This is a genomic window from Lapidilactobacillus wuchangensis (assembly GCF_003946645.1).
Classification (GTDB): Bacteria; Bacillota; Bacilli; order Lactobacillales; family Lactobacillaceae; genus Lapidilactobacillus; species Lapidilactobacillus wuchangensis.
This window is the reverse complement of record NZ_RHOU01000017.1, coordinates 1-45114: the sequence shown is the minus strand read 5'-3', so window position 1 is coordinate 45114 and position 45114 is coordinate 1. Positions and strand designations below refer to the sequence as shown.

43 protein-coding genes and 1 other annotated feature are annotated in these 45114 nt (G+C 41.0%); of the genes, 8 read left to right on the top strand and 35 right to left on the bottom strand.

The features are described from left to right. Nucleotides 1-250 precede the first annotated feature (250 nt). The gene (locus EKM82_RS10435) at nucleotides 251-2086 is read right to left on the bottom strand and encodes an FtsX-like permease family protein (RefSeq protein ID WP_125769093.1); all 1836 of its coding nucleotides are present in this window, start codon (nucleotides 2084-2086) and stop codon (nucleotides 251-253) included. Nucleotides 2087-2097: 11 nt separating this feature from the next. Next, nucleotides 2098-2853: an ABC transporter ATP-binding protein gene (locus tag EKM82_RS10430; RefSeq protein WP_125769090.1), complete on the bottom strand. Its 756-nt coding sequence runs from the start codon at nucleotides 2851-2853 to the stop codon at nucleotides 2098-2100. Between the two features lie 1484 nt (nucleotides 2854-4337). Between EKM82_RS10430 and hflX the strand changes: the two genes are divergently transcribed. Together hflX and EKM82_RS10420 are read left to right on the top strand one after the other, a co-directional pair. Continuing rightward, nucleotides 4338-5639, top strand: coding sequence for a GTPase HflX (hflX, locus tag EKM82_RS10425; RefSeq protein WP_125769087.1), 1302 nt, complete (start codon nucleotides 4338-4340; stop codon nucleotides 5637-5639). A gap of 320 nt (nucleotides 5640-5959) precedes the next feature. Beyond that, nucleotides 5960-6631 (top strand): EAL domain-containing protein, encoded by a 672-nt coding sequence (locus EKM82_RS10420; RefSeq protein WP_125769082.1) that lies wholly within the window; start codon nucleotides 5960-5962, stop codon nucleotides 6629-6631. Nucleotides 6632-6774: 143 nt separating this feature from the next. Here the strand turns inward: EKM82_RS10420 and EKM82_RS10415 are convergent, their stop codons facing one another. The 27 genes from EKM82_RS10415 to EKM82_RS10300 all read right to left on the bottom strand — a co-directional run bounded on the left by EKM82_RS10415 (nucleotide 6775) and on the right by EKM82_RS10300 (nucleotide 30928). Continuing rightward, nucleotides 6775-9564 carry a cation-translocating P-type ATPase gene (locus tag EKM82_RS10415; RefSeq protein ID WP_125769079.1) on the bottom strand — a complete coding sequence of 930 codons (2790 nt, stop codon included), beginning with the start codon at nucleotides 9562-9564 and terminating at the stop codon, nucleotides 6775-6777. A gap of 52 nt (nucleotides 9565-9616) precedes the next feature. Next, nucleotides 9617-9662: a sequence feature (sodium ion sensor (DUF1646 type); this cis-regulatory element may regulate processes involved in with the transportation of sodium ions), on the bottom strand. Nucleotides 9663-9968: 306 nt separating this feature from the next. Further along, on the bottom strand, nucleotides 9969-10688 hold the full coding sequence (locus EKM82_RS10410) for a sugar transferase (protein ID WP_225419725.1): 720 nt from the start codon (nucleotides 10686-10688) through the stop codon (nucleotides 9969-9971). 354 nt (nucleotides 10689-11042) lie between these two features. Then, entirely contained in the window at nucleotides 11043-11843 is an 801-nt protein-coding gene (locus EKM82_RS10405; protein ID WP_125769076.1) for a tyrosine-protein phosphatase, read from the bottom strand. Further along, complete coding sequence (locus tag EKM82_RS10400; protein ID WP_125769073.1) at nucleotides 11800-12531, bottom strand: CpsD/CapB family tyrosine-protein kinase; 732 nt, start codon at nucleotides 12529-12531, stop codon at nucleotides 11800-11802. The genes EKM82_RS10405 and EKM82_RS10400 overlap by 44 nt, the downstream gene beginning before the upstream one ends. Nucleotides 12532-12555: 24 nt before the next feature. Next, nucleotides 12556-13347: a YveK family protein gene (locus EKM82_RS10395; protein WP_125769070.1), complete on the bottom strand. Its 792-nt coding sequence runs from the start codon at nucleotides 13345-13347 to the stop codon at nucleotides 12556-12558. A gap of 133 nt (nucleotides 13348-13480) precedes the next feature. Next, the gene (locus EKM82_RS10390; RefSeq protein WP_125769067.1) at nucleotides 13481-14578 is read right to left on the bottom strand and encodes an LCP family glycopolymer transferase; all 1098 of its coding nucleotides are present in this window, start codon (nucleotides 14576-14578) and stop codon (nucleotides 13481-13483) included. 394 nt (nucleotides 14579-14972) lie between these two features. After that, a complete protein-coding gene (locus tag EKM82_RS10385; protein ID WP_125769064.1) occupies nucleotides 14973-15611 on the bottom strand; it encodes a potassium channel family protein in 639 nt (212 codons plus the stop codon). A 15-nt stretch (nucleotides 15612-15626) separates the two neighbouring features. Continuing rightward, a complete protein-coding gene (locus EKM82_RS10380; protein WP_164508249.1) occupies nucleotides 15627-17012 on the bottom strand; it encodes a TrkH family potassium uptake protein in 1386 nt (461 codons plus the stop codon). Between the two features lie 163 nt (nucleotides 17013-17175). Further along, on the bottom strand, nucleotides 17176-17379 hold the full coding sequence (locus EKM82_RS11685; protein ID WP_164508248.1) for a hypothetical protein: 204 nt from the start codon (nucleotides 17377-17379) through the stop codon (nucleotides 17176-17178). 165 nt (nucleotides 17380-17544) lie between these two features. Continuing rightward, a complete protein-coding gene (locus tag EKM82_RS10375; protein ID WP_125769058.1) occupies nucleotides 17545-17748 on the bottom strand; it encodes a hypothetical protein in 204 nt (67 codons plus the stop codon). 96 nt (nucleotides 17749-17844) lie between these two features. Next, nucleotides 17845-18588: a response regulator transcription factor gene (locus tag EKM82_RS11860; RefSeq protein WP_225419724.1), complete on the bottom strand. Its 744-nt coding sequence runs from the start codon at nucleotides 18586-18588 to the stop codon at nucleotides 17845-17847. 245 nt (nucleotides 18589-18833) lie between these two features. Continuing rightward, nucleotides 18834-19502, bottom strand: a complete 669-nt coding sequence (gene phoU / locus EKM82_RS10365; RefSeq protein WP_125769055.1) for a phosphate signaling complex protein PhoU — start codon at nucleotides 19500-19502, stop codon at nucleotides 18834-18836. A gap of 14 nt (nucleotides 19503-19516) precedes the next feature. Then, nucleotides 19517-20281 (bottom strand): phosphate ABC transporter ATP-binding protein PstB, encoded by a 765-nt coding sequence (pstB, locus tag EKM82_RS10360; RefSeq protein ID WP_125769052.1) that lies wholly within the window; start codon nucleotides 20279-20281, stop codon nucleotides 19517-19519. A 4-nt stretch (nucleotides 20282-20285) separates the two neighbouring features. Continuing rightward, nucleotides 20286-21071, bottom strand: a complete 786-nt coding sequence (locus tag EKM82_RS10355) for a phosphate ABC transporter ATP-binding protein (protein WP_125769049.1) — start codon at nucleotides 21069-21071, stop codon at nucleotides 20286-20288. Between the two features lie 12 nt (nucleotides 21072-21083). Next, nucleotides 21084-21956 carry a phosphate ABC transporter permease PstA gene (pstA, locus tag EKM82_RS10350; protein ID WP_125769046.1) on the bottom strand — a complete coding sequence of 291 codons (873 nt, stop codon included), beginning with the start codon at nucleotides 21954-21956 and terminating at the stop codon, nucleotides 21084-21086. Then, a complete protein-coding gene (gene pstC / locus EKM82_RS10345) occupies nucleotides 21953-22861 on the bottom strand; it encodes a phosphate ABC transporter permease subunit PstC (RefSeq protein WP_125769043.1) in 909 nt (302 codons plus the stop codon). The genes pstA and pstC overlap by 4 nt, the downstream gene beginning before the upstream one ends. Nucleotides 22862-22866: 5 nt before the next feature. Beyond that, nucleotides 22867-23763: a phosphate ABC transporter substrate-binding protein PstS family protein gene (locus EKM82_RS10340; RefSeq protein ID WP_125769040.1), complete on the bottom strand. Its 897-nt coding sequence runs from the start codon at nucleotides 23761-23763 to the stop codon at nucleotides 22867-22869. A 193-nt stretch (nucleotides 23764-23956) separates the two neighbouring features. After that, on the bottom strand, nucleotides 23957-24148 hold the full coding sequence (locus tag EKM82_RS11680; RefSeq protein WP_164508247.1) for a hypothetical protein: 192 nt from the start codon (nucleotides 24146-24148) through the stop codon (nucleotides 23957-23959). A 633-nt stretch (nucleotides 24149-24781) separates the two neighbouring features. Then, nucleotides 24782-25060, bottom strand: coding sequence for a hypothetical protein (locus tag EKM82_RS10335; RefSeq protein ID WP_125769037.1), 279 nt, complete (start codon nucleotides 25058-25060; stop codon nucleotides 24782-24784). Nucleotides 25061-25073: 13 nt separating this feature from the next. Beyond that, complete coding sequence (locus EKM82_RS10330; RefSeq protein WP_125769033.1) at nucleotides 25074-25835, bottom strand: PH domain-containing protein; 762 nt, start codon at nucleotides 25833-25835, stop codon at nucleotides 25074-25076. Further along, nucleotides 25819-26349 (bottom strand): RNA polymerase sigma factor, encoded by a 531-nt coding sequence (locus EKM82_RS10325; protein ID WP_125769030.1) that lies wholly within the window; start codon nucleotides 26347-26349, stop codon nucleotides 25819-25821. The genes EKM82_RS10330 and EKM82_RS10325 overlap by 17 nt, the downstream gene beginning before the upstream one ends. A gap of 148 nt (nucleotides 26350-26497) precedes the next feature. Beyond that, nucleotides 26498-26725 carry a hypothetical protein gene (locus EKM82_RS11675; RefSeq protein ID WP_164508246.1) on the bottom strand — a complete coding sequence of 76 codons (228 nt, stop codon included), beginning with the start codon at nucleotides 26723-26725 and terminating at the stop codon, nucleotides 26498-26500. A gap of 622 nt (nucleotides 26726-27347) precedes the next feature. Continuing rightward, entirely contained in the window at nucleotides 27348-27884 is a 537-nt protein-coding gene (locus tag EKM82_RS10320; protein ID WP_125769027.1) for a GNAT family N-acetyltransferase, read from the bottom strand. 135 nt (nucleotides 27885-28019) lie between these two features. After that, entirely contained in the window at nucleotides 28020-28676 is a 657-nt protein-coding gene (locus EKM82_RS10315) for an amino acid ABC transporter permease (RefSeq protein ID WP_125769024.1), read from the bottom strand. A 15-nt stretch (nucleotides 28677-28691) separates the two neighbouring features. Then, nucleotides 28692-29345 (bottom strand): amino acid ABC transporter permease, encoded by a 654-nt coding sequence (locus tag EKM82_RS10310; protein WP_125769020.1) that lies wholly within the window; start codon nucleotides 29343-29345, stop codon nucleotides 28692-28694. After that, on the bottom strand, nucleotides 29342-30175 hold the full coding sequence (locus EKM82_RS10305) for a transporter substrate-binding domain-containing protein (protein ID WP_125769016.1): 834 nt from the start codon (nucleotides 30173-30175) through the stop codon (nucleotides 29342-29344). Before EKM82_RS10305 ends, EKM82_RS10310 begins: the two co-directional genes overlap by 4 nt. A gap of 12 nt (nucleotides 30176-30187) precedes the next feature. Beyond that, a complete protein-coding gene (locus EKM82_RS10300; protein ID WP_125769013.1) occupies nucleotides 30188-30928 on the bottom strand; it encodes an amino acid ABC transporter ATP-binding protein in 741 nt (246 codons plus the stop codon). Nucleotides 30929-31551: 623 nt separating this feature from the next. On the opposite strand from EKM82_RS10300, the gene EKM82_RS10295 reads away from it, so the two are divergent. The 6 genes from EKM82_RS10295 (at nucleotide 31552) to EKM82_RS10270 (ending at nucleotide 40789) form a co-directional block, all read left to right on the top strand. Then, complete coding sequence (locus EKM82_RS10295; protein ID WP_125769010.1) at nucleotides 31552-33192, top strand: peptide ABC transporter substrate-binding protein; 1641 nt, start codon at nucleotides 31552-31554, stop codon at nucleotides 33190-33192. 893 nt (nucleotides 33193-34085) lie between these two features. Further along, on the top strand, nucleotides 34086-35729 hold the full coding sequence (locus EKM82_RS10290; RefSeq protein ID WP_125769007.1) for a peptide ABC transporter substrate-binding protein: 1644 nt from the start codon (nucleotides 34086-34088) through the stop codon (nucleotides 35727-35729). 1051 nt (nucleotides 35730-36780) lie between these two features. Next, complete coding sequence (gene opp3b, locus EKM82_RS10285) at nucleotides 36781-37716, top strand: oligopeptide ABC transporter permease (RefSeq protein WP_125769003.1); 936 nt, start codon at nucleotides 36781-36783, stop codon at nucleotides 37714-37716. After that, entirely contained in the window at nucleotides 37716-38747 is a 1032-nt protein-coding gene (locus EKM82_RS10280) for an ABC transporter permease (RefSeq protein WP_125769000.1), read from the top strand. Before opp3b ends, EKM82_RS10280 begins: the two co-directional genes overlap by 1 nt. A 10-nt stretch (nucleotides 38748-38757) precedes the next feature. Next, nucleotides 38758-39840, top strand: coding sequence for an ABC transporter ATP-binding protein (locus EKM82_RS10275; protein ID WP_125768997.1), 1083 nt, complete (start codon nucleotides 38758-38760; stop codon nucleotides 39838-39840). Continuing rightward, on the top strand, nucleotides 39830-40789 hold the full coding sequence (locus EKM82_RS10270; RefSeq protein ID WP_125768994.1) for an ABC transporter ATP-binding protein: 960 nt from the start codon (nucleotides 39830-39832) through the stop codon (nucleotides 40787-40789). The genes EKM82_RS10275 and EKM82_RS10270 overlap by 11 nt, the downstream gene beginning before the upstream one ends. Before the next feature lie 31 nt (nucleotides 40790-40820). Here the strand turns inward: EKM82_RS10270 and EKM82_RS11670 are convergent, their stop codons facing one another. The 6 genes from EKM82_RS11670 to EKM82_RS11665 form a co-directional block, all read right to left on the bottom strand. Continuing rightward, the gene (locus EKM82_RS11670) at nucleotides 40821-41015 is read right to left on the bottom strand and encodes a hypothetical protein (RefSeq protein ID WP_164508245.1); all 195 of its coding nucleotides are present in this window, start codon (nucleotides 41013-41015) and stop codon (nucleotides 40821-40823) included. A gap of 430 nt (nucleotides 41016-41445) precedes the next feature. Continuing rightward, nucleotides 41446-41940, bottom strand: coding sequence for a hypothetical protein (locus EKM82_RS10265; protein ID WP_125768991.1), 495 nt, complete (start codon nucleotides 41938-41940; stop codon nucleotides 41446-41448). A 315-nt stretch (nucleotides 41941-42255) separates the two neighbouring features. Beyond that, nucleotides 42256-43302, bottom strand: a complete 1047-nt coding sequence (locus EKM82_RS10260; RefSeq protein WP_164508244.1) for a GGDEF domain-containing protein — start codon at nucleotides 43300-43302, stop codon at nucleotides 42256-42258. 265 nt (nucleotides 43303-43567) lie between these two features. Continuing rightward, nucleotides 43568-44131: a DNA-3-methyladenine glycosylase I gene (locus tag EKM82_RS10255; RefSeq protein WP_125768985.1), complete on the bottom strand. Its 564-nt coding sequence runs from the start codon at nucleotides 44129-44131 to the stop codon at nucleotides 43568-43570. An 82-nt stretch (nucleotides 44132-44213) separates the two neighbouring features. Further along, a complete protein-coding gene (locus EKM82_RS10250) occupies nucleotides 44214-44699 on the bottom strand; it encodes a universal stress protein (RefSeq protein ID WP_125768982.1) in 486 nt (161 codons plus the stop codon). A gap of 80 nt (nucleotides 44700-44779) precedes the next feature. Beyond that, nucleotides 44780-45114 (bottom strand): hypothetical protein (locus tag EKM82_RS11665; RefSeq protein ID WP_164508243.1); only part of this gene is annotated, 335 nt, incomplete at its 5' end.

Here is a 45114-nt window from a genome sequence, read left to right as displayed (position 1 = left end):
AGGGCGTGGTTGTCAGCCGCCAAATTTGTCTTATTGCTTTAGCAATTAGACAAAGGCTCGTATTGATGACAATTTGATTTGTAATTGGCATCAATCGATGCCGGCCGCGTTCCACAACCAGCAAGCCTGCAATGGAGTCAGAACCAATTCCGCTTTTACACCAGCCTTGGTCTTATTTTTTTGATTAACAATCGAATTCAACAAAAAAGCCACCCAGCTAATTAGCCAAGGTGGTTTTTATCGTATTGCATTATTTATCAATTTCGACTTTAGGAATAACAATGCCGCGATAAAGCAGCACGGTGATCCAGTAGTACAAGCCATAAAGCACAATGAAAATTAAGAATGGTAACCAAATACCATGATATGGATTGACCATCAGGATTTTAAAGAGTTGTAAACCAAACAGCACGTGGACAACACCTAAAGCACCTGGTAAAGCATACAAAATCCCAATTTCCTTCGCTACGGAACGCCGCAACACGTTGCTGCGGGTGCCAATTTTATTCAGCATGTCATAACGGCGAACGTCACTGTAAGCGCCGGATAAAATCTTAAACATCAAGCAGCTAGCGAGCATGGCTAAGAATGAAATGCCTAAGAAGAAGCCCATGAAGATCATTCCTGAATATAACGCCGTAGCCATCATCGCACTGGCGTATTTGGAATTGCTAGCCAGTTCTTTATAAGCTGGTTTTGCTTTAACTTGCAGTTTTTCGATTTGACCAATGCGGTCCCGATCTTTAACGAAATCTTTGACCCGCACTAAAGTAACTGTCTGGATTGGTGCGGTAACTTGGTTAAACTTCGCCTGATCGACAAACGCATAACTTGGTTCCTCTTCATAATTAGTATCAACGCGCAATTCACGATAGGCACTGTCAAAAACAGGACTATCTTGCTTGGCATTGACGTAATCCTTCGCCTGGTAACGTCGTAATTTAGGCAAGGTGATTTCGCCAGTAGAGCCACTGTAATGCATGTAATACATTGGCGTCTTTTCAAAATCGGCTAAATTATAATAGTACTTCTGACCAACCTTCTTGAAACTGTACGTTGCTTGGCTGGTCGTGTTTAGCTTGGCCACTTGTTGGTCAATTGCCTGATTATGCGTGTACAATTTCAAATCATAAGGCGTGCTGGCCGAAGTAATCGCACTCATATCATTACGGAAACCTAAGCCAACAGTGATTGCTCCTAATGCTAAAGCGAATAAAATCGAAATCATCGCTAACATCCGCGTGTAATCATGAATCCGGAAGCTCAACTGTGACAAGGTAAAGTTACGTAACCCTTTTAAAGCGAAATTCTTATTTTTCTTTAGAAAATGGATAATCCAAATGAAAGTGGCATTGAAAGTAAAGTAACTACCTAAGACAATCGTAACTAAGGCCACTGGAATCGCCAGCAATTGCATGATTGATGACATTGCCCAATAACCAACTGCTAAAAGAATGATGCCAAGAATTGCCTGAACGGCTAAACGGCCGGTTTTAACAACCATCCGCGCTGGTTGGTCGGCACTGTGCAACAACTTCAAGACTGGCGTTTTAATTAATTTTCGACTGTTCCAGATTGCTGCCAAAATAAACAAAGTAATAAAGAAGATAATTGTGATCAAGAATGCTGGTAAATAAAAGGCGTTAAAATGTTGTAATTTCAAACCTAACTGTTGAACTAACAGTTGGGCCACAATTTGTGCCAAACCGGTCCCAATCAACGAACCGACTAAAGTTGCCACGGTGCCTAACACGAAAGTTTCCATAAAAATCAATTGGGAAATTTTACTCGTTTTTGCACCCAGCATCATGAACATCCCGTAATCACGCTGGCGCATATTCAATAGAAACGAGTTCGCATAAACTAAATATACTAAGGTGATGATGGCTAACAAAACGGCGCCAAACACGAAGACAAAGCTGGTATTAGCCGCGCTGATCATTGAATTTTTACCAAGAAAATCCTGATTCGTCGCTAAGGCCATAAACATGTAAAATGTCGCTGCCGCCACAATTAACCCTGAGAAAAGTACCAAATAATCCTTCAGGCGACTTTTAATGCCTGACAACGCTAATTTTGATAACATCAAAAGTCCTCCTATTCTGCAAATGTACCTAAATTATCAAGAATTTCCTGATAAAAATCTGCCCGACTACGACTGCCCCGACGTAATTCTTGACCAATTTCACCATCTTTAATAAATAAAATGCGTTGGCAATAACTAGCAGAGAAAGGATCGTGGGTAACCAAAAGAATTGAAACTTGGTCATCGCGATTTAAGGAATCCATTGTTTCCAACAATTCCCGGGCACTATTAGAATCCAGAGCCCCTGTTGGTTCGTCACCAAACAAAATCGCTGGTTGATGTACTAAGGCGCGTGCTGCGGCAACCCGTTGTTTTTGACCACCAGATAATTCGGTTGGATAATGATCCAAAACATGTTCGATCGACAAGCGTTTGGCAATCGCCGCAACTTTTGGTTGAATTTCTTTTGGCGACACATTTTGTAATGATAATGGCAAAGCAATATTTTCAGCGGCGGTCAGATTTTCCAATAAGTTGAAATCTTGGAAAATAAAACCAATCTCACGGCCACGAAAATCAGCCATTTGGTTATTTTTTAATTGGGTAATATCTTGGTGATTGATCAAAACATTGCCACTAGTTGGTTTATCTAAAGTTGACAAAATATTTAATAAAGTTGTTTTACCAGAACCTGACGCGCCCATGATGCCGACAAATTCGCCATTCTGCACGGTAAAATTAACATCTTTCAAAGCGGTAAATTTCTTTTCGTTTCCTTTACCATATGTTTTAACTAAGTGTTGAACTGCTACGACATTCTCTGTCAATTTAATCCCTCCGTTTTCTTAACAAAAACTAGTATAGCAAATTAGAATTAGCTTTTAGTGGGCTTTAGCTAACAAAACGCACTTTAACCTTACAGCTTCGTTAGATACGGGTCGGACCTGAGACCGATTTGGCCTTTGAATCGAATTATTTGGTAAAGTTCAAAACCGTAAGGGCACTAGAAAATGTTGAGACAGAATTGAGTCTGACTCTGTTCCAGACTGCTTGGCGTGGAACGCAGCCGGCATTGATTTGAGCTTATTGCTTTGCAACAATCTCAAATACAAGCCTTTGTCTAACCGCTAAAGCGGCAAGACAAATTTGGCGGCTGACGCCAAGATCCCTCCACGCCGTCTGGAGTTAATGTGTGCACTTCATTATTGGTAGTGTCTGCGGCAGTGGTAGTGGGATTCATTAACTCAATTCAATCAGTAATGATAGTTAAACGGCAAAAAGCGGTGTAACAACTCTATTTTTCAGTAGAGATTATCATACCGTTTTGCACTACCACAAGCTGTTTTTTGCCAGACACTGGTGATCAATTTTTACTAATTTAATCTGTTAGGCGATTGACGACTAACTTCACCAGTATTGCCTTGCTATCAAACAAATCTAAAGTGGTCTGAATTAACTCCAAACGCAGTGGAGGCCGCCGGGTTGTCAGGCGTGAAATTATCCTTGGCGATTTATCGCTTAGGATAAGGCTCGTATTGGAGATTGTTGCGCAGCAATAAGCTTCAATCGACGCCCACACCGTTCCACAACCCGCCGGTCGGAACGGAGTTGTCTGTTATTTCGATGAAAACCAGCTATAGATTTAACCAACTTTCAATAGAAAGCAGCCTTGCTACTAACCATCATTATTACTCTCTGAGTACGCCAAATCTAAAAGGCTTGTCCAAACCATTCGTTTTGTGTTACTATGAACCAGTATTCAATAGAGAAAGGAATGTTATCGATGCGTTTAAAGAGTGCCGCTTTATCCAACAAAACTAAATAAGCACGCTTAACGATTGATGACAGTTCTTGTACGCTTAACAGATTTTAATTTGCTTAAGAGAGCAAGAGTCGGCGTCTAGTCGACTCTTTTTTTGCGCCCAAAAACTGATGTAGCTTCTCGTTAAGTGCTGTATTTATGATTTAAAACGTGTGTAGCGTGTCAGACTGCTAGGCTTAACTTAATTACGCTACGCTGTCTAACCGACACTCCTCTCACTCTATTCAAACGTGTTCAGGGCGGCAAATGGCTAGGCACAATTTAATTATTTGTTCGATTGGTTACACCGCTCAACCAAATAATTGAAATTGTACTACGCCAAAAAAGCCACCGGCCTTCACACTCTATTTTTGAAACGTGTTCGGAGTGTCAGACTGCTAGGCCTAATTTAATTATTTGCCCGATCGGTTGCACCGCTCAATCAAATAATTGAAATTACGCTACGCTGTCTAACCGACACTCCTCACACTCTATTTTAGGAGGTTCTTTATGACCAATACTATCGAAGTAAAAGCACCACAAGAACGGGTTTTGCTTGGCGGCTTGAATTATAATGGTCGCGCTGATTTTGACTACACCATGACTGAACTGGAACAATTGGCGATTGCTGATGAATTAGTCGTTGTTGGTGAAATCCGCCAGAATTTAGATCGAGTTGATCGAGCCACTTATTTTGGCTCCGGCAAAGTTGAAGAAATCAAAGGACTGGCTCAAGAGCTTAACGCCACGACCATTGTGATTGACGATGAATTGTCGCCATCACAAATTGCCAATCTTGAAAAACAAACTGGTTTACACGTGCTTGATCGAACGGAATTAATTCTAGAAATTTTCGCTGACCGGGCGCACACCGCTCAAGCCAAAATCCAAGTTGAAATTGCCCGGCTGCAATATGCCTTGCCACGAATTCATCCCTCAGCCAATAACCTTGACCAGCAACGAGGCGGCGGCGGTTTCAAAAACCGTGGTAGTGGTGAAACTAAGACCGAATTAAATCGTCGGACCATTCGTAAGCGAATTAGTGATCTGCAACAAAAATTAAAGGGCTTGGATCAAGTTGCCTTGACGCAAAAGCAGCGTCGGGACGAAAGTGATATTCCTCGCGTCGCTTTAGTTGGTTACACCAATGCTGGTAAGTCAACCACCATGAATGAACTGTTGCGGACTTTTGCTGGCGAACAAGGCACTGATAAGCAGGTTTTTGAGAAGGATATGTTATTTGCAACCCTAGATACTAGCGTTCGCGAAATTGTTTTACCACAAAATCAACGGTTCCTATTAAGTGACACAGTTGGTTTCGTCAGCCATTTACCACATAACTTGGTGGCTTCCTTCAAATCAACGCTAGCCGAAGCTGCCCAAGCCGATTTACTGATTCAGGTGATTGACTTTTCTGATCCTAACTATCGCGAAATGATGCAGACAACTGCGGAGACGTTGAAAGAAATTGGCATCAAAGATATTCCTATGATCTATGCTTTCAACAAAGCCGACCGCTGCGATGGCGTCAGCTACCCTGAAATTGAAGGCCACGATCTCACCTACTCTGCGAAAGATCCGGCCTCAATTAAGTTGTTAGCAAAAGTGATTACCGACCAAATTTATGCAAATTATCAAACGGTCACTTTGTTAGTACCGTTTAGCGAAGCCCGCGATTTGGCCCAATTAACGGCTAATACAAAAATTTTAAGTCAAAACTACACTGAAACGGGTACTTTAATAGAGGTACAACTTTCTCAACGGCAATTACAAACCTATCAGAAATATCAACAAGCGCCGGCCAAAAATTAATTAAGCAGTCTTTTTAGATACTCATTAACTTTAAGATAATTTTTACCTTATTGATTAGTTGCCAGCTGACTAGCAACTTCTCAGGTAAAATCGTTGACGTAGCAACAGAATTCCTCTATGATATGAATATATTTAGCTTATCATTATAGACTAGAATCTGCTGATCAATTCCGCAATAACGGTTTGTTAATTGTTGCATATTATTCTAGTTATGGTAAAATTACTTTTCAGTATAAGTTATATTATTTAATGGAACTAATATTAAATTTCATTAGTAGCATTGTTAACCTCAATTTTATTTTGAGTAAGGAGTGTCCGTGATGTATCGTTTTTTTGCCCAACCTCAAGTCGATTATAAGGGCCATTCAATTTATGGGTATGAAGTTTTGCTACGCCAAAAAAGCGCCGATACTTGGCATCTCCCGAAAAGTTTCAACGAGGTCGCCATTAATGAACAAACAAAGTTAGTTGAAGAGCTCATCAATACTTTGGAAACCCGGGTCAAGAATAAAATTGTCGCCTTCAATTTAAATCTTGAGCAATTCCGGAATCCAATCACCTTGGGCGCAATCATTAAATTAAAAAAGCGGATCAATCCGGCTGGCTTAATGGTGGAGCTAACTGAAGCCCCAACTTTAGCCGAAGTCAAAGAATTCAGCCTTTTCTTGCATCAATATCAAATCAGCTTAGGAATCGATGACGTTGGCACTGGTTCCAACACTTTTGAAAATATCGAACTCTTGTTACCTTACGTTGACGAAATTAAATTGGCCATGCAGAATCTTCGCGAAGAAGGTCATAGCGATCACATTCCGGCCTATTTAGATTTCTGGTCAAAACAAGCTCAAGATTATCACTTAAACATTGTCCTTGAAGGTATTGAGAATCAAGCCGATCAATCTTTAGCTGAACTTTATGGTATTAATATTCATCAAGGTTATTTCTATGGTAAGCCTTCATTAGTGGAACGAAAGTCATGCTCTAAAAATTAAAGTCAAATTAAGAACCCACTCGGCAATTGTCGAGTGGGTTCTTTTTTATCATGTGTGACTGAAGACAGTTATTGTAAAATTGCGATGAGCTCATGACCTATGTCACGACCTCAATTAATGAAACTTAGCCATGATGCTGCTTTTTACCACCACTTGATTGCTGGCCAAATTTCTTTCACTCCTGACAAGAGCAAGGTTGGCACTCCAGGTAGAATAATGACTGCTAAATAAAGTGGCCCTGTTAAAGCCGTGGTCCCAAAAACCTCATTGAAAAATGGAATCACGGTGATCAACAGTGAGGCAATGCCGGCGAAGGCTACTGCCATGACTAACCGTGAGTTGCTGAACGGATTGCGGTGGAATAAAGTCGTCGTGCTCCGCGCATCAAACACGTGCCACAGTTGACCAAACACTAAGGTCAAGAAAGCAATCGTCTGACATTTTTCAGGTGCAAAGCCAGCATTTGCGGCCCAAATAAAGGCCACAAACACTACCCCGCCCATGATGACACCACGAACCAGCACTCGAGATAATAATCCTTCCGCAAAAATCGATTGTTGCGTATCGCGGGGCTGCTCTTGCATAATATCGCGCTCAGCCTCATCGTAGCCTAACGCAAATGATGGCAACGCATCACTAACCATATTGACCCATAAAACCATCAAGGCTGACAGCACCGGCGTTAATTCTGAAACCCGACCAATTGGCGCCGTCATGAAAAAGACGCCTAACAATAATGACAGAACCTCAGCAACATTAGTGGTCAATTCATGCCGAATAAAATTCTTGATATTTGCAAAAATGCGACGGCCGGCAGCAACAGAATGTTCAATTGTCGTAAATTTATCATCTAATAAAATTAAATCAGCTGAATCTTTCGTCACTTCAGTTCCATTGATCCCCATGGCAATGCCAATATCGGCCGCGCGTAAAGCAGGCGCATCGTTAACACCATCCCCAGTCATCGCCACGATTTCTTGATGATCTTGTAATAGATGGACGATCCGTTGTTTATGCTCTGGTGAGACCCGTGCATAAACACGAATGTCCGGCACTAACGCTGACAACTCAGAATCGCTTAATTGGTCAATTTCAGGCCCTGTGAGCACTCTGGCATTAGCATCAGTAATAATACCTAATTTCAATGCAATTGCTCGTGCTGTGGCACCATGGTCACCAGTAATCATGACCACGTTGACCCCTGCTTGATGCAAGGTTGCAATTGAGCGTCGTACTTCCGGCCGTGGTGGATCAATGATGCCAGCGATTCCTAACAGCTGCAAATGTTGCTCCAATTCGGCTTGCGGGGCATTTTTTGCTTGTTCGGCGGTAATTGTCCGTTCACAGACCGCTAAAGTTCGCAACGCTTGTTGGGCATAGACGTTGATCTGCTGTTGTAACTGTTCTTTAACGCTAACAACTGGCACCATTTCCTGATGCTGCCAAACTTGATCCGTTTTCGTTAAGATCACATCTGGTGCGCCTTTAGTCAAAATTTTATAGATCTCACCATGCTTGATGATCACACTCATCATTTTCCGCGTACTATCAAACGGAAAAACACGCACAATTTCAATATTATCAGCCCCAGTTTGGTTCAATAACTGGTCACGGTAGTAATTGGCCTTCTGACCCAGCACCACCAATGACACATCAGTTGGATTGCCAAAAGGTCGATATTGCCCAGCGCCATCCTGACTGATACTCGCTTCATTATTGAGCACAGCTGCGCGCATAAACCGCTCGTACACTTGCGGGTCGGCCACCAGATCAGTCATTGTTTCAATTTCGCCGCTTGGTTCGTAGCCGTTACCGTCAACTTGGAATTGTTCGCCATTACTCCAGAAATGAGTCACGGTCATTTCATTTTTCGTTAAAGTACCGGTTTTATCAGAAGCAATAAAAGTTGTGGCGCCCAAGGTTTCCACACTATTCAGCGACTTCACCAGTCCCTTATTGCGTGCCAAACTGGTCGCGCCAATCGTCAAGACAATTGAGAGCACCACTGGCAAGGCATCAGGAATTGCTGCCACTGCTAAAGCAATTGCCGTGGATAAATTTTCCGCAATCCCGGTAAACGTCAATTGGCCGGTATTGACCAATTCTTTGCCCATTCCGAAACCTAAAACTAACACCACGATGCCGGCAGCAACGTACATTAACTTCTTGGTAAGTTGCGCAACTGTTTTTTCAATCGGCGTTTTCTGATTTTCGGTATCATTTAATAACTGGGCGATATGGCCTAACTCAGTGTCCATCCCAGTGGCGACGACCACGCCAATACCATTTCCCTGAACCACCGTTGAGCCAGAATAACCCATATTGGTTCGTTCCGCTAATGGCACCTCGCCACTTAAAGCAAAGCGCGTTTTCTGAACCGGCTCAGCTTCACCCGTTAAATGGGATTCGTTGACCTGCAATTCATTGGCCGTCACCCAGCGCAAATCAGCATCTAAGAAATCACCCATCTTGACACTCACAATGTCCCCAGCCACTAAATCCGCTGCCGGCACTTGTTGCCAGTCACCATCGCGCAAAACCGCAGCTTGATGATTGGCCATTTGTTTTAATGCCGCCAAAGACTTCTGTGCTTTCGTTTCTTGAACATAAGCCAGAATCGCATTGATCATGATCAAAATAAAAATAACAATGGCTTCATAAATCGAAGCTTGACCGTGACTGGCATCATGATTAACAAAGAAATCATAACTGGCACTGACTAAAGCCAGCGCTACAGCAATCCAAAGAACAATCACAATTGGTTCTTTAAACGTCCGCAAGAAAATCCGCCAACCAGGATCGGCTTTCTTTTGCGCCAACTCATTAGGGCCCTGACTAGCTAAACGCTCCTGTGCCGCCTCACTACTTAACCCTTGGTGCCGCGATGTTTGCAATCTTTTTAAAATATCCAGACGATGTTCGTTATAAAACATAAGTCACTCCTCATTATTATTGACCACGAAAAAAGAGCCCTGCTCAAAAGTGCCTTTCTCACCCCAGAAAGGTACACCTTGAAAGCAAAGCTCCAACCGTTTCGTGCATTAAATTAACTTTATTATTCCATAGATTAAATAAACTTGTCAAGAATAGAGTGTGAGGGCTGCCGGATTTTTGGCGTAGGATAATTTCGAATATCTGATTGAGCGGTGCCAACCGATCGAGCAGATATTCAAATTAGCCATAGCCATTTGGCAACCCGAACACGTTTTCAATAGAGTGTGAGGAGCGATGTTCTTTAGGCATAGCCAACTGCTGCTCTGAACACATTTTGCCAGCTAAAAAAGCAGCCGCAGCTGCTTTTTGTATAAAATATATTTTAATAAAATAATGTCGTAAATTAGTAAGCACCATTCGGATGAAAAATAATAGCGACTGTTGACCAAATGATTTGTAAATCAAATTTAATTCCAGATTGACGAATATAACGAATATCTAGATCAACCATTTCTTGGAAGCCAACATCATTGCGACCGCTGACCTGCCATAAACCAGTACAACCTGGTTTAACGAGCAAGCGCTGGCGATCATAACTGGTGTACTCAGCGACTTCACGTGGTAATGGTGGCCGTGGTCCAACCAGCGACATGTGACCCAATAGCACATTTAATAATTGTGGGAATTCATCAATACTGGTTTTGCGAATAAAATGCCCAATTTTAGTCACCCGGGGATCGTGCTTCATTTTGAACATTGCCCCATCAACTTCGTTTTTCGCCATTAAGGATGCCAGTTTAGCTTCGGCATTGACACACATTGATCTAAACTTATACATCCGAAACTTCTGACCATCCTGGCCCACTCGAATCTGACTAAAGAAAACTGGCCCCTGAGGATCATCCAGCTTGATCAATAATGCAATGATTAAAAAAACTGGTGCTAAAATAATTAATCCGCAAAGACTAGCAAATATGTCAAACAATCGCTTCACTAGTTGATATCCCCAACGGCTGGTAATTTTAGTCCGATTCAACCATTGCAAATTGGCTGTTGAATCACCCGCGGTTTGCTCAAACTCTGAAGAAGAATAACTGTCTGCCATTCCTTCTCGTTTATCCAATACTTATTCCTCCAAAGCGCCAAATCTCTGCCCTAGAGAAATTTGACCCCGACTTACTACAAATGTGCCGTTAGCCCCTACCAAAAGTTTAACTTTCCATTTGTGAATACGAATCTAATTATACTGATTAACTTGTGAAGTTTCAAGGTAACTTTAAACACGAAGCTTATTAGTTTCTTAACTATTAAGCGCCGACAAATGCTGGTATAACAGCAGTTCATTGATATTTCGAAGCTTGTTTACAGATTAATTACATTATTTTGTTATCAAATTACTTTACACAGAAAAATAAAAAGACTAACAAACTAGTTGCCAGTCTTATTGATTCATTAAAAAAATATACCATCAAAATAGTTACTTAAAAAAATGGTGTTTTTCAATTGGTGCTGCCGCAATCGGATGATTTAAGGGCTCACCATTAATAATATGCCGTGAATTTTGATAGAAGATCGGGCCATAACTGCGATCGAGGTCATCCAAAGCAAAATAGGCATCGCGTAGCGCAAATTGACGATTCTTAAGCATATGGGCATCAGAAGCAATGATTTGCACCAAACCATGAGTAATTAATTCTTCAGAAAACTTCTTAGTTTTACGACCGAAACCACCAACTAAGCTAGTCGCCGTCAATTGTGCCAAGGCGCCGTTATTAATGAACTCATACAACAAGCTGGGATCTTTAATGATCCGCGCATTCCGCTCAGGATGGGCGATGATCGGCGTAATATTCTGACAACTTAATTCGAAGAATAATTCTTCGGCGTATTGTGGCACTTCCTCATGAGGAAATTCTACCAGCAAATAATTCATATTGGCATCTAAGCCGATCAAATCAGGTAATCTTTTTGCCAAATCACCATTCAAGTGAACTTCTTGCCCAGGATAAATTGTCAGTGGAATCTGCGCTTGATCTAACTCATGCTGAAAAGCCACCACTGCCCGCCGCACATCAGCCGAATGATTAACAAAATGACGGTCCAAATGATGTGGCGTCGCGACAATATAACCAATACCTTCACTGACTGCTGCTCGCGCTAAGGCCAAAGAATCCGCTAAGCTTTTAGAACCATCATCGATTCCCGGTAAGATGTGACAATGTAAATCAACTAAACTATTTTTCCGTGTCGCTGTAGTAGTAGCCTTGTCCGTATCCATAATAGCCGTCAGCCCCCTTGACTTTCACATCATTCAAGATAACGCCCAAAATATTGGCATGTGCTTGTTCTAAAGCCACTTTTGTATCCTTAACGGCGGCTTTAGTGGTGTGATTCTGCCGCACAACTAAAATAACCCCATCAACGATACTGGCCAAGATTTGTCCGTCGGTCACTGGTAAAATTGGTGGCGCATCGACAATCACTAAATCGAAATTACGTTCTAACTCAGCTAATACCCGCGACATGGCTTGACTACTCAATAATTCTGCTGGATTAGGTGGTGTTGGTCCACTGGGAATGATCGTCAAATTAGCAATTCCCGTCTCATGGGTGACTTCCATGGCGTTATGGTACTGATGAACCAGCAAATTAGTTAAGCCACGATTGGGATCAGCAATTTTAAAAGTACGATTAACTGTGGAACGACGCAAATCAGCATCAACTAAAACTACCCGCTTACCAGCGTTAGCAAATTCCACCGCCAAATTAGCCGTGATGGTTGATTTACCTTCAGAAGCCGTGGCAGAAGTTAACATGATTTTACGTAAATTCTGAGCCTCTTGAGCAAAACTAATATTAGTCCGCACAGTTTTGATTTGCTCAGTCAAAACTGACATGGGTTCTGTTACCGTAAATAAATTGGCCGCTTGAATCGGCTCGATCGTTGTTTTCTTTTTTCCAAACATTATTTGCTCACCTCATCCATCATTCTAAACACGTTTCGTCGTCGCTCGTGGCTGCGGCCGCATACCAGGTTGTTGTTCAGCTGGCTTTTGAACCGCCTGCTGCAAAGCCTGATTCTGTGCAGCTGCATGGTTCTTAGAATGATGATAATGACCAACAACGCCCAACTTGGTCAAGCCCATTTCGTTGGTTAAGAAATCAACGTCCTTCACATTATGATCAGTTAATTCAATTAGGAAAGCGATGCCGACACCAATAATTAGGCCTAAAACTGCACCGATTAACAGATTTCGTTGTTTCTTGGGCGAAACCGGACTCTTGGGCTTTTGTGCGTCAGCAATAATTGTGACGTTATTAATACTGAGAATTTTCTTCACTCGTTGTTTAAAAGTCACCGCAACTAGATTAGCCATCTTAGTTGCATAGGCCGCATTCTCATCAGTAATGCTCACTGTGAAGACTTGCGAATTCTGTTCATTCGTTACCGCAATATTCTTTTCCAGTTGGGCTAACGAAATATTGTAATGATCCTCAGCCGCCAATTTCTCACGAACCGGGTTTAAAACAACTGATTTGGTAATAATGTCCTTATAAGTGTTGATCATTTGCACATCGGCCTGTTGATCACTTAATTGATTCATAGCGTTATCTTGTTTTCGATTAACCAAGATATCAACACTGGCCTGATACTTCGGCGTCATCACAAAGAAACTTAAGACCCCAGCGATCACGATTCCTAAAACTGTGGTCAGGACGATGGCTGTCCAATGTTTACGAATAATTTTAAATAAATCGCCTAAACTAAATTCCTGCTCCATTACAAACTCCTGAACTTATTCATTTTTTGCCAACTTTTCACTCACAAAAATGAGATTGATCGTAAATCATCATTGCTGATCAACCTCATCGTTTACTGCTGCCAGAATTAAGCCGCAACAGTGTTTGAACTATTTAATTATCGCTACCATCCCAAGGCGTTGTATCATTCTTGCTGGAATAAACAACGTATTGTTGTCGATCATTCTTACTCTTGAAATCAAAATTATTATTCTTGATATTCAATTGATTTTGCCGAGTTTCTTGATTACTAATAGTTTCTTTTGCTAGGCCGTTTTCTTCGCGGAGCTTATCAGAAACTCGTTGTAATTCGGAAGTTGGGGCAATCTGGATCATGGCGTCGCCCCACATGGCACTAACACCTTGTAAATGATCACTGGACATATTCTCAGCATAACCACGATAATCCTTGAAAATGCTGACCATATCATCAAAGGATAAATTAGTCACCATATTGCTCGAAATCGACTGTAGCACTGATTGGAAATTGGTTAAAGTCCGAGTACTTGCTGCGGCCTGAATCGCTGAGGTAATGACCTGACGTTGCCGCTCTTGCCGACCATAATCGCCACGAGGATCATCATACCGCATCCGTGAATATTCCAAGGCCTCTTTGCCGTTTAAATGCATTTTACCTTTTGTAAACTTAATGCCCTCATAGGTAAAGGTAAATGGTACTACCACGTCAACGCCACCAACGGCTGTTACAATCTTAGTTAAGCCGCCCATGTTGATTGTCACGTAGTATTCCAACGGCACATTAATCAACGTTGAAATTGATTTCAAGGCCATTTTGGAGCCGCCCTTTTCATAGGCCGCATTAATTCGCTCAAAGTCAAAAGTATCCGTGCCAATTGCTTCAGCCATCGTATCCCGGGGAATACTCGTTAAAGTCGTTTGCTTCTTAGCCGGATTAATGGTCGCAATGATCATTGTATCGGTCCGGCCTTTATAATTACGGCCAAATGCCCCAGTATCCGTCCCCATTAACAAAACATTCAATGGCTTTTGCTGACTGATGACAGTTTTAGCTGTCTTGGTTTCGCCAGCACTCTTATAAGTTGAATCGATTGCGCTTTTAGCGGAGACGAAGAACCAAGTCCCATATGCCAACACGCCTACAATTAACACACCTAAAATAATTAAAATCGTATTACGAACTGGGTGCTTGCGCTGATGCCCAGTCCGACGATGTTGCTCTTGCCCATCCACTTGCCGTGAACCTCCATTAGTAAAAAGTAAAATTTATCACGATTAATTTCTAGTCTATCATGACTTGTGCAAAACAAAAACAAGTTTTTCGAATTGAAACAATTATTTAATCTTATTTCGCTGAAAATACTGTCAAATCAATATTTCAATACACAATTTTCAAGTGATAATCGTTGCTAATTCAATTATTATTAACTCTTAAAATAAGAAATCAATCCAGTCAGTTAGCTATCACCAATGACAAAAGAATTTTTAAGCTTAATCAGTATTTAGCCAATATTTCGAAATTCGTTTATCATTAGTCATAAAAAAACACCCTGATCAAGAAATGATCAAGGTGCTTTTTTGGGTGAACAAATTAAACGGATTAGAACGCCACGCTGACAAATTTAGGCTACTCATTGCTTAACATGATTAACACATCATCCTGTTCCATCTTTAAATCAGCTGGCACGGGAATAATAATTTTCTGGTCACGAATTACGGCCATGATCGTGTAATCATAATTCTTGCGAATATCAAGATCAGCAACGGTGTGCCCAATCCAATCACGATGGGGGTGAATTTCGGTAATAGCTTGGCGGCCAGCTTTTTCCAAAATATCGATCATATCAGGATCAATTAAACTATGGGCAACTTTTTCACCCATTTCAATTTCTGGCAAAATAACTTGATCAGCACCAATTCGTTGCAGAATTTTCTTCTGGCGTTGCCCCAAGGCTTTAACGACAATTTTAGGCACACCGAGTTCTTTGGCAGCCATCGTCGCCATGATTGCGGCTTCAAAGTTCTCCCCCATGGCCAACACGACCACATCAAAGTCGCCAATTCCTAAATCTTTCAATGTATCCTCATCAGCAACATCTGCCTGGACCACATGACTAGTGTATTCGGCCGCTTCATTTAAACGTTCTTCATTAGTATCACATGCTAAAACCGTGGCATCATATTCAGCCAACGTCCGCACAATACTCATTCCAAAGCGACCCAAACCTAAGACTGCAAACTGTAGATCGACACGTTCTGTATCCATAATAACCTCCAATATTTAACCAATAACTACTGTTTCTTCGGGGTAATGATAATTTTTCTGTTCGAGTCGCCGACTTAATGCGACGATAACGGTAATCGGTGACAGACGCCCAATGAACATACATAACATAATCACGATTTTGCCCACCTGGCTGAGATGTGGTGTGATGCCCGTCGTCAACCCCACTGTTCCCATGGCCGAGCTCACTTCATAAACAATATCAAGTAAGGAATGATTAAACGCTGACGTCTGCTCGCTAAAGTTTAAAATAATAATGGCTGCCAAAGTAATTAATAGAAACGCCGTCATGACCGTCAATGCCTTCTGCAATAAATTAATTGGCAACGTCCGTTTAAACCCAATGATTTTTGGCTCGCCGCGTAACGCCGAATGAACGGCGATTAAAACCACGGCAATCGTCACTGTTTTAATCCCGCCGGCAGTCCCCGCAGGCGAACCACCAATAATCATGAGCACGGAAGACAACAATTTACTCAGTTCAGTCAGGCCAGCTTGATCAATTGAATAATAGCCGGCAGTTCGCAAAGTAATTGCTTGGAATAAACTATTTAAAATTTTATGACTAACTGATAACCTACCCAGAGTCTGGTCATTTGACCACTCCAGAATTAAAAACGCCACCGTTCCGAAAAGTAACAAGCTCCCCGTCATGAGTAGCACGATCTTGCTGTGAACCGATAACATTTCCAGACGGTGAGTGAGCGACCATTGCCGATGCTGGCGCAACTTGGTTAATAGCTCAATTATCACGGGAAAGCCTAAACCGCCAATAATAATTAACAACCCAATCGTTAATAAAATGGCCCAGTTATCGCCAAATGGCAGCACGCTGTTATTGCCAATCACGTCAAAGCCAGCGTTACAAAACGCCGATATGGCATGAAAAATACCTTCATAAATTGCACGACCCCAAGAGACTGATTGCGCGTGGTGAAATAGAAAGGTCAGTATAACTGCGCCAGTTGCTTCACAGGCCAGCGTAATTTTGACAGCACGCGCAATGAACGGTCCCATTCCGCCGATTTTATTCTGACCATAGGCCGTTTGAATAAGCACACTATTCTCTAAAGAAATCCGCCGATTAAATAATTTCAAACTCGCCACGAAAATTGAAATAAAACCTAACGCCCCAAATTGAATCAAGGCCAAAATAACCAACTGGCCAAATAAAGTCCAATGTTCTAAAGTATTGACTACGACTAAACCAGTGACACAACTAGCCGAAGTGGCAGTGAACAGTGCATCCAGAAAGCCGATCGAACGGCCATCGTTACTGGCCAGCGGTGTATTCAGCAATAAGGCCCCAAGTAAAATTAAAATTACAAAACTGAGCGCAATGAGTTGCGTCGCTGAAAAATGATAACGTTTCTTAGTTAGCAATTTTGCCTTCTCCTTCAAAATAATACCTATTAATTCAGTATAGCATTGCCAGGAGCGAGACGAAATAAGGGTTGCTACTTCTTTGCCAACTAACTTTCTGGATAAAAGTTCAAATCATCTAATGCTTGTGTTAAAACAGAGTTGAGTCTGACTGCATTGCGGACTACATGCACATTCGGCCATTAAAACCCAATGAGGAGGTATTGAAACAAAACTGGTTCTGACTGCATTCTGGGCTTGCTGGTTGTGGAACGCGGCCGGCATCGATTTGAACCAATTGAAAAACCGCAATTGTTTCAAATACGAGCCTTTGTCTAATTGCTAAAGCAATAAGACAAATTTGGCGGCTGACAACCACGCCCTCCATTCCGTCTGGAGCTGAGTTGGTGCACTTTATCTTTGTTAGTGCTTAAGCCAATTGTAGTGGGACAAATCGACTCGATTTAAACTGTTGTCACAACTAAATAGCCTCATCAAAAAAACCTATCTGGCAGTTTCTGGTTTTATCCAGAAAAGTTGTCAAACAGGCCTATTAGTATACTTCAATTTGTTTTTCTAAATAGTGGTGCTCAATTCCGTTAGTTTCCACAGGTGGTTGCTGGGCGATTGGCGTCAGCTGTGAAATTATTCTTAGCGATTTATCACTTAGAATAAGCCTCGCATTTGAGATTGTTGCGTTAGCAATAAGCTCAAATCGACGGCCACAGCGTTCCACGCCCTCTAAATCGCCCAGCAACCACCTCTCCCAATTAGGGAATCCTTGGCACATATTATCACTATCGCCTTGATATTAATCAGATTTAAGATAGCCACATAGCTGACAAACCGTTGCTTATTGGTAATCAATTTTCAAATGCTTGTCTTCAAAAATATAACCAAAACCGCGCACCGTTTTAATGATCTGCGGATTCTTAGAATCTAGCTCGATCTTATCTCGCAAATGACTAATGTGGATATCAACAATTCGTGACGACTCTAGTTCATCATAACCCCAGACCTGATTTAAAATCTGCTCCCGATTTAAAACTTGACCATTATGATTGATCAAGTAAATCAGTAATTTAAATTCTTTAGGCGTCAAACCCAAATCATGATTGGCGCGGGTCACACGATAATGCTGCAAATCAATGGTTAAATCATCCAAATGAATCGCTGATGACTTAACTGTTTCTTTTAGTTCTGGATGTTTCGGCCGTTCATGCTCATGGGTTTGGTAAACCCAGATTCGTTGTTTCAATCGCGCTAATAATTCAGAAAATGAAACTGTCGTTAATAAGAAATCGTCAATTTTCAACGCAAACAACATCAGCATGATTTCTTGGGACCAATCCTTATTCAACACAATGATAGGTCCATTAATAACCGGCCGATTCTGAGCAATTAGCTGGCAAGTCTCATCTAAACCAATACAGTCTAAATCAATCAGCACCGCACTAAAATCCCGACTGGCGATTGCTTGAGCGGCACTTTGCTGACTAGTTACGTTAAAAACCGTATATTTCTGCTCCGCCAAGCGTTCATTCAAACGAATGAAAATTTTCAGTTGTTTGGTTAAAACTAAAATTTTTGCTGGCATGATCGACTCTCCATCAAGGAATTTTCGCGTCTGCGGAAATTAAACATTAAACAAGGGGAACTGGCAGCAACTTTTCTAGATCATTCGAGCTTTTACAAGTTAATTCTAACTGCTTCAACCACAATCGTAATGAATCTTGCTTGCAAATTTCGCAACAACAAGTGATTTTTTCGAAAAACTTGTCTGATCCAGTTCAGCAAATAATAACGAAGCTGATCAAACAATGTCATGTCAGCCGACATTCGTTAGCTGCGGCGATGATTGCCCAGCTCAACAATATTGCCAGTTTTGCTATAAACGATCCATTCGCTGATGTTCACGATATGATCACCAATTCGTTCCAAAAAGCGCGCGACCATTAAGTAACTGGCACTGGCTGGCGCCAGCTCACCATCTAATTGTGGCGAATTAGTTAAGGACTGACGGATCTGAATATACTGTTGATCAATTTCATCGTCAGCGCCGGCAACTTTCTCCGCCACCGTCACATTTTCATGAAAATAAGCATCTAAAGCTTCTTCCAACATTTTACGAACACTATTGGTCATGTTTGCAATCATTTCTTCGACTTCGGGTATTCGTTGATTGCCTTTAATATAAATTGTTTCACGGGCAATTCCCACGGCATGATCGCCAACGCGCTCCAAATCAGCACTTGCTTTCAAAATCGAAATAATCTCACGGAAATTAGTTGCTACTGGCTGTTGCAAGGCCATCAAATATAAAGCCTGCTTTTCTAAACTAACCTCAGTGCCGTTAATCTTGCGATCATGGTCGATCACTTGTTGTGCCAGCTGTTTATCATGATCAATGAACGACTTGGTGGACTGATAAATTTGCTCGCTAACATTGATGCCCATGTCCATAAAATTAGTTTGTAGGCTTTTTAATTCATCAAAAAATTGCTGTCCCATTGCTTGTTGTCTCCTTATCCAAACTTACCGTTTAAATAATCACTGGTTGCTTGCTCGCGCGGATTCATAAAGAATGCAGCTGTAGGGCCGGTTTCAACTAACTGGCCATTCAAAAGAAACGCAACTTGATCAGAAATTCGGCTCGCTTGTTGTAAATTATGAGTCACGATTATTATGGTATACAATTTCTTTAATTCAATCAAAGTTGCTTCAATTTTGGCACTAGCAATTGGATCCAAAGCGCTCGTCGGTTCATCTAATAAAATAACCTCCGGCTTGGCTGCCAAAACACTGGCCAAACAGATGCGCTGTTGCTGGCCGCCAGACAAAGCTTGGGCTGGCGTATCTAAGCGATCCTTAACTTCATCCCAAATCGCCGCTTGTTGTAAACTAGTTTCGACAATTTCACGAATCATTTTACGATCATGCAAACCAAGCATCCGTTGACTAAAAGCAACATTATCGTAAATGGAAAACGGAAATGGCGTTGGTTGTTGATAAACCATCCCGATTTTCGTTCGCAAAACCACGGGGTTCACTTTTTTCTGATAAATATCGTCGCCACGAAACCGAATCTCACCGCCAACGTGCACGTCGGGCAATAAATCATTACTGCGATTTAAACAACGCAAGAAAGTTGATTTACCACAGCCAGAAGGACCCATAATCGCCGTAATTTGGTTCTCAGGGAAGTTCAAAGATAAATCATGAACGGTTTGGCGTTGGCCATAACTAACACTAACGTTGGTGGCCGTTAATAATGGTATTTTTTCTGTCATCGAATCACCCAAAGTTTCCTGATAAATAATCGTTGGTTAATTGCAAATGCGGTTTAATGAACAGCTTCTTCGTCCGGTCGAACTCCCGTAACTGCCCCTCATAAAAGAACGCCGTGTAATCACTGATCCGCGCCGCTTGTTCCAGATTATGCGTCACAATAATAATGGTATAATCTTGCTTCAGCTTCAGCAAATTCGCTTCGATTTTAGCAGTGGCAATTGGATCGAGAGCACTGGCCGGTTCGTCTAGCAACAGCACATTAGGTGTTAACATCAAAGTCCGCGCCAAGCATAAACGTTGCTGTTGCCCACCAGAAAGTTGTAAGGCATTACGATCCAAATCGCCGTCAATCTCTGACCACAAATCAACCATTTCTAAAGCCGTTTGCATTTTTGCCTGTAATTCAGCCTTACTAATTCGTTGATGCTCCAAAACACCAAAACTCAAGTTAAACCGAATTGACCGCGCGAACGGATTGGGTTGCTGAAAAAGCATTCCCACTTGTTGGCGCAACCGATAAACGTTCACCTCAGGCCGATTAACATCAACATCACCTAACATAATTTTACCGTCAACTTGAGCAAGACCATCATTCATTCGATTCAAGCAGCGCAGAAACGTCGACTTGCCTGAACCAGACGGCCCAATTAAAGCGGTGATTGCATGTTGCGGAAACTGTAAATTTGTGGGGGTTAAAGCCAATTGGTCATAAGTCACCGACAAATTTTCTGTTCGAATCGCAATTGGTTCAGTTGGTGTTTGTAAATAAGTTTCAACTGCAGTGGTCATGAACTCACCTCGCTAACGATAAATTTTATGTTGCCAATGATTGGCTAATTGGCGCGCTAAGAAATTGAACGCCACAATTGTTATGATCAAAACAACAATCGTCCCTCGGGAAATCAATTCCGCGTTGGGACCAATGCTTTCGGTATTTAATTTCCAAATGTGCACAGCCAACGTTTCTGCTGGTCGTAACGGATTGAGGAAGCTATTGCCATCGAAAATATTCCAATTGGCATAATTTAATTTAGGCGCACTTTGACCAGCGGTATAAATTAAAGCAGCTGCTTCACCAAATACTCGGCCAGCGCTTAAAACTACCCCAGAAATCATGCCGGGGATTGCTTCGGGCAGCACCACTTTGGTAATTGTGTGCCACTGGGAAACCCCCAATGAAATACCGGCGTTCAAGCGACTACTTGGCACTGTGGCAATCGCCAGCGACATACTTTGCGTTAAAATTGGTAAATTGAAGAAAGTTAAGGCAATCGCGCCAGAAAGTACTGAAAAACCAATTTTAAACTTCAGTACTAAGAGCAGAAAACCAAATAACCCAATGATAATTGATGGCAAAGAGCTGAGCGCCTGAATCGCCATTTTCGCTACTGCGGCAAAGCGACTCTTCTCGCCATAAATCGTCAAAGCAATCGCCGACCCCAACGCGATCGGACAAGAAAGAATTAGCGTTAAGATCAACAGATAAAGTGAATTAAACAGCTGATCACGAATCCCGATACCATCATCACTAGTAGTCGTTAAAAATTGCCAGCTGACCGTCGACCAACCTTTCGTAATCAGAAAACCGACGAAAATCAGAATTAAGGCGACTACAGCAGCGACCACGGCATAAATCAGCCAACGGCAAATACGATCGATTAAATAACGATTCATGCTGAGCGGTCTCCTTTCGTAAAGCCTTTGACAATCAGATTAAACGCTAACGAAATCAATAACAGGATCAGTGCTAACGTCCACAAAGCATTATTAGGCAAAGTGCCATCAATCGTGTTGCCAATATCGGTCGTCAGCTTACTAGTCAACGTTGCAGTTGGTGAAACTAAGTTCGTCGCAAATTGGACCGTGTTCCCAATGACCATTTGGACGGCTAAGGCTTCACCGAAAGCCCGGGCCACCCCATAAATCACTGCGACGACTAATTTCTTAGCGGAGATTCTTAGGATCACGTGATAAATCACTTGCCACCGCGTACAACCCAGGGTGTAAGCAAACTTTTGATAGCTCGGGTCAACGCTGCGCATACTTTCAATCGCCAGCGAAGTAATCGTTGGCAGAATCATCAGCGCCAGAATCAGCGCCCCCGCTAAAATCCCGAAGCCAGTGCCGCCAAAATGTCGACGAATGATCGGCACCAAAACTGTCAGGCCAATAAACCCATAAACGACTGAGGGAATCCCCAATAACAATTCAATGATCGGCTGAACGAATTTCTGACCGAACTTGGGTTGCAGCGCCACAACATAAATCCCTATGACAAAAGCTAGCGGTGTTGCCAAAGCTGCCGCTAGCATAGTTGTCACAAATGAAGTTGTCATTAACGCTAATGCCCCAAGATCCGCCTTACCGTTCAAGCTGCCCGTATTCCAATCAGCGGTGGTCAAGAATGACCACACCGAAACATGATTTTTGGTAAAAGTCTGAATCCCTTTACTACTGATGAAATAAATAATTGTGACGACGAGGAGTAAGAGAATGCTCACGCTGATGTAGCATAACCAACGGCCCCAATTATCTTGACGGATTTCTTTCGAGCGGGTAAAAAGTGGATTTGGTTTCATTTAAATCACTTCTCGCTTACTTTGTTTTGTGCGTCCTTAGATACTTTCATGTCATGAATACTGATGTAACCCAATTTCTTAACGGCGCCATTTTGAACTTGATCAGTTTCCATATAAGCTAAGAATTTCTTAGTAGCGTCATCAATTTTCTTTTGCGTATACATATGTTCATATGACCAGATTTTCCATTTGTTAGTTGTCACATTGGCTTCAGTTGGTTCAACCCCATCAATTGCTAATGGTTGGATATCTGACTTGAAGTATGAGAAAGCCAAGTAACTGATCGCACCAGGTGTTGAGCGAACAATTTGTTGAACGGTCCCATTTGAATCTTGTTCCTGTGACTTAACAGCTTTGGCACCGTCTAAAACAGCTGCTTCAAAAGTTGCCCGAGTCCCACTGCCTTCAGCACGATTAATCACAGTAATTGCTTCATCATGGCCGCCGACTTCTTTCCAGTTTTTGATCTTGCCAGTAAAAATATCTTTTAATTGTGCCATCGTCACTGACTTCACGCCAACTTCTGGGTTAGTTACTGGTGCCATGCCGACAACGGCTACTTTATGATCAGTTAATTTATCAGCTGGCACACCATCTTTAGCTTCGGCGAAAATATCCGAGTTACCAATGGCAACTGAGCCTTGAGCGACTTGACTCAACCCAGTTCCAGAACCGCCACCTTGAACATTAACGGTAATATTTGAATTTTCTTTTTGGAAATCTTTAGCAGCTTGTTCTACTAAAGGTTGTAAAGCCGTCGAGCCCACTGCCATTACTTTAGCGCTCTTCGCAGTGCTACTCGAACTTGAACTGGAGTTGCCAGCTGCAGCCTGTTTGCCACAAGCTCCTAACAATAATAATCCTGCAACTGCTAGTGATCCTAGAACCAGTTTTGCTTTCATGTTTGACTCCCCTATTCTTTTATTCTGTCTTCGTTACAAAAAGAAGTTTAGCAGGGGCATATAAAGATTAAGTATGATTTATGTAAACATCGTGTAAAGTTACCGTTTATTTTCCCAGAAAGTTTCAGCATTTAAGTTATTAAATGAAAAATAAAATTGGGCTTGTGTAATAATCATCATTTGATTTCAAAATTCAGTAACCCATTAAATCTGGTGCCGGGGTTGAAACGGAATTGAGTCTGACTGCATTCCGGGCTTGCTGGTTGTGGAACGCGGCCGGCATCGATTTGAACCAATTGAAAACCGCAATTGTTTCAAATACGAGCCTTTGTCTAATTGCTAAAGCAATAAGACAAATTTGGCGGCTGACAACCACGCCCTCCATTCCGTCTGGAGTTGAGGTGGTGCGCTTCAACTTTGTTCGTGCTTGAGACAAGTATAGTGAGACTAATCAACTTGATTTGAATTGTGGTCACATCTGAACAGTGGTATTCAAAAAGCCTGTTGGACAATTATCTGGTTTAATTTCAGAAAGCTTGTCAAACAGGCCTAGTAGTTTATACCAATCTGTTTTTCCAATTAGTGGTGCTCAATTCTGTTAGTTTATTCAGGTGGTTGCTGGGCGATTGGCGTCAGCTGTGAAATTACTCTTAGCGATTTATCGCTTAGAACAAGCCTCGCATTTGAGATTGTTGCGCTAGCAATAAGCTCAAATCGACGGCCACAGCGTTCCACGCCCATTCAATCGCCCAGCAACCACCACTCTAACTGAGAAAGTCTTAGCACAATTCAAGCAGCTTGGAATAAAGTCAGGTTTTAGACTAATGACACAGCATAAAATTTCTCGATTAATATTTTTCGTAACCAGCATCATCGCCTGGTCCGGCTATCCCAATTAAAACCAGATAAACAAAAAGCAACCTCGGCGAAAGGTTGCTTTGATCCCAGAATTTATTCAGCTATTTTATGGGTTAGCTACTATCTGGACGTGTTTAATTATTCGTACGGCAATAACCGCTTAGTGCAGATGTTTCTGCCCGGTTACGTAGATGTCGTCACCGTCATAACGCTGACCATTCATGGTGAAGTAACGGCCGTCTTCAATCTCAGGTTGTTCGCCAATCCAATAGAATCCCGGCGTCATTTGACTAAAGCCAGCATGATTATGGGCCTTCTTATTCAAAGTATTCACTTCCATATCATTGCTTTTACTGCGGAAGTATCGCTGCTCACCATTATCATATGTTACTGAAACAAATAGATTTGGCAACATTGCCACTTTTTTAACTTTTACCATGTTGATTAACCTCCTAGCGATATGTTAAATACATATGCAAAACTGTGATTAGGCCACCTAATACCACTAAAATCCAGAAAATCTGGATAAATTTGATCATAAAATTAGTATTACTGAAAATAAATTGGAAAACATTCTTACGGCGGACGTAACGACTAATTTCAATGGCTTTCATTCCAGGAATTGTTAGCAAATTACGTTTAAATAATTTAGCATTTTTGACATCCAATGTTTCTGTAAAAACTTGTAAATCTTCTGTTTGGAAATCTAAAGTAAACCATTTATAGTGCTTCCGTTTCCACGGCTTAGCTAATTCGGCCGGTTCGCTAGCACGATGCTCTTTTAATTTGATAGCCTTGATTTTGTCATAGTCATAAGAGAAAAATTGGCTTGGATCATCAATGAATTCCACCAAAATCAAGAAGATAATGCGTTGATCAGTAAAAACCAGCAGCCGATTGCCCCGCAAATTTTTTTGAGTCTTAATATAATTTTCACCGGCTGTACTTTTAGCAGCATACATCCCCATGTAACCATTTGTGGCAACTTGACTGCCGTTTTCATTAGTAATCGGCATTAAATTGATAATCATTTCTTCAGGACGAAGCTGATCCTTCAACTTAGTTAACACTTGCTGCATGGTCAGATACAAACTAGCTTCCCGCGTTTGATAAGCAATCCGCAGTGACTCATCAACTTGGGTCAAATCCGTTTGGTCAGGAAAGCCATTCATTTGATCAATCACGGCAACATATGGATTAATTTCCGAAATCATTTTTCACTGCCTCCTGCTGTAATTTGTGACGCGCCCGCGATAAATGCTTATAGACGGCACCACGACGCATTCGTAATCGTTGACTAATTTCCTCAGGTGTTAAATCTTTTTCAAAATATAGTTGGAAAATTTCCCGTTCTTTTTCAGATAGCACATTTAACAACTGGCCTAACTCTAATGGCTCATCTGGTGGCGCCGTGGGAATCACCATATCGGCAATATCCATTTGTTTGAAAGTCGCATTCAGACCACGCTGATAATCAATCGCCTGATGCTTAACTATCGCGCCTAACCAAGTTTTAAAATTGCCGCGCGTCTCATCAAAAGTACTGATTTTCGACCAAATTTGAAAATAACAGCGATTGGCAATATCACTGGTATAACTGCGCTCATAACTACTTGGCAGCTGATGCCAGATCACTTGCAGCACATAATCGCCATATTGCCTAATTAGCTCAGCCAAGGCGCCCTGATCCTGACTGCGCAACTTAGTGATCAACTCCTCCTCTAACATAACCTCACCGACTTTCCCTAAAAAATCAATTTTTGATTTCTAATTCTCGTGCATCAATTTATTCTGCTAAGCATGATTATTAATACCTACACCCTCTATTACGATGGCAGCGTCGGATATTGGACATTTTTTAACAAAATATTTTTATTTAGGCAAAAACATTCTGGTTTTGAAACAGAATTGAGTCTGACTGCATTCCGGGCTTGCTGGTTGTGGAACGCGGCCGGCATCGATTTGAACCAATTAAAGACCAAAGTTCAAAACAATTAAAACCCGATGAAGATGGTAAGACAGAGCTGGTTCTGACTGCATTGCGGGCTGCTTGTCGTGGAACGCGGCCGGCGTTGATTTGAGCTTTTGTTTCACAAAATCTCAAATGCAAGCCTTATTGTAAGTGCTAAAGCACCAACAATAATTTGGCGACTGACGACAAGATCCCTCCATTCCGTCTGGAGTTGATGTGGTGCACTTAATCATTGTTAGTTCTTAAGGCAATGATAGCGAGGCAGTTCAACTCGATTTGAATTTCAATAACAAATGATTAGTACAAAAAAAGCCAATTTGAGACTTCTCTGGTTTTATCCAGAAAATTTGTCAAACAGACTTATACAGACTTATACAGACTTATACAGACTTATACAGACTTATACAGACTTATTAGGTTACTTCAATTTACTTTTTAAAATAGTGATGTTGATTTCCGGTAGTTTTCCGTGGTGGTTGCTGGGCGATTAACAGTTACCTTTACTAGTTTTGACTTGATATCAACAAAATCTAAAGTGAACCAACCTAGCTCAAAACGCAGTGGAGGCCGCCGAGTTGTCAGCCGCCAAATTCTTCTTAATGGCGCCAGCCATTTAGAAGAAGACTCGTATTTAAGATTTTGTGCAACAAAAGCTTAAATCGACGTCGGCAGCGTTCCACAACTCGCCGGCCGCAACGGAGTTGTCCGCTGTTCTGTCCAAAACTAGTTCAACTTCAAATTGCCCAGCTACACCCTAAAAATCCCAGTAGAAATAAAGATTACTTTTATCAGCTTGGCTAGTGCCAAAGTACTCGCGCGTATTCAAACCGCCAATCACAAAGTTTGAATGCAAATAGAACTGACAGGCAGCCAAGTTGTTATCTTGACCAATGGTATAAATTCCCTGGTAGTTATTTTCTTGGGCGATTTCCCGACCTGCCTGCAATAATTGCTGGCCGATTCCTTGCTCACGATAAGCGCGATTCACCTTCAAATCATCTAAATAAAGGTATTTAAACCAAGCTTGCTTGTAAATCGCCAAACCGACACAATGATCGTTCTCATCATAAGCGCCCACAAACCAATGATCTGCTTGTAGTACAGCAAAATCATAATGCTCGTCAGGAAAAATCATTTCGCGAACTTGATCAGCTGGTAATTGCGTCGTGGTATAAGCCCACTGTTGACCATCGAAAGTCGCAATCATCCGGCCATAAATTCGAAATGATTCATTGGGCAAATTTATATCGGCGGCATTTTTTGAAGTAATTCTTGAAATTGTAATTGTCATTTTAGCGCTCCCATTATCGCTTATCCATTAATCACAGTGTACCACGAACCAATTCGGTTGCTGTCCCCCAGCAGAAAAAAACAGCGGCGACGATTTTCCGCAATCATCACCACTGCAATTTTATTTGTAACAAAACTAACCTAACTTGCGGGCCAATAAATGTGACAACTGGCTGAGCAAGAAACAAATAATGAAATATAGCACCGCCAAAGCCACGAACATTGGGATCATGTAATTCGTATTCTGGCCATAGATGACTTGGGAATGAAACATTAATTCTGGCAACAGAATAATCGTTGCCAAGGATGAATCTTTCACCAACGAAACGAATTGGCTGACAATTGGTGGCACCATCCGCCGCAAGGCTTGCGGCAAAATAATGTACCACATGGCCTGCATGAAACTCATCCCGTTACTGCGAGCAGCTTCCATTTGCCCAGTATCAACAGCACTGATTCCACTGCGAATAATTTCCGCCAACATTGCTGATTCAAAAATCGTCAATGAAAGAATCGCCGCGTTAACCGTGCTTAAACGCACGCCAATCGTATTTGGCAGCCCAAAGTACATGAAGAAAATAATCAGTAGCAACGGTAAATTACGAATCACATCAATTAAGAAACCAACTAAGGCCGACACGTATTTAATTTTGACGTAACGAATGAAACCAAGAATCGCACCAATAATGAAACTAAAAACAACAGAAATCGCTGAAACATAAATGGTCACCCACAAACCTTCGAGTAAAAAGCGCAGGTTGACCCAGCTATAAGCATCAATAAAATTTTGCATGAGCAGTGTCCTCCTTTACTCTGCGGCCCCAGTTGACCAATGTTTTTCTAAATAACGCATCAAATAACTTAAGGGCATGGTTAAAATCAAGTACAGTAAACCAACGGCCAAATAAGTATCCGTGGTTTTAAACGTTGTCGAAGCAATCAGGTTACCTTGGTACATCAAGTCAAAACCAGCTAAAAAGGCTAACACGGACGAATTTTTAACCAAGTTAACAAATTGGTTCCCTAGCGGCGGAATAACAATCTTCAACGCTTGAGGCAAAACGATATAACGCATCGCCTGAATATACGACATCCCGTTGCTGCGCGCTGCCTCCATTTGCCCCAGATCAACACTTTCAATCCCGGCCCGAATGGTTTCGGCAATAAAAGCCGAAGTATAAATAATCAAGCCAATTGTCCCGGCTGTGAAGCCATCCAAATGCGGAATAAACTGCGGCATAACAATGTAGAAGAACATCGCCACCACTAGCAAGGGAATATTGCGGAAAATTTCAATATAAATCCGGCCAATGACGCGCAATGGCTTCAACGGATTGATCACAAACAAGGCAAAAATCAAACCAATGATCAAACTACCAATCAACGCTAGCACACTGGCACTCAACGTATACTTTAGACCTTCAACAAAGTCGGGCCAATAAGTTGTTAAAATCGAAATCATTTGATCACACTCCCATCAAAGCCCGCAACCTTGCCAAACCATTTATCAACAATCTGCTGGTAGGTGCCATCAGCCTCAATCTTTTTCAGAGCTTTGTTGATTGCTTGAACGAATTTCTCTTGGCCTTTATTGGCACCAATCCCATAAGGCTCGTTGGTAAATGTCCCACCAACAACCTGATACTTCGGATCATCACGGTTCAAACCATATAAAATCCCATTATCACTAGTTAACGCATCACCCTGGCCTGATTTTAAGGCCGTGAATGCTTGGGCAGTATCAGCCAACTGCAAAACTTTCGCTTGCGGGGCATATTTTTTAATATTGGCAACTGAGTTCGATCCTTGCAGACCTAAAACTTTAGTCCCTTTAGTCAAATCTTTGACACTTTTGATCTTGCTACCTTTCTTAACCATAATCGCTTGACCGGCATTGAAATAAGTATCGGAAAACATGATTTCTTTTTTCCGCTCGGGCGTAATAGTCATGGTCGCCGCTAGCGCATCGATATTCCCGTTTTTCAATAATGGTAACCGCGTATTCGAGGTCACGGGCACAAACTTAACGTTAACATCCTTGCCAAAAATCTCCTTAGAGACAGCCGTGGCAATATCCACATCAAAGCCTTCAATTTGGCCAGTTTTAATATTCATCAGCCCAAATAAACGGGTATCATTCTTGACGCCCCAAGTAATCCGATTCGTTCGTTCGACTCGGGCCATCACATCTTGCTGAGCCAAATTATCCCCACAACCGCTAAGAACTGTCAGCAATGTGAGCAATAACCCGACCAGCAAAAATGGTCTAACTTTAAAATGAGTTTGTTTCATCTTGCGTCCTCCCTAGCTGTTGTGAATAATCTTACCGAGGAATTCTTTCGCCCGACTATCTTGCGGGTTAGCGAAGAATTCTTGTGGTTGATAACTATCCTCGCGAATTTGACCATCAGCCATGAAAATCACCCGATTACCAACTTCCCGAGCAAAACCCATTTCGTGAGTCACCACGATCATCGTCATCCCTTGTTTAGCCACTTTTCGCATAACTTCCAATACATCACCGATCACTTCAGGATCTAATGCCGAAGTCGGTTCATCAAATAAAATTGCCTTTGGTTTCATTGCCAAGGAACGAGCGATGGCAATTCGCTGCTTCTGACCACCAGACAACATGCTTGGTAATTTAGCAGCCTGATCAGTTAAGCCAACTAAACCCAGCAATTGATAAGCATCCTTTCCAGCCTCGGCCTTTGATTTTTTGAGCACCTTAATTGGCCCTAAGGTAATATTCTCTAAAACCGTCTTATTGGCATACAAATTAAAATGCTGAAAAACCATCCCCACATTTTTGCGGATTTTATTCATATTTGTTTTAGAATCGGCCAAGTCAAAATTATCGACAATTAGCTTTCCAGATGAAATTCTTTCCAGGCCATTAATTGTTCGTAAAAGTGTACTTTTTCCAGAACCAGAAGGGCCAATAATCGAAACAATTTCCCCACGTTCAATTGTTAAATTGATATCCTTTAAGGCGTGAAATTTCCCGTAGTACTTATCAACATCATGAAATTCAATCATTGACATGTTAGTTTCCTCCAATTGTGTTTTGCTGTGTTTGCTGAATTCAGTTAGTCGTTAGCGATTGTTCATCGGCTACTTTTAATCAGCAAAATAGTGAGAACCGAACAATGTTTTCTCCTATCTTAATTGAAAAATAGTAAGTCTGGCAAGGAAAATCATGATAAAATTCGATTTTAATTCGAAAAATAAAACATTTTTCGGACCTTTTTTACCAAAATTCCTAGGAAAAATAAGGTCTTTTAGCCACCAATCCCCAAATTCAAATATTTCTAGCTAAGTCCCAAAAATTGCAGGCAAAGTGACCAATTCAATTAGTAATTGAGCAGTAATTATTCGTTAATCACCCCCTTCGAATGAATCATCACTTAATGATCTGCCAATACTCTCTCATTTTCAGCCAATCAGACTGGGCAAAATTCCTGTTAATTTACTAAGAAAATCAGCATTAAACTGATCTGGAATTAAAAAAATATGAAGTGCGAAACCTTGGCCTAATCAAGATTAGCCTCAGTTTCTATTATTATAATGAAAAGTTTCGTCACGATTCTCTTAGAACTAATTTACAAAGGTTATTAAAACAGGTAAAATTTATAGTGTTATTGCATTGCATTAAGGAGGAAAATTAAATGAAGTTACGCAATTTAGGCAAATTAGGAGTTGTCTCCTTACTTGCCCTTTCTTTGTTAGCGGCTTGTGGTGGCAACAAACAATCAAGCGGCTCAGCAAGTGGAGAACAAGTCTTTACCCGCATGGAAGGCGACGTCATCAGTAGTATGGACGCAGCCTCAATTACCGATGCGATTTCTGGGCAAGCATTAGTTGATACCATGGACGGTTTGTATCGTTACAATGGTAAAAAATTGGAACCAGCAATCGCCACTAAATTAGTTAAAGCAACTAATGATGGCAAAACTTATACCTTTGATCTTCGGAAGGGTGCTAAATGGAGCAATGGCGATCCCGTTACTGCTCATGATTTCGTCTTTGCTTGGAAACGTTTAGTTGATCCAGCTACGAAGTCACAATATGCTTATTTATATTCTGGCATTCAAAACGCTGATGACATCATGAATGGCAAAAAAGCTGCCGACACATTAGGTGTCAAGGCTGATGGTGATTACAAATTAGTTGTTAATTTGGATCATGCCATTCCTTATTTCTCAGCAATGGTTACTAACCCCGTCTTCTTCCCACAAAATGAAAAAGTTGTTAAGAAGTATGGTAGCAAGTATGGTACTTCATGGGATAAGACAGTTTACAATGGTCCTTTCAAGTTAAAAACATGGACTGGTACCAACCTTAGCTGGTCAGAAGTTAAAAATAAATCATACTGGAATGCCAAAGCCGTTAAGTTAGACAAGGTCAAAGTCCAAGTGGTTAAGGAACCATCAACTGCTTTGAACTTATTCCAAGACGGCACCTTAGATGATGCCATCCTTAGTGGTGAAGCTGCTCGGCAAATGAAGGACGATCCTTCATTCAAGCCACAATTACAATCATCAACTTTCTATCTTGAATTAAATCAAGAGAAAGTCCCTGCATTTAAGAATAAGAATATTCGTTTAGCAATTTCTAAAGCTATTAACCGTAAAGAATATACTAGCCAAGTTTTAGGCAATGCTTCAATTCCTGCCCAAAATGTGGTACCAAAGAATATCGCGCAAATGCCAGACGGCACTGACTTCTCTGCTGCTGCAGCTAAGAATGACAGTTACCCAACTGACTACAGTAAGGCTGAAGCTCGTAAACTTTGGAAGCAAGGATTGAAAGAAGTTGGCATCAATAGTTTAAGTATCGAATTCTTAAACGATGACTCTGAAAACGCTAAGAAGTCTGCTGAATACTTCCAAAGCCAATTAGAAGCCGTTTTACCTGGTATGAAAGTTAAAATCACTTCATTACCATTCAAATCTCGTTTAACTCGTTCACAATCTGGTGACTTCGACATGTCGATCAGTATTTGGGGTGCTGACTTCCCAGATCCAATTACTTTCCTTGAATTATTCACGACTGGTAACAGCCAGAATGATGGTAAGTGGTCTAACTCTGAATACGATCGTTTAATCGAAGCTAGCAAGACCACTGACGTTAACGACACTGAAAAACGTTATAACGATTTGTTGAAAGCACAAGAAATTTTGACCAACGAACAAGGCATCATCCCGGTTTACCAAACTGCCCAAGCACACTTGATCAATGCCAACGTTCGCAACTTAGCTTACTCACCATCAAACCAATACAATTTCGTCCACACTTATATTAAATAATCACGGATGACAAAAACGATTAGCAGCCAAGTTTAAATAGCAACTTGCTGTTAGCGGCATCAAAAGCGACCAATCGATTCAAAGATTGGTCGCTTTTTTGTGCCCATTAGTCTAAGTCCACAAATTATTGCTAAAATATTAGCGAGTTAGCATTTGGTTTTATATTCATTCGTCCGTTATTTCAAAGTGGCAATCGTCGTTTAAAACTCTCATCATTCATAGTAAATGAAGCCTAGTATGCAAACACAAAAGCCTTAAATGACTATTTTATTAGTTTCAGAAATAAATACTCATAATTAAGCTGGATTAATTTATCGAAGCATCAATTTAGTCCTAAGATGGCTAGACAAGTCCCATGGTGGCGGGATTTATTTAATAATGAAAAAATAATTAGATTGCTATTTACTTTTTAATAATGGCAGTGTATTATAATTATTCGTAACCTATTCGCGGTTAAAATGATCAGTTAAGTGACGCTATTAACCAGATCAAAGTCCTGCAAATCCTGAATGAAGCCAAGATTTTATCAGGTTTTGCCAACGTTCATTTTTAAAATTCGATAAATAATTATTTTTATAATTATTTATATCTCCTTAATGCTGAAAGAAGATTCTAAGTTTAGACTTAGGATCTTTTTTCATATTCTCATCTTGAAATAGTAATCGTTTGCAAATAAATCCTTCAAAGATAGTTCTATCAACGATTTGGCAAATTAAAATAAATATGAGAGAAACACTTTACTTTTTAATATTGTTCGGGTATTATACTAATTTATAAAGTTTATTATTAGAAAAGCAATTCAGTTTACTGCTGATTGGGTATGTTCAGGATGAGAATTTATCACTACTCTCATTTTGTCGGCAGTAAACCTCATAATTTAGGAGGAACAATCTATGAAATGGCAAAAACTAGCAAAATTAAGTGTGGTCGCCTTAGCGGTCACAACTTTACTAGCAGCATGTGGTACTAAGAAATCTAGCTCGGGCTCAGCTGATTCCAAACAAGTCTTAACTCGAATGGAAGGCGACGTCATTAGCTCAATGGACACATCAGTTATGACTGATGCCATTTCCGGTCAAGCTGCCGTTGATACAATGGACGGCTTGTATCGTTACAATGGCTCCGAATTACAACCAGCCATTGCAACTAAAATCGTTGAACCCACTAATGGTGGTAAGACCTACACTTATCAATTACGGAAAGACGCTAAATGGAGCAACGGTGATCCGGTCACTGCCCAAAACTTCGTCTACGCTTGGCAACGGACCGTCAATCCAGCCACTAAATCTCAATACGCTTACTTATACTCTGGAATCAAAAACGCCGACGATATTATGAACGGCAAGAAAGAGCCAAGTACCTTAGGTGTTACTGCTAAAGGCGAACATACTTTAGTCGTTGAATTAGATCATGCAATTCCTTACTTCAAGACAATGGTCGTTAATCCAGCTTTCTTCCCACAAAACCAAAAAGTTGTTGAAAAGTATGGTAGCAAATATGGTACAACTTCAGAAAAGACCGTTTATAACGGCCCATTCAAATTAACTGGTTGGACTGGGACAAACAATAGTTGGACCGAAGTTAAAAACAAAACTTACTGGAACGCTAGTAAAGTTAAGTTAGACAAAGTTAAAGTTCAAGTTGTTAAAGACAGCTCAACTGCTCTAAACCTCTTCCAAAGTGGCAAGATGGATGACGTTTCAATTAGTGGTGAAACTGCTCAACAAATGAAGAACGATCCTAGCTACAAGCCATTAGCTCAAGCAACAGTTTTCTATTTAGAATTAAATGAAAAGAAAGTACCTGCCTTCAAGAATGTTAAAATTCGCCAAGCAATTTCCAAAGCAATTAATCGACCAGAATTTGTTAAGAATGTCTTAGGTGACTCTTCAATCCCTGCTGCTAACGTTACCCCACAAAACTTAGCAAAAACTGCCGATGGCGAAGACTTCTCTAAAGCTGCTGCTAAAGTTGCTGGCAACGAAACTAAGTACGACAAGACTGAAGCTAAGAAGTTATGGCAAGAAGGTTTGAAAGAAGCTGGCATCTCTGATTTATCAGTTGAATACTTAACTGATGATACTGATGGTGCTAAGAAGTCTGCTGAATACTTCCAAAGCCAATTAGAAAAGACTTTACCAGGTTTGAAAGTTAAAATTTCAACTGTGCCATTCAAATCTCGTTTAACTCGCTCACAATCAGGCGACTTTGATATTGTCATGACCGCTTGGGGTGCTGACTTCCCTGACCCAATTACTTTCCTTGACTTATTCACGACCGGTAACAGTTACAACAACGGTAACTGGGACAATGCTGAATACAACAAGTTGATCGAAGCCAGCAAGACGACTGATGCGACTAATGATGACAAACGTTCAGAAGATCTTTTGAAGGCTCAAGAAATCTTAACTAAGGAACAAGGTGTCATCCCAATTTACCAACGGGCTCAAGGCCACTTGGTAAACAGCAAGGTGAAAGATCTCCGTTATTCACCAGCCAACATGTATAACTTCGTCGGTGCTTACATCGCTGACTAACCGCACCACCAATCAATCTGGTTCCAAATTTCCTCCTATATTTACTAATCTTTCTTCCATATAAAAAGGCTTGGGATATTTCCCAAACCTTTTTTGTTGTCTCTAAAATAGCTTAGATTAAACTATCCAGACAAAAAAACATCACTATTTAAAAACGATCAATAGTAACCAACAAGTTTTTAATTAACAATATTTCTAATCCGGTTGCGATCTTACTCAAGCCATTTTGATAACTACTCAAGCATATCCACATTTGAAGTCTGGTTGATTCAGCTCACTACTTTAACCTTGAACACTGGCAACGATGAATTGAACCACTTCAACTACAAACGAAATGGAAGATATAGTTGCCAGCTTTGTCAGTGTTTAAGGCATTTGTAGTGAGACAGGTCAGCTTGATTTAACTTGTTGTCGTAACTATATAGTAGTATCGAAAAAGTCCGCCAACAGTTTCTAGTTTTATCCAGAAAACTTGTCACACAGGACTATTAGTTTACCTCAATCTGTTTTTCTAAATAGTGGTAATCCATTCAGTTAGTTTCCACAGGTGGTTGCTGGGCGATTGGCGCCAGCTGTGAAATTATTCTTGGCGATTTATCGCTTAGAATAAGCCTCGTATTTGAAACAATTTGATTTGTAATTGGTTCAAATCGACGGCCACAGCGTTCCACGCCCTCTATATCGCCCAGCAACCACCACTCTAATTGAATAAGTCATGGCACTACTAGCTTCAAATCAGCACTCAGAATTTCATGTCGAGGCACTAAGTTTCTGCTTTTTGAACGGTTAGTTATTTTGGATAGCATGGGAGTATCCAAAGAAGTTGTTTATGAACGTTCTCATTTTTTACTTAGGTAAGAGTCACGGCATTATCTCAATGCTGGCCCATTTCAGTGAAAAATTGCCGTAAAAATATGAGAAAATAATTAAAAACCCAATTTACAATTAGGCGGTTTTACTGTAAGATAGTAACATGCGAAATTTTAAGTATCGGTAGTTTTCTAGGCTATTGGCCTTTGGGTTTCTCAGCATATATAGGGAGTGAAAAATCATGGGAAAATATATTCTCAAACGGATTGGTTACATGATTTTGACCTTGTTCATTATTGCCACGGCAACTTTCTTTCTAATGAAACTAATGCCGGGCTCGCCATACGCTAACCAAGCGAAAATGTCGGCGGAACAAATCAAGATTATGAACCAGCAATATGGGTTGGATAAACCAGTTTTCCAACAATATATCATCTATCTAGTTGGCTTGCTTCACGGCGACTTTGGAACCTCTTTCCAATTTAATAACCAACCAGTTTCATACTTGATTTCTAGTCGAATCGGGCCTTCTATGCAAATTGGGGTTCAGGCAATTATTCTAGGGACTGTTTTAGGTATCTTACTTGGTGCCATTGCGGCAATCCGGAAGAACAGCTGGGTTGATACCGTAGCAACTTTCTTTGCAATTTTAGGTCGTTCAATTCCTAACTTCGTTTTCGCAGTCTTGTTACAATTCTTCTTGGCCTTCAAATTGAAGATTTTCCCAATTGCTTTGTGGGACGGTTTCTCTTCAAGTATTTTGCCAACAATTGCTTTGGCGATGGCGCCATTGGCCACAACGGCGCGTTTCATGCGGACCGAAATGGTTGATGTCTTAAACTCTGATTATATTGAATTAGCACGGGCTAAGGGGAATACCCCATGGCAAACGGTTGCTAAACATGCTTTACGTAACTCATTAATTCCAGTTATTACAATTATTGGACCAATGGCTGTCGATTTGATGGTTGGTTCAATGGTTGTCGAGAATATCTTCTCCATTCCTGGGATTGGTGACCAATTCGTTAAATCAATTACGACTAACGACTACCCAACAATCATGGGCTTAACTTTACTTTACTCATTCATGTTGATCGTCGTTATCTTAGTAGTTGATATTCTTTACGGATTTATTGATCCACGAATCAGACTTAGCGGAAACGAGGGATCAAACTAATGGCTGATAATTCAACAGATATTAAATTCAATGAAAATAGTTTTAAAAAGATCGAAAAACATAACGTTGATGAGCAAGAAAAGATTTCCGCACCCTCATTAACTTTCTTCCAAGATGCCGTTCGGCGTTTGAAGAAAAACAAAGCCGCAGTCATTTCTTTCTGGTTGTTAGCTTTAATCGTTGTCTTCTCAATCATTTCAATTTGGTGGACACCAAGCGATCCTAACGCTCAACACGTGGCTTACGCTAACTTACCACCTAAAATCGCTAACGGCCAAATTCCTGGTTTTACTGGGAAAGCCAATGTTGGTGGTCGAATTGTTGATAAGTATGCCCAGGCTAAAGTGCCATCAGGGACTTATTATGTTTTAGGGACTGATTATCTTGGTCGTGACTTATTCTCACGTTTAATGAAAGGGATTGCCCTCTCATTATTAATTGGTTTCTTGGCTACCCTCTTTGATTTAGTCATCGGGGTGCCATACGGGGTGGTTTCCGGCTGGAAAGGTGGTCGCGTTGATACCTTAATGCAACGGTTTATCGAAATCATCTCCTCAATTCCTAACTTAGTTATCGTTATTCTGATGTTATTGCTCTTTACCCCTGGTTTAGGCTCAATTGTTGTGGCGATGGGGATCACCGGCTGGATTACCATGGCCAGGTTGGTGCGGGCGGAAACCTTAACGTTAAAGACTCAAGAATACGTTTTGGCAGCCCGCACCTTAGGCGAATCACCATTCAAAATTGCCATTAAACATTTAGTGCCAAACTTGTCTTCAACAATTATTATTCAGACAATGTTCTCAATTCCAACGGCCATCTTCTTCGAAGCCTTCTTAAGCTTCATTGGTATTGGGATTCCCGCACCAAATGCATCATTAGGGACATTATTGTCTGATGGTCAAAAGACATTCCGGTTCTTGCCATATCAAATGTGGTATCCAGCAGCTGCAATTAGTATCATCATGATTGCTTTTAACTTATTAGCTGATGGTCTCCGTGATGCCTTCGATCCAAAGACACAGGAATAGGAGCATAGCAATGGAAAAAATTCTTGATGTAAAAGATTTACAAATCAATTTTGATACCTTTGCTGGGCAAGTTAAGGCTATTCGCAATGTCAGCTTCCATTTAAATAAAGGTGAAACTCTGGCAATCGTTGGTGAATCTGGTTCAGGTAAGTCGGTTACTGTTCGCAGTATCATGGGCTTATTAGCCAACAATGCTCACGTCGATAATGGTTCAATTGATTTCAAAGGCAAAGATTTACTTAAAGCAACACCCCGCGAATTAGAAAGTATTCGTGGCAATGATATTTCGATGATTTTCCAAGATCCCATGACTTCATTAGATCCAACCATGCCAATCGGCAAGCAAGTCGCTGAACCACTATTGATTCACGGCAGCATGTCTAAGAAAAAGGCCATGGCCCGGGCTGAAGAAGTACTGGAACTAGTCGGTATCACGAACGCTAAGAATCGGATGAAGGACTACCCGCACCAATTCTCTGGTGGTCAACGGCAACGGATCGTCATCGCTATTTCAATCGTTAACTATCCTGAAGTTTTAATTGCTGATGAACCAACTACCGCACTGGATGTTACTATCCAAGCCCAAATCATCGATTTAATGAAAGAACTTCAAAACAAGATTGAAACTTCGATCATCTTCATCACCCATGACTTAGGTGTTGTGGCTGGGATTGCTGATCGGGTGGCCGTTATGTACGCCGGCAAGATCATTGAATATGGTTCCGTTGATGAGATTTTCTATAATCCGCAACATCCATATACTTGGGGTCTCTTAAATTCAATGCCAACTTTGGATACTAGTTCTGATCGTCTGTACGCGATTCCAGGTACACCACCGAACTTACTGAATCCACCAGCTGGTGATGCTTTCGCTCCTCGTAATCCTTATGCTATGCAAATCGATTACGAACAAATGCCACCATTCTACAAAGTCACTGATACTCATTACGCAGCAACTTGGCTCCTTGATCCTCAAGCACCAAAAGTTGAACCACCAGCTGCAATTAAGAAACGCCAAGAAGAATACCATCAGTTAGTCGCCGAAGGTAAGATTCAATCCTCAGTAAAGGGAGGCGCTAAAGATGGCGAATGATTCGCAAGCAACACCTAAGAAACTAATCGAAGTTAAACATTTAAAACAATACTTTAACGCTGGCCGACCTAATGAAGTTAAGGCTATCGACGATATCAGTTTTGATATTTACGAAGGCGAAACTTTCGGCTTGGTTGGTGAATCTGGTTCTGGTAAAAGTACAACTGGCCGTAGCATTATCCGTTTGTACAACCCAACCAGTGGTGAAATCAAGTTCTATGGCGAAGATATCAGTAAAATCAAACATAAAGATATGCTGAAATTCCGTCGGGAAATGCAAATGATCTTCCAAGATCCTTATGCATCATTAAATCCCCGGATGAAGGTCAAGGATATTATTGCCGAAGGTTTGGATATTCATCATTTGGTTAAAAACGATGAAGAACGTGATGCCCGCGTTAACGAATTACTTGATTTGGTCGGCTTAAGTCGCGATCATGCCACTCGTTACCCCCATGAATTCTCTGGTGGTCAGCGGCAACGGATCGGGATTGCCCGGGCATTAGCTGTTGAGCCCAAATTCATCATTGCCGATGAACCAATCTCAGCTTTGGACGTTTCAATCCAGGCCCAAGTCGTCAACTTACTCCGTGATATTCAGAAGGAACAAAACTTGACCTACCTCTTCATTGCCCATGATTTATCCATGGTTAAATACATTAGTGATCGAATTGCTGTTATGCATAACGGTCGCTTGATGGAATTATCAACGGCTAGTGAAGTCTACGATCATCCTTTGCATCCTTATACAAAGAGTTTATTATCAGCTGTGCCTTTGCCAGATCCAATGTACGAACGCAATCGTCATCGTAAACCATATGATGATAGCATCGAACATGACGGTAAAGAACGTTCCTTAAAAGAAATTGTTCCTGGACATTTTGTTTTGGCTACTGACGAAGAAGTTTCGTTATACCAAGCAAGTGCTGAAGAATACAACGAAAAATAATCAAAATAAAAAAGTCATGTTGGCTAATTAGCTAGCATGGCTTTTTTTGTAACCTATTACAGTTGAGTGTTAAAACAGAATTGCGTCTGACTCCATTCCGGGCTTGCTGGTTGTGGAACGCTGCCGACACTGATTGAAGCCTTTTTCCAAAAGTCTTCAATACAGGTCTTATTGTAAGTGCTAAAGCACTAACAATAATTTGGCGGCTGACAACCACGCCCTCCATTCCGTCTGGAGTTGAGGTGGAACATTTCATCTTTGTTAGTGGTTAAGCCAATTTTAGCGGGACTAATCAACTTGATTTGAATTGCAACGATAACTGAATAGCAAATCAAAAAGCTAGTTTGACACTCCTCTGGTTTTATCCAGAAAAGTTGTCAAACGAGCTCATTAGTTTATTGCAATTTGTTTTTCAATTAGTGGTGATCAATTCAGTTAGTTTCCACGGGTGGTTGCTGGGCGATTGGCGTCAGCTGTGAAATTATTCTTGGCGATTTATCGCTTAGAATAAGCCTCGCATTTAAGATTGTTGCGCTAGCAATAAGCTCAAATCGATGGCCACAGCATTCCACGCCCTCTAAATCGCCCAGCAACCACCACCATCAATGAGGAAGGTCTAAACGCCATCTAGCTTGCTTCAATTAGATTCGCAGTAATTACTGCTCGTCCTGCCAACGACTGATCATATCAGCTGCTAGTGCTAAACTAACGGCAGCATCAGCTGAAATATTTTCTTGGACAAGTTCAAAGTCACTAATAACAACTACGGCACCAATTACTTTCAGGCCATAAGTCAATAAATGTAAATCTTTCCGTGCCGAATAACCACCGGCAAAATTGTCCTCATGATTATAACTAAAGTGAATTTGCCGCTGGGTAATTGAACCATCAACGTGGTTAATTAATACCCGATCCTGCAAATGTGTTAATACATCGCGTTCACCTTGTAACGTCAATTTATGATCAGATAACTGTTGATAATAATCTTCCTCAGTCATGGCCATAATTTCTGTAACTGGCTTCTTAAATATCTTAAGTTGGTCAATAATTTCGTAAACCTTATTCGGATCAAATTTAACATGTTGGGCAATAATGTCATCTGTGTTCGTTTGTAACCAATCCGCGTATTGTTTAATTGCATCTCGTTCCATAACGAGCCTCCTTATCCATCTTTGAAACCTATCTCTCTTATTCTACTTGTCTCGAGGCCCAGACACAAGTGTTCAAGTTTAAAGTGAGCATCCGACTTTTTAATTAGCAGACTAAGATAAATCATTCATTAAAATAAATAATAGCTTAAATTTCGCACAACCATCCGCTTCGTTAACCAGGACTAACTAGTTATGGTGATGCCTACTCAATTCTGAGGCAGTTTAAAATATCGTTAGTGACAGTTTTAATCACTTTAATTCAGGCCATAAAAAAGCATGGGCCGTTGCAAGCGGCTCATGCGATGATCATAACGATTAGAAATCAGTTCTTATTTGATTGCCACCGGCTTTTTTGGCCTGATAAGTGAGCTGATCGACCTGGTCGAAAAACTCCTTAGAAGTGTAATTATCAGGATGAACCTTAGAAATGCCGGCAGAGAAAGTTAAATCAATTTCTTGGCCCTTATAGATGAAGTCTTCATCACGAATCACATTAAGCATGCGCTGACCAACTGCTGCCGCCGAACCCGGCTCAGTTTCGTTAAAAACTAGGGCAAATTCTTCACCGCCAATTCGATATAAGGCAATATCCACATTTTTGGAAATCATTTGGCTAATAATTTGGCAAAAATGAATCAGAATATAATTCCCGGCTAAGTGACCATAAGTATCATTGATTGACTTAAAATGATCTAAATCAAGAATCATCATGCATAATGAAAGATCTTTTTCTTTAGCTCGTTGAAAGGCATGTTCAACGTTCAAGTTAAACGCGTGGTAATTCAAAACTTGTGTCAAACCATCGATAAAGGCCTCTTGCGTTTGTTTGAAAATAACTTGTTGATTCTGTTGTAGAAAATACGTGACGATATACGGAATACTGACCAAAATAACCATTTGGATCAAATATTCGCCAGTTTGACCAACTGATAATTGATAACGCGAACTGTAAGGCGCATAAATGAAAGTCGCAGTCCAAAATATCAGGCCAACTAAATTATATAAAAGCAACCGCCACCAGGGCTTAATATTGCGGCCATAGCCAATCACCATGATCAAGGCAAAGAGAATGGCATAGGAAACAATATAGGCAAGCACGTATGGTTTAATGCCGTATAAAACGACGTACGTCACTGCCGCTGCATCAAATGCTACCGTGACAACATCGGGACTAACATACATCATCACTAAAATAAGAAACGATATTTTAATATTCGTAAAAGCTAGGGTATCACTAGTTGTGTTGAAGTACTGGAAAATCAGCATATAGACGGCTACCAATGAGAAAAAGGCCATGGCCAGCGAACGGAGCCGCCAATCCATCTTACCAACCCAGACTGCCTCATTTGAGTGTTTGGACATATAGATGTTGCTCACGAATTGGAAAATGAAAAAAACACCAAAAATCACAAGTAACTCAACTAGGACTAAAGTGGTTTTATCAACTTTAACCATAAAAATAATTCAACTCCATGAATAGTTAAGTAAGTCTGCCTAATTGGACGAAAAAGTACCAATCAAATCTTATATAAGAATTGATTAACCAAATATGAATAACACTCAATATGATACGCTCATTTCTTCGTTTAAGCAAAATTAAAATTATACATACATTAAATATTCCAATCTAGTGTTGAGTCTTAGCCGGGCAGTCACGGAGATGATCATCAATCATTCCCATTGCTTGTAAAAATGAATAAATAGTCGTTGGTCCTACAAATTTAAAGCCCTTTTTCTTTAAATCACGGGCGACTAAAACAGACAGTGGCGATTGCGTTGGCACTTCGGCTACGGTTTGCGGATAATTAATTTGGGGCACACCGTTCACAAAATGCCACAAGTACTCACTGAAGTGCTGAAATTCAGTTGTTGCTGGCAAAGCCAAAACTGCCTGAGCATTAGCCACGGTCGCTTCTAATTTACGGCGATTACGAATGATCGCTGGATCTTGCATTAAGCGTTCAATATCGGTAGTCGTCATTGCTGCCACAGTCTTAATATCAAAATGATGAAAGTCTTGCCGAAATGCAGCCCGCTTATTGAGTACCGTTTGCCAACTTAAGCCGGCTTGATAAGTCTCTAAGGACAATAGCTCGAACAACTTCTGCGAGTCATGTTCTGGTTGACCCCATTCTTGATCGTGATATCTTTTCATAGTCGCCGATGATAACGCCCAGGAACAAATTGCCATTGTTAATAACCTCCCCGAAATTTGTCAAAAATAAAAGGCCTGTAAAAGTGACTCACTCTTACAGACCCTCATCATCATAAAATTATTTTTTCTTCTTGCCTTGGAATTTATTATTTAAATCCGTCCGGACAATCAGCACATCACATGGTGCGTGGCGATTAACATATTCAGTTACTGAACCAACCAACACACGTTCAACGGCATTTAAGCCAGTTGCGCCAATCATAATCATGTCATTATGATGATCACGTGGGAAATCACGGGCAATGACAACTTTAGGATTGCCAAAACGAATATGAATGCCGATATCTTTTAAACCACTTTTTTCAATTGCAGCTGCTTTAAGGTTCTCCAAGTAATTCTGCGCATCTTCGGAGATTTGATAAATGGCATCCCCGGTTAAACTGCCACCATAGTTACCCACGAACTGCTTCGTATCTAACACCGTCAACAAATCCAAATGAGCGCCATTAGTTTGAGCAATTCGTTTAGCTTTATCAAAGGCCAACTCCGCCTCTGGTGAACCATCAACAGGAACTAAAATATTATGATATTCTTGTTCAGCCATTATTAGCACCTACTTTCTCTTCTATATATAAATGATAAACTCTACCCGCGATTAATTCAAGTTGGGCGAGCTGAGTCGCGTTAATAATAATCGATTCTTACCAAAAAAATACTTCTAGCCTTAAATCCTAGTAACGACGTATAAACAGAATCGGTTCTGACTCCATTGCGGGCTGCTTGGCGTGGAACGCGGCCGACGTTGATCTGAGCCAATGAAAGGCCAAAATTCAAAACCGTTAAAGCCTGATGATAGTCTTGAAACAGAAAAGGTTCTGACTCCATTGCGGGCTTGCTGGTTGTGGAACGCTGCCGGCATCGATTTGAACCAATTAAAGACCAAATTGTTTCAAATACGAGCCTTTGTCTAATTGCTAAAGCAATAAGACAAATTTGGCGGCTGACAACCACGCCCTCCA

Excerpts from the sequence above, each read along its gene's own strand:
- EKM82_RS10435 (WP_125769093.1), bottom strand. The coding sequence starts at position 2,086 with ATGTTATCAAAATTAGCGTTGTCAGGCATTAAAAGTCGCCTGAAGGAT.
- hflX (WP_125769087.1), top strand. The coding sequence starts at position 4,338 with ATGACCAATACTATCGAAGTAAAAGCACCACAAGAACGGGTTTTGCTT.
- EKM82_RS10420 (WP_125769082.1), top strand. The coding sequence starts at position 5,960 with ATGTATCGTTTTTTTGCCCAACCTCAAGTCGATTATAAGGGCCATTCA.
- EKM82_RS10415 (WP_125769079.1), bottom strand. The coding sequence starts at position 9,564 with ATGTTTTATAACGAACATCGTCTGGATATTTTAAAAAGATTGCAAACA.
- EKM82_RS10405 (WP_125769076.1), bottom strand. The coding sequence starts at position 11,843 with ATGGATACGGACAAGGCTACTACTACAGCGACACGGAAAAATAGTTTA.
- EKM82_RS10400 (WP_125769073.1), bottom strand. The coding sequence starts at position 12,531 with ATGTTTGGAAAAAAGAAAACAACGATCGAGCCGATTCAAGCGGCCAAT.
- EKM82_RS10395 (WP_125769070.1), bottom strand. The coding sequence starts at position 13,347 with ATGGAGCAGGAATTTAGTTTAGGCGATTTATTTAAAATTATTCGTAAA.
- EKM82_RS10385 (WP_125769064.1), bottom strand. The coding sequence starts at position 15,611 with ATGGATACAGAACGTGTCGATCTACAGTTTGCAGTCTTAGGTTTGGGT.
- EKM82_RS11685 (WP_164508248.1), bottom strand. The coding sequence starts at position 17,379 with ATGGAGGGCGTGGTTGTCAGCCGCCAAATTTGTCTTATTGCTTTAGCA.
- EKM82_RS11860 (WP_225419724.1), bottom strand. The coding sequence starts at position 18,588 with ATGCCAGCAAAAATTTTAGTTTTAACCAAACAACTGAAAATTTTCATT.
- phoU (WP_125769055.1), bottom strand. The coding sequence starts at position 19,502 with ATGGGACAGCAATTTTTTGATGAATTAAAAAGCCTACAAACTAATTTT.
- pstB (WP_125769052.1), bottom strand. The coding sequence starts at position 20,281 with ATGACAGAAAAAATACCATTATTAACGGCCACCAACGTTAGTGTTAGT.
- EKM82_RS10355 (WP_125769049.1), bottom strand. The coding sequence starts at position 21,071 with ATGACCACTGCAGTTGAAACTTATTTACAAACACCAACTGAACCAATT.
- pstA (WP_125769046.1), bottom strand. The coding sequence starts at position 21,956 with ATGAATCGTTATTTAATCGATCGTATTTGCCGTTGGCTGATTTATGCC.
- pstC (WP_125769043.1), bottom strand. The coding sequence starts at position 22,861 with ATGAAACCAAATCCACTTTTTACCCGCTCGAAAGAAATCCGTCAAGAT.
- EKM82_RS10340 (WP_125769040.1), bottom strand. The coding sequence starts at position 23,763 with ATGAAAGCAAAACTGGTTCTAGGATCACTAGCAGTTGCAGGATTATTA.
- EKM82_RS11680 (WP_164508247.1), bottom strand. The coding sequence starts at position 24,148 with ATGGAGGGCGTGGTTGTCAGCCGCCAAATTTGTCTTATTGCTTTAGCA.
- EKM82_RS10335 (WP_125769037.1), bottom strand. The coding sequence starts at position 25,060 with ATGGTAAAAGTTAAAAAAGTGGCAATGTTGCCAAATCTATTTGTTTCA.
- EKM82_RS10330 (WP_125769033.1), bottom strand. The coding sequence starts at position 25,835 with ATGATTTCGGAAATTAATCCATATGTTGCCGTGATTGATCAAATGAAT.
- EKM82_RS10325 (WP_125769030.1), bottom strand. The coding sequence starts at position 26,349 with ATGTTAGAGGAGGAGTTGATCACTAAGTTGCGCAGTCAGGATCAGGGC.
- EKM82_RS10320 (WP_125769027.1), bottom strand. The coding sequence starts at position 27,884 with ATGACAATTACAATTTCAAGAATTACTTCAAAAAATGCCGCCGATATA.
- EKM82_RS10315 (WP_125769024.1), bottom strand. The coding sequence starts at position 28,676 with ATGCAAAATTTTATTGATGCTTATAGCTGGGTCAACCTGCGCTTTTTA.
- EKM82_RS10310 (WP_125769020.1), bottom strand. The coding sequence starts at position 29,345 with ATGATTTCGATTTTAACAACTTATTGGCCCGACTTTGTTGAAGGTCTA.
- EKM82_RS10305 (WP_125769016.1), bottom strand. The coding sequence starts at position 30,175 with ATGAAACAAACTCATTTTAAAGTTAGACCATTTTTGCTGGTCGGGTTA.
- EKM82_RS10300 (WP_125769013.1), bottom strand. The coding sequence starts at position 30,928 with ATGTCAATGATTGAATTTCATGATGTTGATAAGTACTACGGGAAATTT.
- EKM82_RS10295 (WP_125769010.1), top strand. The coding sequence starts at position 31,552 with ATGAAGTTACGCAATTTAGGCAAATTAGGAGTTGTCTCCTTACTTGCC.
- EKM82_RS10290 (WP_125769007.1), top strand. The coding sequence starts at position 34,086 with ATGAAATGGCAAAAACTAGCAAAATTAAGTGTGGTCGCCTTAGCGGTC.
- opp3b (WP_125769003.1), top strand. The coding sequence starts at position 36,781 with ATGGGAAAATATATTCTCAAACGGATTGGTTACATGATTTTGACCTTG.
- EKM82_RS10280 (WP_125769000.1), top strand. The coding sequence starts at position 37,716 with ATGGCTGATAATTCAACAGATATTAAATTCAATGAAAATAGTTTTAAA.
- EKM82_RS10275 (WP_125768997.1), top strand. The coding sequence starts at position 38,758 with ATGGAAAAAATTCTTGATGTAAAAGATTTACAAATCAATTTTGATACC.
- EKM82_RS10270 (WP_125768994.1), top strand. The coding sequence starts at position 39,830 with ATGGCGAATGATTCGCAAGCAACACCTAAGAAACTAATCGAAGTTAAA.
- EKM82_RS11670 (WP_164508245.1), bottom strand. The coding sequence starts at position 41,015 with ATGGAGGGCGTGGTTGTCAGCCGCCAAATTATTGTTAGTGCTTTAGCA.
- EKM82_RS10265 (WP_125768991.1), bottom strand. The coding sequence starts at position 41,940 with ATGGAACGAGATGCAATTAAACAATACGCGGATTGGTTACAAACGAAC.
- EKM82_RS10260 (WP_164508244.1), bottom strand. The coding sequence starts at position 43,302 with ATGTCCAAACACTCAAATGAGGCAGTCTGGGTTGGTAAGATGGATTGG.
- EKM82_RS10255 (WP_125768985.1), bottom strand. The coding sequence starts at position 44,131 with ATGGCAATTTGTTCCTGGGCGTTATCATCGGCGACTATGAAAAGATAT.
- EKM82_RS10250 (WP_125768982.1), bottom strand. The coding sequence starts at position 44,699 with ATGGCTGAACAAGAATATCATAATATTTTAGTTCCTGTTGATGGTTCA.